This is a genomic window from Burkholderia sp. 22313, assembly GCF_052045245.1.
Taxonomy (GTDB): domain Bacteria; phylum Pseudomonadota; class Gammaproteobacteria; order Burkholderiales; family Burkholderiaceae; genus Burkholderia.
The window spans coordinates 1-57,181 of record NZ_JBQEON010000044.1; the positions used below are offsets into that span (position 1 = coordinate 1).

General features: G+C 65.8%; 49 protein-coding genes and 1 tRNA gene (1 of these 50 cut by a window edge). 35 read left to right on the top strand and 15 right to left on the bottom strand.

Going from position 1 to position 57,181, the window contains the following annotated elements:
* Window positions 1-451: 451 nt before the first annotated feature.
* Entirely contained in the window at window positions 452-2,527 is a 2,076-nt protein-coding gene (locus ACTJKF_RS27695) for a molybdopterin-containing oxidoreductase family protein (protein ID WP_440627897.1), read from the top strand.
* A 136-nt stretch (window positions 2,528-2,663) separates the two neighbouring features.
* The gene (locus tag ACTJKF_RS27700) at window positions 2,664-4,337 is read left to right on the top strand and encodes a long-chain fatty acid--CoA ligase (protein ID WP_440627898.1); all 1,674 of its coding nucleotides are present in this window, start codon (window positions 2,664-2,666) and stop codon (window positions 4,335-4,337) included.
* A gap of 345 nt (window positions 4,338-4,682) precedes the next feature.
* On the opposite strand, the gene ACTJKF_RS27705 is transcribed toward ACTJKF_RS27700, so the two are convergent.
* Window positions 4,683-5,840 (bottom strand): porin, encoded by a 1,158-nt coding sequence (locus ACTJKF_RS27705; protein ID WP_440627899.1) that lies wholly within the window; start codon window positions 5,838-5,840, stop codon window positions 4,683-4,685.
* Between the two features lie 276 nt (window positions 5,841-6,116).
* Here ACTJKF_RS27705 and coq7 point away from each other — a divergent pair, with 276 nt between their 5' ends.
* From coq7 to lpxC, 18 genes are all read left to right on the top strand, one after another.
* Window positions 6,117-6,743, top strand: a complete 627-nt coding sequence (gene coq7, locus ACTJKF_RS27710) for a 2-polyprenyl-3-methyl-6-methoxy-1,4-benzoquinone monooxygenase (protein WP_440627912.1) — start codon at window positions 6,117-6,119, stop codon at window positions 6,741-6,743.
* A gap of 388 nt (window positions 6,744-7,131) precedes the next feature.
* Window positions 7,132-7,560 carry a division/cell wall cluster transcriptional repressor MraZ gene (mraZ, locus tag ACTJKF_RS27715; protein WP_006487094.1) on the top strand — a complete coding sequence of 143 codons (429 nt, stop codon included), beginning with the start codon at window positions 7,132-7,134 and terminating at the stop codon, window positions 7,558-7,560.
* Window positions 7,561-7,583: 23 nt separating this feature from the next.
* On the top strand, window positions 7,584-8,525 hold the full coding sequence (gene rsmH, locus ACTJKF_RS27720; protein WP_440627915.1) for a 16S rRNA (cytosine(1402)-N(4))-methyltransferase RsmH: 942 nt from the start codon (window positions 7,584-7,586) through the stop codon (window positions 8,523-8,525).
* A complete protein-coding gene (gene ftsL, locus ACTJKF_RS27725) occupies window positions 8,522-8,863 on the top strand; it encodes a cell division protein FtsL (protein WP_440627917.1) in 342 nt (113 codons plus the stop codon). Before rsmH ends, ftsL begins: the two co-directional genes overlap by 4 nt.
* Window positions 8,860-10,722, top strand: coding sequence for a peptidoglycan D,D-transpeptidase FtsI family protein (locus ACTJKF_RS27730; protein WP_440627919.1), 1,863 nt, complete (start codon window positions 8,860-8,862; stop codon window positions 10,720-10,722). Before ftsL ends, ACTJKF_RS27730 begins: the two co-directional genes overlap by 4 nt.
* Window positions 10,719-12,257, top strand: coding sequence for a UDP-N-acetylmuramoyl-L-alanyl-D-glutamate--2,6-diaminopimelate ligase (locus ACTJKF_RS27735; RefSeq protein WP_440627921.1), 1,539 nt, complete (start codon window positions 10,719-10,721; stop codon window positions 12,255-12,257). The genes ACTJKF_RS27730 and ACTJKF_RS27735 overlap by 4 nt, the downstream gene beginning before the upstream one ends.
* Entirely contained in the window at window positions 12,254-13,660 is a 1,407-nt protein-coding gene (locus ACTJKF_RS27740) for a UDP-N-acetylmuramoyl-tripeptide--D-alanyl-D-alanine ligase (protein WP_440627923.1), read from the top strand. The genes ACTJKF_RS27735 and ACTJKF_RS27740 overlap by 4 nt, the downstream gene beginning before the upstream one ends.
* 16 nt (window positions 13,661-13,676) lie before the next feature.
* Window positions 13,677-14,846, top strand: a complete 1,170-nt coding sequence (gene mraY / locus ACTJKF_RS27745) for a phospho-N-acetylmuramoyl-pentapeptide-transferase (RefSeq protein WP_174927986.1) — start codon at window positions 13,677-13,679, stop codon at window positions 14,844-14,846.
* Window positions 14,847-14,874: 28 nt separating this feature from the next.
* Window positions 14,875-16,386 (top strand): UDP-N-acetylmuramoyl-L-alanine--D-glutamate ligase, encoded by a 1,512-nt coding sequence (murD, locus tag ACTJKF_RS27750; protein ID WP_440627925.1) that lies wholly within the window; start codon window positions 14,875-14,877, stop codon window positions 16,384-16,386.
* On the top strand, window positions 16,383-17,666 hold the full coding sequence (gene ftsW, locus ACTJKF_RS27755) for a putative lipid II flippase FtsW (protein WP_440627928.1): 1,284 nt from the start codon (window positions 16,383-16,385) through the stop codon (window positions 17,664-17,666). The genes murD and ftsW overlap by 4 nt, the downstream gene beginning before the upstream one ends.
* Window positions 17,663-18,766, top strand: coding sequence for an undecaprenyldiphospho-muramoylpentapeptide beta-N-acetylglucosaminyltransferase (murG, locus tag ACTJKF_RS27760; RefSeq protein WP_440627930.1), 1,104 nt, complete (start codon window positions 17,663-17,665; stop codon window positions 18,764-18,766). Before ftsW ends, murG begins: the two co-directional genes overlap by 4 nt.
* A 100-nt stretch (window positions 18,767-18,866) precedes the next feature.
* Complete coding sequence (gene murC, locus ACTJKF_RS27765; RefSeq protein WP_440627931.1) at window positions 18,867-20,264, top strand: UDP-N-acetylmuramate--L-alanine ligase; 1,398 nt, start codon at window positions 18,867-18,869, stop codon at window positions 20,262-20,264.
* 84 nt (window positions 20,265-20,348) lie between these two features.
* Window positions 20,349-21,290 carry a D-alanine--D-alanine ligase gene (locus tag ACTJKF_RS27770; protein ID WP_440627933.1) on the top strand — a complete coding sequence of 314 codons (942 nt, stop codon included), beginning with the start codon at window positions 20,349-20,351 and terminating at the stop codon, window positions 21,288-21,290.
* A gap of 19 nt (window positions 21,291-21,309) precedes the next feature.
* Window positions 21,310-22,062 (top strand): cell division protein FtsQ/DivIB, encoded by a 753-nt coding sequence (locus tag ACTJKF_RS27775; protein ID WP_096506160.1) that lies wholly within the window; start codon window positions 21,310-21,312, stop codon window positions 22,060-22,062.
* 26 nt (window positions 22,063-22,088) lie between these two features.
* Entirely contained in the window at window positions 22,089-23,321 is a 1,233-nt protein-coding gene (gene ftsA, locus ACTJKF_RS27780; RefSeq protein WP_014898179.1) for a cell division protein FtsA, read from the top strand.
* Between the two features lie 189 nt (window positions 23,322-23,510).
* Window positions 23,511-24,707 carry a cell division protein FtsZ gene (ftsZ, locus tag ACTJKF_RS27785; RefSeq protein ID WP_011883181.1) on the top strand — a complete coding sequence of 399 codons (1,197 nt, stop codon included), beginning with the start codon at window positions 23,511-23,513 and terminating at the stop codon, window positions 24,705-24,707.
* Window positions 24,708-24,907: 200 nt separating this feature from the next.
* The gene (locus tag ACTJKF_RS27790) at window positions 24,908-25,414 is read left to right on the top strand and encodes a peroxiredoxin (RefSeq protein WP_059535173.1); all 507 of its coding nucleotides are present in this window, start codon (window positions 24,908-24,910) and stop codon (window positions 25,412-25,414) included.
* A 240-nt stretch (window positions 25,415-25,654) separates the two neighbouring features.
* Entirely contained in the window at window positions 25,655-26,572 is a 918-nt protein-coding gene (lpxC, locus tag ACTJKF_RS27795; protein WP_440627977.1) for a UDP-3-O-acyl-N-acetylglucosamine deacetylase, read from the top strand.
* Between the two features lie 83 nt (window positions 26,573-26,655).
* Here the strand turns inward: lpxC and ACTJKF_RS27800 are convergent, their stop codons facing one another.
* Window positions 26,656-27,135, bottom strand: coding sequence for a DciA family protein (locus ACTJKF_RS27800; protein WP_440627936.1), 480 nt, complete (start codon window positions 27,133-27,135; stop codon window positions 26,656-26,658).
* Between the two features lie 267 nt (window positions 27,136-27,402).
* On the opposite strand from ACTJKF_RS27800, the gene secA reads away from it, so the two are divergent.
* The 4 genes from secA to ACTJKF_RS27820 all read left to right on the top strand — a co-directional run bounded on the left by secA (window position 27,403) and on the right by ACTJKF_RS27820 (window position 32,915).
* Complete coding sequence (secA, locus tag ACTJKF_RS27805) at window positions 27,403-30,201, top strand: preprotein translocase subunit SecA (RefSeq protein WP_440627938.1); 2,799 nt, start codon at window positions 27,403-27,405, stop codon at window positions 30,199-30,201.
* A 143-nt stretch (window positions 30,202-30,344) separates the two neighbouring features.
* Window positions 30,345-31,586, top strand: a complete 1,242-nt coding sequence (gene argJ / locus ACTJKF_RS27810; RefSeq protein WP_440627940.1) for a bifunctional glutamate N-acetyltransferase/amino-acid acetyltransferase ArgJ — start codon at window positions 30,345-30,347, stop codon at window positions 31,584-31,586.
* 19 nt (window positions 31,587-31,605) lie between these two features.
* Entirely contained in the window at window positions 31,606-32,475 is an 870-nt protein-coding gene (locus tag ACTJKF_RS27815; RefSeq protein ID WP_440627942.1) for an ATP-binding protein, read from the top strand.
* The gene (locus tag ACTJKF_RS27820) at window positions 32,472-32,915 is read left to right on the top strand and encodes an NUDIX domain-containing protein (protein ID WP_440627943.1); all 444 of its coding nucleotides are present in this window, start codon (window positions 32,472-32,474) and stop codon (window positions 32,913-32,915) included. Before ACTJKF_RS27815 ends, ACTJKF_RS27820 begins: the two co-directional genes overlap by 4 nt.
* A 61-nt stretch (window positions 32,916-32,976) precedes the next feature.
* On the opposite strand, the gene ACTJKF_RS27825 is transcribed toward ACTJKF_RS27820, so the two are convergent.
* From ACTJKF_RS27825 to ACTJKF_RS27865, 9 genes are all read right to left on the bottom strand, one after another.
* Window positions 32,977-33,177: a DNA gyrase inhibitor YacG gene (locus ACTJKF_RS27825; RefSeq protein WP_440627945.1), complete on the bottom strand. Its 201-nt coding sequence runs from the start codon at window positions 33,175-33,177 to the stop codon at window positions 32,977-32,979.
* Between the two features lie 28 nt (window positions 33,178-33,205).
* On the bottom strand, window positions 33,206-33,961 hold the full coding sequence (gene zapD, locus ACTJKF_RS27830) for a cell division protein ZapD (RefSeq protein ID WP_440627947.1): 756 nt from the start codon (window positions 33,959-33,961) through the stop codon (window positions 33,206-33,208).
* Window positions 33,962-34,070: 109 nt separating this feature from the next.
* Window positions 34,071-34,679, bottom strand: coding sequence for a dephospho-CoA kinase (gene coaE / locus ACTJKF_RS27835; protein WP_440627949.1), 609 nt, complete (start codon window positions 34,677-34,679; stop codon window positions 34,071-34,073).
* A gap of 84 nt (window positions 34,680-34,763) precedes the next feature.
* Complete coding sequence (locus ACTJKF_RS27840) at window positions 34,764-35,675, bottom strand: prepilin peptidase (RefSeq protein ID WP_440627951.1); 912 nt, start codon at window positions 35,673-35,675, stop codon at window positions 34,764-34,766.
* A 57-nt stretch (window positions 35,676-35,732) separates the two neighbouring features.
* Complete coding sequence (locus tag ACTJKF_RS27845) at window positions 35,733-36,947, bottom strand: type II secretion system F family protein (protein WP_440627952.1); 1,215 nt, start codon at window positions 36,945-36,947, stop codon at window positions 35,733-35,735.
* Entirely contained in the window at window positions 36,944-38,221 is a 1,278-nt protein-coding gene (locus tag ACTJKF_RS27850) for a GspE/PulE family protein (protein ID WP_440627954.1), read from the bottom strand. Before ACTJKF_RS27850 ends, ACTJKF_RS27845 begins: the two co-directional genes overlap by 4 nt.
* Before the next feature lie 82 nt (window positions 38,222-38,303).
* Window positions 38,304-39,593 carry an HlyC/CorC family transporter gene (locus tag ACTJKF_RS27855; RefSeq protein WP_440627956.1) on the bottom strand — a complete coding sequence of 430 codons (1,290 nt, stop codon included), beginning with the start codon at window positions 39,591-39,593 and terminating at the stop codon, window positions 38,304-38,306.
* Window positions 39,594-39,743: 150 nt separating this feature from the next.
* Window positions 39,744-39,820: transfer RNA gene (locus ACTJKF_RS27860), tRNA-Pro, on the bottom strand.
* 149 nt (window positions 39,821-39,969) lie between these two features.
* Window positions 39,970-40,965, bottom strand: a complete 996-nt coding sequence (locus tag ACTJKF_RS27865; protein WP_440627957.1) for a polyprenyl synthetase family protein — start codon at window positions 40,963-40,965, stop codon at window positions 39,970-39,972.
* Window positions 40,966-41,176: 211 nt separating this feature from the next.
* On the opposite strand from ACTJKF_RS27865, the gene rplU reads away from it, so the two are divergent.
* The 4 genes from rplU (at window position 41,177) to proB (ending at window position 44,284) form a co-directional block, all read left to right on the top strand.
* Window positions 41,177-41,488, top strand: a complete 312-nt coding sequence (gene rplU / locus ACTJKF_RS27870) for a 50S ribosomal protein L21 (protein WP_006025184.1) — start codon at window positions 41,177-41,179, stop codon at window positions 41,486-41,488.
* A 24-nt stretch (window positions 41,489-41,512) separates the two neighbouring features.
* Complete coding sequence (rpmA, locus tag ACTJKF_RS27875) at window positions 41,513-41,776, top strand: 50S ribosomal protein L27 (RefSeq protein WP_006476999.1); 264 nt, start codon at window positions 41,513-41,515, stop codon at window positions 41,774-41,776.
* Between the two features lie 188 nt (window positions 41,777-41,964).
* Window positions 41,965-43,077, top strand: a complete 1,113-nt coding sequence (gene cgtA / locus ACTJKF_RS27880) for an Obg family GTPase CgtA (protein WP_322026270.1) — start codon at window positions 41,965-41,967, stop codon at window positions 43,075-43,077.
* 88 nt (window positions 43,078-43,165) lie between these two features.
* A complete protein-coding gene (gene proB / locus ACTJKF_RS27885; protein ID WP_440627960.1) occupies window positions 43,166-44,284 on the top strand; it encodes a glutamate 5-kinase in 1,119 nt (372 codons plus the stop codon).
* A gap of 97 nt (window positions 44,285-44,381) precedes the next feature.
* On the opposite strand, the gene ACTJKF_RS27890 is transcribed toward proB, so the two are convergent.
* Window positions 44,382-44,990, bottom strand: a complete 609-nt coding sequence (locus ACTJKF_RS27890) for a CNP1-like family protein (RefSeq protein WP_440627961.1) — start codon at window positions 44,988-44,990, stop codon at window positions 44,382-44,384.
* A 13-nt stretch (window positions 44,991-45,003) separates the two neighbouring features.
* Complete coding sequence (locus ACTJKF_RS27895) at window positions 45,004-45,651, bottom strand: RNA pyrophosphohydrolase (RefSeq protein ID WP_440627962.1); 648 nt, start codon at window positions 45,649-45,651, stop codon at window positions 45,004-45,006.
* Window positions 45,652-45,869: 218 nt separating this feature from the next.
* Between ACTJKF_RS27895 and ACTJKF_RS27900 the strand changes: the two genes are divergently transcribed.
* Together ACTJKF_RS27900 and ACTJKF_RS27905 are read left to right on the top strand one after the other, a co-directional pair.
* A complete protein-coding gene (locus tag ACTJKF_RS27900; RefSeq protein ID WP_440627963.1) occupies window positions 45,870-47,606 on the top strand; it encodes a proline--tRNA ligase in 1,737 nt (578 codons plus the stop codon).
* 21 nt (window positions 47,607-47,627) lie between these two features.
* A complete protein-coding gene (locus ACTJKF_RS27905) occupies window positions 47,628-48,236 on the top strand; it encodes a MarC family protein (RefSeq protein ID WP_440627965.1) in 609 nt (202 codons plus the stop codon).
* A gap of 77 nt (window positions 48,237-48,313) precedes the next feature.
* On the opposite strand, the gene ACTJKF_RS27910 is transcribed toward ACTJKF_RS27905, so the two are convergent.
* Window positions 48,314-48,865, bottom strand: a complete 552-nt coding sequence (locus ACTJKF_RS27910; protein WP_440627967.1) for a hypoxanthine-guanine phosphoribosyltransferase — start codon at window positions 48,863-48,865, stop codon at window positions 48,314-48,316.
* 94 nt (window positions 48,866-48,959) lie between these two features.
* Window positions 48,960-50,327, bottom strand: coding sequence for a signal recognition particle protein (ffh, locus tag ACTJKF_RS27915; protein WP_039317379.1), 1,368 nt, complete (start codon window positions 50,325-50,327; stop codon window positions 48,960-48,962).
* Between the two features lie 89 nt (window positions 50,328-50,416).
* Between ffh and ACTJKF_RS27920 the strand changes: the two genes are divergently transcribed.
* From ACTJKF_RS27920 to ACTJKF_RS27940, 5 genes are all read left to right on the top strand, one after another.
* A complete protein-coding gene (locus ACTJKF_RS27920) occupies window positions 50,417-51,310 on the top strand; it encodes a cytochrome C assembly family protein (RefSeq protein WP_440627969.1) in 894 nt (297 codons plus the stop codon).
* Window positions 51,311-51,323: 13 nt separating this feature from the next.
* The gene (locus tag ACTJKF_RS27925) at window positions 51,324-51,617 is read left to right on the top strand and encodes a PP0621 family protein (protein WP_440627971.1); all 294 of its coding nucleotides are present in this window, start codon (window positions 51,324-51,326) and stop codon (window positions 51,615-51,617) included.
* Window positions 51,614-52,204, top strand: coding sequence for a 1,6-anhydro-N-acetylmuramyl-L-alanine amidase AmpD (gene ampD / locus ACTJKF_RS27930; protein WP_440627972.1), 591 nt, complete (start codon window positions 51,614-51,616; stop codon window positions 52,202-52,204). The genes ACTJKF_RS27925 and ampD overlap by 4 nt, the downstream gene beginning before the upstream one ends.
* A 454-nt stretch (window positions 52,205-52,658) precedes the next feature.
* Entirely contained in the window at window positions 52,659-55,649 is a 2,991-nt protein-coding gene (locus tag ACTJKF_RS27935) for a ribonucleoside-diphosphate reductase subunit alpha (RefSeq protein WP_440627974.1), read from the top strand.
* Between the two features lie 363 nt (window positions 55,650-56,012).
* Window positions 56,013-57,181 carry the 5' portion of a ribonucleotide-diphosphate reductase subunit beta gene (locus ACTJKF_RS27940; protein ID WP_039317393.1) on the top strand. 43 nt of this gene lie beyond the right edge of the window, so 1,169 of the gene's 1,212 nt are visible here — the first part of the coding sequence; the start codon lies at window positions 56,013-56,015; its stop codon lies beyond the right edge, outside the window.

Genomic DNA, 57,181 nt, shown 5'->3' on the forward strand with positions numbered 1-57,181 from the left:
GTCCACGATCAGCCGAGTACCCGAATCCCGCAGCGACCGTCATCTCGGTAGCCACGACAGGAGCCAGCCAGGTCGAATCTCAACGCAACTCGCTTGCTGTACTCCGGGTGCGCCTCGGCGAGCATCCGACTCCCTCCATTTGTCGCTCAAGCCGCAATCACGGATCAGCGACATACCGCCATCCTTAGTCATTCACCGGCTTACTGACCTGCATCTCCGGCGAAAGGGTCGATTCATTTCATCCTTGGCGAAGCCGCCAACCGGTGCCTTTTCCCGCGCTAGCTCCCCCGTCAATATCGTGGTAGCGGCAGTTCGAAGCCGGGCCAAGTCGATGTGTCCCATCCCATCACCGCCTTCTCGCCAACAACGCGGGAAATTCGCACGAAATGACGTCTTATTCGGCTCGTCCACGTAAAATTTGCGAATCTCCGTCCCTGCTGGATCCAGAATGATGAACGCCGCCACTCAGATAGCTCGGGCCGTCTGCCCGCACGATTGTCCGGACACCTGCGCAATGCGCGTGACCGTCGAAAACGGCAAGGCGATCAAAGTCACCGGCGACCCAGACCATCCGCCCACGCAAGGCGTGTTGTGTACGAAAGTCAGCCGCTATGCCGACCGCGTTCATCATCCCGATCGCCTGACCGTCCCGCTCAAGCGCGTCGGTGAGAAGGGGGAAGGGCGCTTCGTGCCGATCAGCTGGAGCGAGGCGTTCGACGAGATCGGTCGTCGCCTGGGTGAAATCGCCGCGCGCGCGCCGGAGGCGATCGTGCCGTACAGCTATGCCGGAACGATGGGGCTCGTGCAGGGTGAAGGCATTGCACAGCGATTCTTCCACACGCTCGGTGCGTCCCGGCTCGAGCGGACAATCTGCGCCGCGGCCGGTGCGGCGGGGCTGCGTTATACGTATGGCGGCAGCGTCGGCATGCATCTCGAGCATTTCGAGGAAAGCGAGCTGATCCTGATCTGGGGCGCTAATCCGATCGCTTCGAGCCTGCACTTCTGGACCCGCGCACAGGAAGCCAAGCGTCGCGGTGCGCGCTTGGTCGCCATCGACCCCTACCGCTCGCTGACGGCAGAGAAATGCCACCAGCACATCGCCTTGAAACCGGGCACCGACGGCGCGTTCGCGCTCGGCATGATGCATGTGCTGATGACCGAAGATCTGCTCGATCACGACTACATCGCGCGCCATACGCTCGGCTTCGACGCGCTGAAGGCGCGCGCCCTGTCCTATCCGCCGGAGCGCGTCGCGCAGATCTGCGGCATTGACGTGTCGGAACTGATAGAACTCGCGCGCCGCTATGGCGCGACCCGCAAGGCCTCGATTCGCCTCAACTATGGCATGCAGCGCGTACGCGGCGGCGGCAACGCCGTGCGGGCGATTGCGAGCCTGCCTGCGCTGACGGGCGCGTGGCGTGACCGTGCCGGCGGGTTGCTGCTGTCGTCGTCGGAATCCGCCCCGGTCGATCAGGCGGCGCTGCTGCGTCCCGATCTGATACCTGGCTGGCCGCACAAGCTGCCGCGCCTCATCAACATGAACGCGATCGGCGACGCGCTGCTGCATCCCGGCGATTCGACGTTCGGGCCGAAGGTGGAAGCGATCGTTGTCTACAACTCGAATCCGGTCGCGGTCGCGCCCGATTCGTCGAAGGTGGCTGCAGGCTTCGCTCGCGGAGATTTGTTTACGGTCGTTCTCGAACACTTCAAGACAGATACCGTTGATTTCGCCGACATTGTGTTGCCGGCCACGACGCAACTCGAGCATCTCGACGTTCACAAGTCGTACGGCCATACCTACGTGATGGCGAATCTGCCGGCGATTCCGCCGGTCGGCGACGCGCGGCCGAACACCGAAATCTTTCGCGGCATCGCACGCAGCATGGGGCTGGACGAGCCTGCGCTTTATCACACCGACGAAGAGGTCGCGCAGGCGGCGCTCCGCTGGGATGACCCGGCGCTCGGCAGCGACTGGGATACGTTGAAGCGTGCCGGCTGGCTGAAGCTCAAGGTGGCCGACGCGCCTTTCGCGAATGGTGGCTTCCGTACGCCGTCAGGCAAGTGCGAGTTCTACAGCGCGCGCCTCGAGCAGATGGGCATGGATCCGGTGCCCGATTACCTGCCGCCATTCGAATCGGCGGAGGCCGCGCCTGAACTCGCCGCCCGCTACCCGCTCGCGATGATTTCGCCGCCGGCCAGGCACTTCCTTAACAGTACGTTCGTGAACGTGGAGAGTCTGCGCAGCACGGAAGGCCAGCCGCACCTCGACATGCACCCGGCCGATGCCGATGCGCGCGGCATTGAGGACGGCGACGTCGTCCGTATCTTCAACGACCGCGGCTCGATGCAGGCCATCGCGAGAATTACCGATCGCGCACGCGCGGGGCTCGTCGTCGGGCTATCGATCTGGTGGAAGAAATTGTCGGCGGACGGACGGAACGCGAACGAAGTGACGAGCCAGGCGCTGACCGATCTCGGCAACTCGGCGACGTTTTACGATTGTCTCGTGGAAGTTGAGCGGATTTGACCGAATTTCACGATATGGTCAGACGAATTTATTCGAAAGTTCGAAGTGGGCATCTAACCCTGTTGTATCGGGACGGGCGAGCCGCTACGATGCGTTTTAGCACGACCATTCGAAAATCTGTGAGGAGACGCGCGGCATGGAAAAAATTTGGCTGAAATCGTACCCACCCGGCGTTCCAGCCGAAATTGACGCGTCCCAGTATCCCTCCATCCCGGATCTCCTCGACGAAAGCTTCAGGCAGTATCGCGACCGCAAGGCGTTCGTCTGCATGGGCAAGGGCATCACGTACGGCGAACTCGATGCGCTGTCGCGCCAGTTCGGCGCGTGGCTGCAGTCTCGCGGCCTGCAGCGCGGCGCCCGCGTCGCGCTCATGATGCCGAACGTGTTGCAGTACCCGGTGGCGATCGTCGCGGTACTGCGAGCGGGTTACACCGTCGTCAACGTCAACCCGCTTTATACGCCGCGCGAGCTCGAGCATCAGCTGAAGGACAGCGGGGCAGAGGCGATCGTCATCCTCGAGAATTTCGCGTCGACACTGCAAGCCGTCATCGCCAATACCGCGGTCAAGCATGTCGTGGTCGCGTCGATGGGCGACCTGCTGGGTATCAAGGGCTGGCTCGTCAACTACGTCGTGCGCAACGTGAAGAAGATGGTGCCGGCCTGGCAGCTTCCCTCGTTCACGCGCTTCAAGGCCGCGCTGTCAGAAGGTGCGCGGCTGACCTTCAAGCCGCAGAAGCTCGACCCCGACGACGTCGCGTTCCTCCAGTACACGGGCGGCACGACGGGCGTTGCGAAGGGGGCAACGCTGCTGCACCGGAACATCGTGTCGAACGTGCTGCAGGCCGGCGCGTGGCACCATCCCGCGCACGAGAAGTACCCCGAGGTGAAGCAGTTCGTGACGGTCGTTGCGCTGCCGCTCTATCACGTGTTTGCGCTGACGGTCTGCGGCTTCCTGACGATGCGCACGGGCGGCATGGGCATCCTGATCCCGAACCCGCGCGACATCGGCGGCATGATCAAGGAACTGAAGGGTTACCAGATCTCGACGATTCCGGCCGTCAACACGCTGTACAACGCGCTGCTGAACCATCCCGAATTCAACCAACTCGACCTGTCGAAGCTCGTGATCGCGAACGGCGGCGGGATGGCGATCCAGGAAGGCGTCGCGAAGCGCTGGTATGAGAAGACCCATACGGCAATCGTCGAAGGGTATGGTCTGTCCGAAACGTCGCCGGTTGCGACCTGCAACCCGGTAACGGCGACCGAGTACAGCGGGACGATCGGCCTGCCGCTGCCGTCGACCGAAGTTGCGATTCGCGACGATGCGGGCAACGACGTCGCGCTCGGCGAACCGGGCGAAATCTGCATTCGCGGGCCGCAGGTCATGGCCGGCTACTGGAATCGCCCGGAAGAAACCGCGAAGGTCATGTTCCCGGACGGCTTCTTCAAGACCGGCGACGTCGGCGTGATGGACGCGCGCGGTTACGTGAAGATCGTCGACCGGAAGAAGGACATGATCCTGGTCTCCGGCTTCAACGTGTATCCGAACGAGGTCGAGGACGTGGTGGCGTCGCACCCGGGCGTGTTCGAGGTGGCGGCGGTCGGCGTGCCGGACGAGCACTCGGGCGAAGCCGTGAAGCTGTTCGTCGTGAAGAAGGATCCGGCGCTCACCGACAAGGACATCCTCGCGTACTGCAAGGAGCGGCTCACGGGCTACAAGCGGCCGAAGCTCGTGGAGTTCCGCACGGAACTGCCGAAGACGAACGTCGGCAAGATCCTGCGGCGCGAACTGCGCGACGGACGCGCATAACGCCGAAGTCGACGGAACGAGCCCGGCCTGTGCCGGGTTTTTTTGTTTGTGGCGCGGGAGTCAGTGCCGTGGCGCCGTGGTCCGCTATCGCCGGAGCGACGCGGGTTCGACCGGGTGTCCGGTGGCTCGCGGCACGATCTGGCGGAGCGGCCTGTCGTCGTCGCTCCGATCGCATGGCGCCAGCATCCTCGTGCACACCACCGGCCGCTGCGCTTGCGTCGACGCAGCATCGCGAACGGTTCGTCGCCGTGAACACGTTGCCCGGCGATCATTTCGCACATCGTCCCAAAAGAAAAAGGCGCCCGAAGGCGCCTTCAATGTCCAGCGGCTTGTCAAACAAGCTGATTAGAACTTGTGACGGATGCCGACGCGTGCCGCGACCTGGTTGGTGGTGCTCGAACCGCTGAGACCATTGATCGCTGCCGTCGCCTGTACGACTCTGCCATCTGCGTCGAGCGCATTGCCCGATGCGTGCTGGTACACGCCGATCACGTAGACGTCCGTGCGCTTCGACAGGAAGTAGTCGACACCCAGCGAGCCCTGGTGGTACTTGGCTGCGGAGGCGTTGTCGATCTTGCTGCCTTGCGTGTAGTCGTACGCTGCGCCGAGGATCAGCGCCGGGGTCAGCTGGTACTTGAAGTTGATTTCGCCGTTGTTGAACGTCGCGGTCTGGTTCACGTACGGACCAACCGAGAAGCCCTTGAACTTCGTGTTCGAGTACGTCGCGCCGATCGTCGCCGCACCGAACGTGTACGCACCGCCCGCGCCGATGACCTGGTACGTGTTCGCGTTGTTCGCGTACGCGCCGTAGACCGGCGACGTGACCGGAACAGCCGAAGCCGTCGAACCGTTGTTGAACATGCCGCCGGCGTTGCCCGGCGTACGTGCGTTCAAGTACCCGACGCCCAGGACCAGCGGGCCGTTGTTGTAGCCTGCGCCGAGCGACCAGACCTGGTTCCTCGCGAACTGGCCCGCGATGCCGCCGAGGCTGTACAAGCCGCCGAACGAGAAGCCGGCGTACGTCGGGCTCGTGTACTTGATCGCGTTGTTCACGCGATACGCATTGTTGAAGTTGTCGAGGTCGCCCGGGTGAGCGGCGATGTAGCCGCCCCATTGGTCGCCTGCCTCGAGCGGGCCGACGAAGTCGACGACGGAGTCGTACTGACGGCCCAGCGTGACCGTACCGGCCTGGCTCGACAGGCCGACGTAAGCCTGACGGCCGAACATCAGGCTGCCCTGGCCGAGCTTGCCGGAGTTGACGTCAAAACCGTTCTCGAGCACGAAGATCGCCTTCAGGCCGTTGCCCAGATCTTCGGTGCCGCGCATGCCGAAGCGGCTGCCTTGCATCACGCCGCTGGCCATGCTGTACAGGTGCTTGCCGCCTGCGTTGTTGTTGAAGAGCAGGCCTTCATCGATGATGCCGTAAAGCGTCACGCTGCTTTGCGCATGGGCTGCGCCAGCAAACGCGCCCAGCGCGAGGAGCGCGAGAAGCGACTTTTTCATTAACGGATCTCCAAGATGTACTGAATTTTTTGGCGGGGCGGATAGTTATGTTGTGTTCACGGGCCCCATCAACTTCGCAAGAAGTCGCACGTAATGTAGCAAAGCCGATTTTTCCGACAAAGCGAAATGCCGTGGCGCAAGGCCGCCATGTTTCCTTTATGCAACAATGGTTAAAATCACGGGTTAACCGCAATTTCCGCTGAATAATCAAGTCGGTTACGTAGCGGAGCACGTGCCTTTGCCGCCCGCGGCAACACACGCAGCCAGGAGAACAGGATGGTGTTGGATGAACTGATCAGCGAATTCGATCGCGGCCTGCGATCGCTGACCGGCATTAGCCGGATGAGCCGCCCCGTGCCCGTGCCGGCCGAGCCGCCGGCCGGCGAACTGACGCCCGCGGAGCGCACGCATGCAGCCGGGTTGATGCGCGTGAACCACGTCGGCGAGGTCTGTGCGCAGGCGCTTTATCAGGCGCAGAAGCTGACCGCGCGCTCGTCGTCGTCGAAGGCGATGTTCGAGGAAGCCGCGCGCGAGGAGGAGGATCATCTCGCGTGGACCGCACACCGGCTGAAGGAACTCGATTCGCGCCCGAGCCTGCTCAATCCGCTGTGGTACGCCGGCGCGCTCGCGATCGGCGTCGCGGCCGGCACGCTGGGCGACAAGGTGAGCCTCGGCTTCATGGCAGAGACGGAGCGCCAGGTCGAGAGCCACCTCGATGGGCACCTGTCCGAATTGCCGCCGGCCGACACGGCGTCGCGCGCGATCGTCGAGCAGATGCGGCTCGACGAGGTGAAGCACGGCAAGGCCGCGACCGACGCCGGCGGAATCGAACTGCCGCTGCCCGCGCGGATGCTGATGCGCGCAGCGTCGAAAGTCATGACGAGCACTGCGTACTATCTGTGATACTCGGCCGGGGCGGCGCGCACGCCGCCGCCCCGGCCCGCCGCCGCCGATACCGCCCGTTTTTTCCGCGTTTTCCCGCCCCCGAAAGCCCCGTCCGCACGCCAGTCTGGCCCGCCTTTCTCACGTATCACCTTCACAAGTTGCACTAGCTCATTCATTTATAACGGTTTTTGGTATGAGGGGCCGCATGAGCATGTGCGCGTAAGTCCTTGTTCTAACTAACAAAATTCGTCAAAAAACCGGGCCGCTCCCTTGACCGTGCCAAACCCTTCCTCTAAAGTGGGAGACAGTGTGAGAAAGTGTATTTTTGTGTGATTTAGCAGGCTGTTCCGGCTAAATTCTTGAGCGTTGAGCGGGCGCTTCGGTGCCCTGAACGGGAGAGCGGAAAGTGTTCCAAGGGGCGTCGGCGCTGACGCTCGATGCGAAAGGGCGGATGTCGGTGCCGGCTCGCTATCGCGAAGCGCTGCAAGGACAGGCAGAAGGACGGGTGACTGTGACCAAGCACCCGGACGGCTGCCTGTTGCTGTTTCCGCGCCCCGAATGGGAAGTATTCCGCGCCAAGATCGCCGCGCTGCCGATGGACGCTCATTGGTGGCGGCGGATTTTTCTCGGCAACGCGATGGATGTCGATCTCGACAGCGCGGGCCGGATTCTCGTATCGCCCGAGCTGCGGATGGCAGCCGGACTGGAAAAGGAAGTCATGTTGTTGGGAATGGGTAGTCACTTCGAGCTGTGGGATTCGCAGACCTACAACGCGAAGGAGCAGGCAGCGATGGCGCAGGGCATGCCCGACGCGCTCAAGAACTTTACGTTCTGATTGCGGTGACGGAGACGCCCGCGATGGGAAATGAATTGCAGCATCGGACCGTGTTGCTGGACGAGGCGGTCGAGTCGCTCGTGACGCGGCCGGACGGCATCTATGTCGACGGCACGTTCGGGCGCGGCGGTCATAGCCGCGCGGTACTCGCGCGGCTGGCGCCGGCCGGGCGGCTGATCGCGTTCGACAAGGATCCGAGGGCGATCGAGACGGCGCAGCGCATCGAGGACGCGCGCTTCTCGATCGTGCACGACAGCTTTGCATCGATGCGCGACGCGCTTGCGGCGCGCGGCGTCGAGAAGGTGGCGGGTGTGTTGCTGGACCTGGGCGTGTCCTCGCCGCAGGTGGACGATCCGGCGCGCGGCTTCAGCTTTCGCGCGGATGGCCCGCTGGACATGCGGATGGATCCGACGCGCGGCGAGTCGGCGGCCGAGTGGCTCGCGCGGGCTTCGGTGCAGGAATTGACGGAGGTGATACGGGATTATGGGGAAGAACGGTTTGCTTTTCAGATTGCAAAGGCGCTTGTTGCTCGCCGGGCAGAGTCCGACCGTCTTGGGCCTCTCGACACCACGGGCGAGCTTGCCCAAATCGTGGGTCACGTCGTCAAAACCCGTGAGAAGGGCAAGGATCCGGCAACCCGCACCTTTCAGGCTATACGGATTCACGTCAATCAAGAGCTTGCGGACCTGCAAGTAGTACTAGGCGCGGCATTGTCGTTGCTGGAGCAAGGGGGGCGGCTGGTGGTCATCAGCTTTCATTCACTCGAGGACCGGATCGTCAAGCGATTCATGCAGGCGCACGCGAGTGCGCCCGCGGTCGATCGTCGCCTGCCGATCCGTGCCGTCGACCTCCCGAGCCCGCCGCTCAAGATCATCGGCCGCCAGTTTCCGAGCGAAGCGGAAGTCGTCGCGAATCCGCGCGCCCGTTCGGCCGTGATGCGCATCGCGGAGCGCGTCACGCCATGAGCCGCTTCAATATCTTCCTGCTGATCATCGTGATGGGCTGCGCGCTGTCGGTCGTCAACTCGACGAACCAGCAGCGCAAGATCTTCATCCAGCTGCAGCGCGCGCAATCGCAGGAGCGGCAGCTGCAGCAGGACTATGCGCAGCTTCAATATCAGCAGAGCGCGCTGTCGAAGACGTCGCGCATCGAGCAGCTCGCGAACGATTCGCTGAAGATGCAACCGATCACGACGGGCCGCACCCAGTACCTGACGCTGCCGCCGGGTGCCGTGAAGGCGATCGACGCGCCGATTCCCGCTTCGGCCGATACGGCCGCCAAGGGCAACGGGGGCGCGCGATGAAACCGTCGAAAAAGCGCCAGGACGTGAAATTCTCGTCGAGTCCCGTCCTCGGCGTGCACCTGCCGATGTGGCGCTCGAAGCTCGTCGTGTTCATGCTGTTCATGGCGTTCGTCGCGCTGGCCGCGCGGGCGTTCTGGATTCAGGGCCCGGGCAACGCGTTCTATCAGAAGCAGGGCGAAAGCCGCTACCAGCGCACGCTCGAGTTGCCGGCCACGCGCGGCAAGATCCTCGACCGTAACGGGCTCGTGCTCGCGACGAGCTTGCCCGTGCGCGCGATCTGGGCGATTCCCGACGCCGTGCCGGACGATCTCGACGCCGACAAGGTCAACCAGCTCGGCAAGCTCCTCGGCATGACGCCGAAGGAACTGCGCGTGAAGCTGTCGGAAGACAAGGGTTTCGTCTATGTGAAGCGCCAGGTGCCGATCGACGTCGCGGACAAGGTCGCCGCGCTCGACATCCCCGGCATCTACCAGCGCAACGAATACAAGCGGTTCTATCCGGAAGGCGAGATCACGGCGCACCTGATCGGCTTCACGAATGTCGAGGACGAAGGGCAGGAAGGCGTCGAGCTCGGCGACCAGAAGATGCTGTCCGGCACGTCCGGCGTGCGCCGCGTGATCAAGGACCGGATGGGGCACATCGTCGAGGACGTCGCCGAACAGATTCCGCCGCACAACGGGACGGACGTCGACCTGTCGATCGACAGCAAGATCCAGTACATCGCGTATGCGAACCTGAAGGCCGCCGTCGAGAAGTTCAAGGCGAAGGCCGGCGCCGCGATGGTCGTCGACGTGCGCACCGGCGAGGTGCTCGCGCTGGTCAACTATCCGACCTACAACCCGAACGACCGCTCGCACCTGACGGGCGAGCAGCTGCGCAACCGGATCCTGACCGACGTGTTCGAGCCGGGCTCGATCATGAAGCCGTTTACGGTGTCGCTCGCGCTCGACCTGCATCGCGTGACGCCGAACACGCTCGTCGAGACGGGCAACGGGCACTTCGTGCTCGATGGCGCACCGATTACCGACGATGCGGGCTTTGGCACGCTGACGGTCGGCGGCGTGATCCAGAAGTCGAGCAACATCGGCGCGACCAAGATCGCGATGACGATGCGGCCCGAGGAAATGTGGGACATGTATACGAGCATCGGCCTCGGCCAGGCGCCGAAGATCGGCTTCCCGGGCGCCGCGGCCGGGCGCCTGCGTCCGTGGAAGAGCTGGCGCCGCATCGAGCAGGCGACGATGTCGTACGGCTACGGCCTGTCGGCGTCGCTGTTCCAGCTGGCGCGCGCATACACCGCGATCGCGCACGACGGCGAGGAGATGCCGGTGACCATTTTCAAGACCGACCCCAACCAGAAGATCACGGGCACGCAGGTCTTCACGGCGAACACCGCCCGTGAAGTGCGGGCGATGCTCGAGACCGTGGTTGCGCCGGGGGGCACGTCGCCGGATGCCGCGGTGCCGGGTTACCGCGTCGGCGGCAAGAGCGGTACCGCCTACAAGCACGAAGGCCACGGCTACACGCGCAAGTACCGCGCGTCGTTCGTCGGGATGGCGCCGATGCCGAATCCGCGCATCGTCGTCGCGGTGTCGGTCGACGAACCGACCGCCGGCAGCCACTTCGGCGGCCAGGTGTCGGGCCCCGTATTTTCGGCGATCGCCGGCGACACGCTGCGCGCGCTGAACGTGCCGCCGAACATGCCGATCAAGCAGCTCGTCGTGTCCGACGACGCAGCGGGCGCGCCCGCTGCGGCAGGCCCCCAGAAGACGGGGCCGCAAAAGCTCGCCGCAGGCGCCGGCGCGAAGCATATGATCGTGTCCAGCACGACGCGTAATTCACCAGGAGTTGTTCGATGAGCGCCGCTCGCAGTTCCCATCCGGCGCATCAGCAGATCGCAACCGCGCTCGCGTGGCTGCGTCAGCATGTGGCCCCCGCGGCGCAATTGCATGCCGACACGCGCAGCCTGCAGGCTGGCGACGTGTTTCTCGGTTATGCGGTCGACGGGGCAGACAATCGCGCGTTCATTTCCGAGGCCGTCGCCCGCGGCGCGGCCGCCGTGCTGTATCAGCCGGAGGGCCTCGCGGCCGCGCCGGCGGTGCCGGTCGCCCTCGCGGTGCCGGCGCTCGACGAGCTGGCCGGCGAGATCGCCAGTGGCTGGTACGGCGACCCGAGCGACAGCCTGCTCGCCATCGGCGTGACCGGCACGAACGGCAAGACATCGTGCACGCAATGGATCGCCGCCGCGCTGACTGCGCTGCATCAGCCGTGCGCGCTGATCGGCACGCTCGGCAGCGGTATGCCGGGGCACCTCGTGCCGACCGGTTTCACGACGCCGGACGCGCCGCAGCTGCAGCGCAGCCTCGCGCAACTGCACGGCGCGGGCGCGAAGGCCGTCGCGATGGAGGTGTCGTCGCACGCGCTGCATCAGGGCCGCGTGAACGGCACGGCATTCGATATCGCGGTCTTCACCAACCTTACGCAGGATCACCTCGACTATCACGGCACGTTCGACGCGTACGAAGCCGCGAAGGCGAGGCTGTTCGCGTGGCGCGGCTTGCGCGCGGCGGTCGTCAATCGCGACGATGCAGTCGGCCGCCGCCTGCTCGAGAAGCTGGCCGGCCGCGTGCGCACGATCGCCTACGGAATCGGCGACGCGCAGGTGCCCGACGCCGATCGCGAGCTGGTTGCCCACGATGTGCGAGCCACGCCCACGGGCACGGCATTCCGCCTGCGCTCGTCGTGGGGTGATGCCGACATCGAGGTCGGCACGCTCGGCACGTTCAACGTCAGCAACCTGCTCGCGGTGCTCGGCGCGCTGCTTGCGGCCGACCTGCCATTCGACGCGGCGGTCGCCGAGATCGCCCGGCTCGAGTCCGTCAACGGCCGCATGCAACGCCTGGGCGGCCGGCTGCAGAACGACGAACCGCTGGTCGTGATCGACTATGCGCACACGCCGGATGCCCTCGAGAAGACGCTCGACGCGTTGCGCCCGATCGCGGCGGCACGCGGCGGCCGGCTCGTCTGCATGTTCGGCTGCGGCGGCGATCGTGACGCGACGAAGCGACCGCTGATGGGCGCGATCGCCGAGCGGCTCGCCGACGAAGTCGTCGTCACGAGCGACAACCCGCGCAGCGAAGATCCGCAGCGCATCATCGATCAAGTCATCGCGGGCATGGCCGCGCCCGATCGCGCACGCCGCATCGAGGATCGCGCGAGCGCGATCCTGCAGGCCGTGCGCGGCGCTGCCCGCGAGGATGTCGTCGTGCTGGCCGGCAAGGGCCACGAGGCGACGCAGGAAATCATGGGCAAGAAACGCACGTTCTCCGACCAGGATCACGCACGGCTCGCGCTTGCGGCCCGTGCAACGCATGGCAAGGGAGGCGGCGAATGACGATGCTCAATCTCCGCGAAGCCGCCAGCCTGATTCCCGGCGCGACCGTCCACGGCGATCCCGGCACCGCGTTCGCGCGCGTGTCGACGGACAGCCGCACGGTCGGCCCGGGCGATCTGTTCGTCGCGCTGAAGGGCGAGCGCTTCGATGCGCACGATTTCCTCGGCGACGTGGCCGCACGCGGTGCCGCCGCGGCGCTCGTTGCGCACGCGCCGGCAGGTCTCGCGATGCCCGTCATCGAGGGCGGCGAAACGCGTGCCGCGCTCGGCGCGCTCGCGCACGGCTGGCGCAAGCGCTTCGCGGTGCCGCTCGTCGCGGTGACGGGCAGCAACGGCAAGACGACCGTGAAGGAAATGATCGCGTCGATCTTCGCCGCGGCAGTCGGCGCCGACGCACGGCTGGCGACGGCCGGGAACCTGAACAACGACATCGGCGTGCCGCTGACGCTGCTGCGCCTGTCGGGCACGCATCGCGTCGCGGTAATCGAACTCGGGATGAACCATCCGGGCGAGACCGAGATCCTCGCGCGCCTCGCGGCGCCGACGGTCGCGCTCGTCAACAACGCGCAGCGCGAACACCAGGAATTCATGGCGACGGTCGAAGCGGTCGCGCTCGAACACGCGGCCGTGATCCACGCGCTGACGCCGGACGGCGTCGCGGTGTTTCCGGCCGACGATGCCTACGCGGGCATCTGGCGCGTCGCGGCGACCGGCAACCGGATTCTGGATTTTGCACTGCACGACGCCGACAGCCACGTCGATGCGCAAGTCACGGGCCGTCTGCACGGCGGCGAGCTTGCGATCGACACGCCGTCGGGCGCGGTGACGGTGCGGCTGCGCGCGCTCGGCGAGCACAACGCACGCAATGCGCTGGCGGCAACGGCCGCGGCGCTCGCAGCCGGCATCGAGCTGGCGGCGGTCAAGCAGGGCCTCGAATCGTTCGAGCCGGTGAAGGGCCGTTTGCAAGTCAAGCAGGCGGGCGTCGGCAGCCTCGCGGGCGCCACCGTCGTCGACGACACCTACAACGCGAACCCGGATTCCATGCGTGCGGCGATCGATGTGCTCGCCGCGCAACCGGCACCGCGCGTGCTGGTGATCGGCGACATGGGCGAAGTCGGCGACGAAGGTCCGGCATTCCACCGCGAGATCGGCGCATATGCGCGCGAGCGCGGCATCGATGCGCTGTTCGCGCTCGGCGATGCGTCGCGCGACGCGTGCACGGCGTACGGCGACACGGCCCGCCATTTCGGCGACGTCGGCGCGCTGGTGTCGGCGCTGCTCGCGGCGGGCTACGGCGCACCGGCGACGGTGCTCGTGAAGGGCTCGCGGTACATGAAGATGGAGCGCGTGGTCGACGCGCTGACGAACCAACCTGCGGCGGGCACGGTGCCCGCCGCACACTGAGTAGAAGGAAGGAAGCATGCTGCTGGCGCTGGCGCAATGGCTGCAAGGAGACGCAAGCTTTTTGCGCTTGTTCACGTACCTGACGTTCCGTGCGGTGGGGGCCACCATCACGGCGCTCGGGATCGGGCTCGTGTGCGGACCGTGGGTGATCCGCAAGCTGACGCAAATGAAGGTCGGCCAGGCCGTGCGCAAGGACGGCCCGCAGAGTCACCTCGTCAAGTCGGGTACGCCGACGATGGGCGGCGTGCTGATCCTCATCGGCATCGCGGTCGCGACGTTGCTGTGGGGCGACCTGACGAACCGGTTCATCTGGATCGTGATGCTCGTCACGTTCGGTTTCGGCGTGATCGGCTGGGTCGACGACTACCGCAAGGTCGTCCACAAGGACCCGCGCGGGATGTCGTCGCGCGAAAAGTATTTCTGGCAGTCGGTGATCGGGCTGTTCGCGGCCGTCTACCTCGCGTTCAGCGTGTCCGAGGCGAACAACGTGCGCGTGTTCGACCTGTTCATGGCGTGGGTGAGGAGCGGCCTGTCGATGGGGCTGCCCGCGCGTGCCGACCTGATGTTGCCGTTCCTGAAGTCGATCAGCTATCCGCTGGGCGTGTGGGGCTTCATCGTGCTGACCTACTTCGTGATCGTCGGCGCAAGCAACGCGGTGAACCTGACCGACGGCCTCGACGGTCTCGTGATCATGCCGGTGGTGCTGGTCGGCGCGTCGCTCGGCGTGTTCGCGTACGTGATGGGCAGCTCGGTCTATTCGAAATACCTGCTGTTCCCGCACATCCCGGGCGCCGGCGAACTGCTGATCTTCTGTTCCGCGATGGGCGGGGCAGGGCTCGCGTTCCTCTGGTACAACACGCACCCCGCACAGGTGTTCATGGGCGACGTCGGCGCACTGGCGCTCGGCGGCGCGCTCGGTACGGTCGCGGTGATCGTGCGCCAGGAAATCGTGCTGTTCATCATGGGCGGCATCTTCGTCGCGGAAACGCTGTCGGTGATGCTGCAGGTCTCGTGGTTCAAGTACACGAAGAAGCGTTACGGCGAAGGGCGGCGTCTGCTGAAGATGGCGCCGCTGCATCACCATTTCGAATTGTCCGGCTGGAAGGAAACGCAGGTCGTGGTGCGTTTCTGGATCATCACGCTGATGCTGTGTCTGTTCGGTCTGTCCACCCTCAAGCTGCGGTAAAGGAAAGGTAACAAGGATGTCTGGCGAGATGTTTGGAGATCGGCAGCGGCCGATGGTGCTCGTACTGGGGCTCGGGGAATCGGGTCTCGCGATCGCGCGATGGTGCGCGAGGCACGGGTGCCGGCTGCGTATTGCCGATACCCGCGAGGCGCCGCCGAACCTTGCCGCGCTGCAGGCCGAAGGCATCGATGCGGAGTTCGTCGGCGGCCCGTTCACGCCCGCGCTGCTCGACGGCGGCGTCGAGATCGTCGGGCTGAGCCCCGGCCTGTCGCCGCTCGAACCTGCACTGGCTGCGCTGATCGCAGCGTCGAACGAGCGCGGGATCGCGGTGTGGGGCGAGCTGGAATTCTTCGCGCAGGCGCTGCGCGCGCTCGGCACGAGCGGCTACCAGCCGAAGGTGCTCGCGATCACGGGCACCAACGGCAAGACCACGACGACGAGCCTCACGGGCCTGCTGTGCCAGCGCTCGGGCAAGAAGGTCGCTGTCGCGGGCAACATCAGCCCGGCGATGCTCGACCGGCTTGCGAACGCGATCGACGAAACCGCGCTGCCCGACGTCTGGGTGCTCGAGCTGTCGAGCTTCCAGCTCGAAACCGCGCGCACGTTCGCACCCGATGCGGCCGCGATTCTCAACATCACGCAGGATCACCTCGACTGGCACGGCAGCTTCGACGCATATGCGGCGGCGAAGGGCCGGATCTTCGGCGCGACGACGACGCGCGTGCTGAACCGCGACGATGCGGCCGTGATGAAGTTCGCGCCGGCCGCCGGCGCGGCGGATGCGGCGCGCACGGTCACGTTCGGCCTGAATGAACCCGTGCAGGATGGCGACTACGGCCTGTCGCGCGACAACGGTATCGCGTGGCTGGTCGAAGCCATCGACCGCGACGCGCCGGACGAAACGACGACGAGCCGCCGCCGCAAGCGCGACGGCGCCCATACGCCCGACATCGCGTCGAAACGCCTGATGCCGGCCGACGCGCTGCGCATCCGCGGGCTGCACAACGCGGCGAACGCGCTGGCCGCGTTCGCGCTCGCGCGTGCGATCGACCTGCCGGCCGCGCCGCTGCTGCACGCGTTGCGCGAATACCGCGGCGAAGCGCATCGCGTCGAAGTGATCGCGACGATCGACGACGTGGACTACGTCGACGACAGCAAGGGAACGAACGTCGGCGCGACGGTTGCCGCGCTCGACGGGCTCGCGCAGAAGATCGTGCTGATCGCCGGTGGCGACGGCAAGGGGCAGGATTTCGCGCCACTGGTCGCGCCGGTCGCGCGCTGGTGCCGCGCGGTGATGCTGATCGGCCGCGACGCGCCGGCGATTCGCGACACGCTCGCCGAAACCGGCGTGCCGCTCGCCGACCACGCGACGCTCGAAGGCGCGGTGCACGCCGCAGCCGAACTCGCCGAGCCGGGCGATGCGGTGCTGCTGTCACCCGCATGCGCGAGCCTCGACATGTTCCGGAATTACGCCCATCGCGCGGACGTGTTCCGCGCGGCGGTGGATGAAGTCGCCATCGACAAAGGAGCGACGTCATGAGCTGGTCCGATCGCCTCGTCTCCCGTTTCAACGACCGGCGCGACACCGGCGGCAATGCCGCCGGCGGCCGCGTCGCGTCGGCCACGCGCGCCGCGACCGGCGGCCTCGCGAGTGTCGTCAACGGGGTGCGGCCGAGCCGCTCGCGGATGCTCGATTTCGACTACTCGCTGCTGTGGGTCGCGATCGCGCTGCTCGGGCTCGGCGTCGTGATGGTGTATTCGGCGTCGATCGCGATGCCCGATTCGCCGAAATACGCGTCGTATCACGATTACGCGTTCCTGATGCGTCACTGCATTTCGCTGGTCGTCGCGTTCATCGCGGCGGTGATCGCGTTCCGCGTGCCGATCTCGACGTGGGACAAATATGCACCGCATCTCTTCCTGATCGCGCTGGTCGGACTCGTGATCGTGCTGATCCCGCACGTCGGCAAGGGCGTGAACGGCGCGCGCCGCTGGATTCCGCTCGGCATCACGAACATGCAGCCGTCGGAAATCATGAAGCTCGCGGTGACGATCTACGCGGCGAACTACACGGTGCGCAAGCAGGAGTACATGCAGAGCTTCGCGAAGGGCTTCCTGCCGATGGCGTTCGCGGTCGGTCTCGTCGGCGCGCTGCTGCTGCTCGAGCCGGACATGGGCGCGTTCATGGTGGTCGCCGCGATCGCGATGGGCGTGCTGTTCCTCGGCGGCGTGAACGGCAAGCTGTTCGGCGGCCTGGTCGCGACGGCGGTCGGCACCTTCACGATGCTCGTGTGGCTGTCGCCGTGGCGCCGCGAGCGGATCTTCGCGTATCTCGATCCGTGGGACGAACGCTACGCGCAGGGCAAGGCATACCAGCTCACGCACTCGCTGATCGCGTTCGGCCGCGGCGAGTGGTTCGGCGTCGGCCTTGGCGGCAGCGTCGAGAAGCTGAACTACCTGCCCGAAGCGCACACCGACTTCATCCTCGCGGTGATCGGCGAGGAACTCGGCTTCGTCGGCGTGCTGGTCGTGATCCTGCTGTTCTACTGGATCGTGCGCCGCGCGTTCGAGATCGGCCGTCAGGCGCTCGCGCTCGACCGCACGTTCGCGGGCCTGATGGCGAAGGGCATCGGCATCTGGTTCGGCGCGCAGACGTTCATCAACATGGGCGTGAACCTCGGCCTGCTGCCGACCAAGGGGCTGACGCTGCCGCTCGTGAGCTACGGCGGTTCGGGCATCTTGCTGAACTGTATTGCGCTCGCGGTGCTGCTGCGGGTGGACTACGAGAACCGGGTGTTGATGCGCGGAGGGAAGGTATGACCGCGTCGCGACGCACGCTGATGGTGATGGCAGGCGGCACCGGGGGCCACGTGTTCCCGGGGCTGGCGGTCGCGCACCGGATGGAAGCGGCGGGCTGGCGCGTGGTATGGCTCGGCAATCCGGCCGGGATGGAAGCGACGCTCGTGCCGAAGCACGGCATTCCGATGGAATACGTGCGCTTCGGCGGGCTGCGCGGCAAGGGCCTGAAGACCAAGCTGACGCTGCCGTTCACCCTGCTGCGCGCGTGCTGGCAGAGCCTCGCCGCACTGCGCCGCGTGCGACCGGACGTCGTGCTCGGGATGGGCGGCTACATCACGTTCCCGGCGGGCGTGATGACCGCGCTGTCGGGGCGTCCGCTCGTGCTGCACGAACAGAATTCGATCGCGGGTCTCGCGAACAAGGTGCTCGCGAAATTCGCGAAGCGCGTGCTCGTCGCGTTCCCCGGCGCGCTGCCGCACGCGGAATGGACCGGCAACCCGATTCGTGCGGAACTTGCGCGCACGGCAACACCCAAAGGACGCTATGCATCGCGCAGCGGCCCGCTGAACGTGCTGGTGGTCGGCGGCAGTCTCGGCGCCGCCGCGCTGAACGAAGTCGTGCCGCGCGCGTTGGCGCTGCTGGCGCCGGGCGAGCGCCCGCGCATCGTGCACCAGGCCGGCGCGAAGCACATCGACGCGCTGAAGGCGAACTACGAAGCGGCCGGTTTCGCCGGCGGCGACGACGTCCGGCTCGTGCCGTTCATCGACGACATGGCGACCGCGTACGCGGCAGCGGATCTCGTGATCTGCCGCTCGGGCGCGATGACGGTGTCGGAGATCGCGGCCGTGGGCGTGGCGGCGCTGTTCGTGCCGTTCCCGTACGCGGTCGACGATCACCAGACGACCAACGCCGCGTTCCTCGCCGATGCGGGCGCGGCGGTGCTGGTGCAACAACGCGACCTGTCGGCGGAACTGCTCGCGGACTGGCTGCGCGGCCAGTCGCGGGCGTCGCTCGCGGAGATGGCGGAGCGTTCGCGCTCGCTGGCAAAGCCCGAGGCCACCGATGAAGTCGCGCGCGTCTGCGCGAAGGCGGCCGGCGCGAACCTGGAAACACTTAAATGAAACAACCCCCACGCTCACTTCGTTCGCTCGGGGGGGCTCAGCCCCCCCGTCTCCCGCGGGCGCTTCCATCGAAGCACGGAGCAGCCCGGCGGAGGCTGACATGAAACACATCGTCAAACATATTCATTTCGTCGGGATCGGCGGCGCGGGCATGAGCGGCATCGCCGAAGTGCTCGTCAACCTCGGCTACGAGGTCAGCGGCTCGGACCTGTCGCGCAACGCGGTGACCGACCGTCTCGCGGCGCTTGGCGCGCGGATCGCGATCGGTCACGACGCGGCGAACATCGAGGGTGCGAACGCGGTCGTCGTCTCGACGGCCGTGCGCTCGGACAACCCCGAAGTGCTGGCCGCACGCCACCAGCGCGTGCCGATCGTGCAGCGCGCGGTGATGCTCGCGGAACTGATGCGCCTGAAGCAGGGGATCGCGATTGCCGGCACGCACGGCAAGACCACGACGACGAGCCTCGTCGCGAGCGTGCTCGCGGCGGGCGGCCTCGATCCGACTTTCGTGATCGGCGGCCGGCTGATCAGCGCCGGCGCGAACGCACGGCTCGGCACGGGCGACTTCATCGTCGCCGAGGCCGACGAGTCGGACGCGTCGTTCCTGAACCTGTATCCGGTGATCGAAGTCATCACGAACATCGACGCCGATCACATGGACACCTACGGCCACGATTTCGCGCGGCTCAAGCAGGCGTTCATCGAATTCACGCAGCGCCTGCCGTTCTACGGCAGCGCGGTCGTGTGCGTCGACGATCCGAACGTGCGGCAGATCATCCCGTTCATCTCGAAGCCGGTCGTGCGCTACGGGCTGTCGCCGGACGCGCAGGTGCGCGCGGAAGACATCGACGCGCGCGACGGCCGCATGCACTTCACGGTGATCCGCGAAGGCCGCGCGCCGCTTCCGGTGGTGCTGAACATGCCGGGCCTGCACAACGTGCAGAACGCACTCGCGGCGATCGCGATCGCGACCGATCTCGGCGTGTCGGACGACGCGATCCAGCTGGCGCTGGCGGAATTCAACGGTGTCGGCCGGCGCTTCCAGCGCTACGGCGAGGTGCCGAGCGCGGACGGCGGCCAGTACTCGCTGATCGACGACTACGGCCATCACCCGGTCGAGATGGCCGCGACGATCGCAGCGGCGCGCGGCGCGTTCCCGGGCCGCCGCCTCGTGCTGGCGTTCCAGCCGCACCGCTACACGCGCACGCGCGACTGCTTCGACGATTTCGTCAACGTGCTGTCGACGGTCGACGCGCTGGTGCTGACGGAAGTCTATGCGGCCGGCGAAGCGGCGATCGCGACGGCCAACGGCGACGCGCTGTCGCGCGCGCTGCGCGCGGTTGGGAAGGTTGACCCGGTGTTCGTCGCGACGGTCGACGACGTGCCGGACGCACTGGCCAAGGTCGCGCGGAACGGCGACGTGGTGATCACGATGGGCGCGGGTTCGATCGGCGGCGTGCCGGCGAAGCTCGTGCAACACACACAACAGAAGGCATGACATGAAACGACCCCCACGCTCACTTCATTCGCTGCCCCCCGCGGGGGCGGTCAGCCTCCTTGGGGCGGCCCGGCGGAGGCTGACATGAGCGGAATCGATCCGAAACGTTTCGGCAAGGTGGCGGTGTTGTTCGGCGGCGAATCCGCCGAGCGCGAGGTGTCGCTCACCTCGGGCCGCCTCGTGCTGCAGGGCCTGCGCGACGCGGGCGTCGACGCGCATCCGTTCGACCCGGCCGAGCGGCCGCTGTCGGCGCTGAAGGACGAAGGTTTCGTGCGCGCGTTCAATGCGCTGCATGGCGGCTACGGTGAGAACGGCCAGATCCAGGGCGCGCTCGATTTCTACGGGATCCGCTACACGGGCAGCGGCGTGCTCGGCTCGGCGCTCGGCCTCGACAAGTTCCGCACGAAGCTCGTGTGGCAGCAGACGGGCGTGCCGACGCCGCCGTTCGAGACGGTGATGCGCGGCGACGACTACGCGGCGCGCGCGACGGAGATCGTCGCGAAGCTGGGCGTGCCGCTGTTCGTGAAGCCGGCGAGCGAAGGTTCGAGCGTCGCGGTGCTGAAGGTGAAGACGGCGGACGCGTTGCCCGCCGCACTGTCGGAAGCCGCCACGCACGACAAGATCGTGATCGTCGAGAAGAGCATCGAAGGCGGTGGCGAATACACCGCGTGCATCGCCGGCGATCTCGATCTGCCGCTGATCAAGATCGTGCCGGCCGGCGAGTTCTACGACTACCACGCGAAGTACGTCGCCGACGATACGCAATACCTGATTCCGTGCGGGTTGCCCGCGGAACAGGAAAAGGAACTGAAGCGCGTCGCACGCCGTGCGTTCGACGTGCTCGGCTGCACCGACTGGGGCCGGGCGGACTTCATGCTCGACGCCGCCGGCAACGCGTATTTCCTGGAAGTGAACACGGCCCCCGGAATGACTGACCACTCGCTGCCGCCGAAGGCTGCGCGCTCGATCGGCATCAGCTATTCGGAGCTGGTCGTGAAGGTGCTGTCGCTTACGCTCAACGACTGACGCAGGAACGGAACGACGTATGTGGAACAACGTTCGCCAACTCAACCTTGCCGCCAGCGCGCTGTACGCGCTGCTGCTGCTCGTGTTGGCGGCGGCCGGCTGCTACTGGCTGATCCAGCGTCCGACCTTCGCGCTGCGCGAAATCCGGATCGACGGCGACACCGAGCACATCAACACGCCGACGGTGCGCGCGGGCGTGGTCGGCCGGCTGAAGGGCAATTTCTTCACGGTCGATCTCGACACGGCGCGTGCCGCGTTCGAGCAGATGCCATGGGTGCGCCACGCGAGCGTGCGCCGGGTGTGGCCGAATGCGCTGGCTGTCACGCTCGAGGAGTACAAACCGCTCGGGACCTGGGGCAGCGCGCAGCTCGTGAGCACCGACGGCGAGCTGTTCACGGCGAACCAGGGCGAGCTGGATCACGAGCTGCCCGCGTTCGACGGCCCGGAGGGCAGTGCGAAGGAAGTCGTCACGCGGTATCGCGACTTCACGAACTGGTTTGCGCCGCTGAAGGCGGCGCCGGAAGAAGTGACGCTGTCGGCGCGCTACGCGTGGACGGTGAAGCTGTCGAACGGCATGCAGGTCGAGCTGGGCAAGGAGCGCACCAGCGAAACCCTGCATGACCGGAGCCAGCGCCTCGTCGCCGCATGGCCGGCCGTCACGGAGCGTTGGGGCAACGACATCGAGTACGCGGACCTGCGTTATCCGAACGGATTCGCGATTCGTGCGGCAGGCATGCGGTTCCTGACCGATACCGACAAGCGCAAGAAGTAACGAGAGATCACACGCAAGAGCACTTTATGAGCAAAGACTACAAGGATCTGCTGGTTTCCCTCGACATCGGCACGTCGAAGGTGGTGGCCATCGTCGCCGAGCTGAAGGGCGAAGGCCATTACGAGGTGATCGGCCTCGGCCAGAGCGAATCGAAAGGTCTGAAGAAGGGCGTGGTGGTCAACATCGAGGCCACCGTGCAGTCGATCCAGCGCGCGCTCGAGGAAGCCGAGCTGATGGCCGACTGCAAGATCACCAACGTGTTTACGGGGATCGCGGGCAGCCACATCCGCAGCTTCAACTCGAGCGGGATGGTCGCGATCAAGGACAAGGAAGTCACGCAGACGGATGTCGCGCGCGTGATCGAGACCGCCAAGGCGATCAACATCCCGACCGACCAGCAGGTGCTGCACATCCTCACGCAGGAATTCATCATCGACGGCCAGGAAGACGTGCGCGAGCCGATCGGGATGAGCGGCATCCGCCTCGAGGTGAAGGTGCACATCGTGACGGGCGCGGTCAGCGCCGCGCAGAACATCGTCAAGTGCGTGCGCCGCTGCGGGCTGGAAGTGAACGACCTGATCTTGCAGCCGCTCGCGTCGTCGCTGGCCGTGCTGACGGAAGACGAGAAGGATCTCGGCGTGGTGCTGGTCGACGTCGGCGGCGGCACGACCGACATCGCGATCTTCGCCGAAGGGGCGATCCGCCATACCGCGGTGATTCCGATCGCCGGCGACCAGATCACGAGCGACATCGCGATGGCGCTGCGCACGCCGACACCGGACGCGGAAGACATCAAGGTCGGCTACGGGATCGCGAAGCAGGCGCTTGCCGATCCGGACGAGATGGTCGAAGTGCCGGGCCTCGGCGAACGCGGTCCGCGCACGCTGTCGCGCCAGGCGCTCGCCGCCGTGATCGAGCCGCGCGTCGAGGAACTGTTCTCGCTGGTGCAGCAGGTCGTGCGCGAGTCGGGTTACGAAGAACTGCTGAGCTCCGGCGTGGTCATTACCGGCGGGGCATCGATGATGCCGGGCATGGTCGAGCTCGGCGAAGACATTTTCCTGAAACCGGTGCGCATCGGCGCGCCGGAATACGCGGGCGGCCTGGCCGACGTGGTGCGCAATCCGCGCTACTCGACGGCGATGGGCTTGCTCGTCGAAGGCAGTGCCCAGCGCATGCGCGGCCGCAAGGTCGCCGTGCAGTCCGGCAACGCGGGGCAGGTCTTCTCGCGGATGAAGGAATGGTTCCTGAGCAATTTTTGAGTACCCCACGGCTCGGCACGCCGAGCCTGCCCCCCGAGGGGGCCGGGAAAGCCTGGGGCGGCCCGGCGTTTTCCTCGGACGAACGAATCGAAATTCGCGCTGGTGCCGGCGGCTGGCGCGCGACAGGGGGTTGCCCGATCTCCTGCCGAATAACGGCCGAGTAGTTCTATTTTCTTGACGGAGGCAACAATGGAATTCGAAATGCTGGAAACCGAAACCAACGGCACCATCATCAAGGTGGTCGGCGTTGGCGGCGCTGGCGGCAATGCCGTTCAGCACATGATCAACCGTGGCGTGCAGGGCGTCGACTTCATCGTGATGAACACCGACGCACAGGCGCTGTCGCGTGCGCGCGCACCGTCCGTGATCCAGCTCGGCAACACCGGCCTCGGCGCCGGCGCGAAGCCGGAGATGGGCAAGGCGGCGGCGGAAGAGGCACGCGAGCGCATCGCCGATGCACTGCGCGGCGCGCACATGGTGTTCATCACGGCCGGCATGGGCGGTGGCACGGGCACGGGCGCAGCGCCGGTGGTCGCGCAGATCGCGAAAGAGATGGGCATCCTGACGGTCGGTGTCGTCAGCAAGCCGTTCGAGTTCGAAGGCGGCAAGCGCATGCGCGTCGCGGAAGCTGGCTCGCAGCAACTGGAGGATCACGTCGACTCGCTGATCGTCGTCCTGAACGACAAGCTGTTCGACGTGATGGGCGATGACGCCGAGATGGACAAGTGCTTCCAGTGCGCGGACGACGTGTTGAACAACGCGGTCGCAGGCATCGCTGAAATCATCAATGTCGATGGCCTCGTGAACGTCGACTTCGAAGACGTGAAGACGGTGATGGGCGAGCAGGGCAAGGCGATGATGGGCACGGCGACGGTCGCCGGTGTCGATCGCGCGCGCCTCGCGGCGGAACAGGCCGTGGCGAGCCCGCTGCTCGAAGGCGTCGATCTGTCGGGCGCGCGCGGCGTGCTGGTCAACATCACGTCGAGCCGTTCGCTGCGCCTGTCGGAAACGCGCGAAGTGATGAACACGATCAAGAGCTACGCGGCGGAAGATGCCACGGTGATCTTCGGTGCGGTGTACGACGACGCAATGGGCGATGCGCTGCGCGTGACGGTCGTGGCGACGGGTCTGGGCCGTGCGGCGAAGAAGCAGCAATCGGCTCCGATGACGCTGCTGCGCACGGGTACCGACAACCAGCCGGTCAGCGCGGTCTCGCACGGCTATGCACAGCCGCAACACGTCAGCACGGCCGACTACGGCGCGCTCGATACGCCGGCGGTGTGGCGCAACTCGCGCGAAACCGCGGCATCGCACGTGCAGGCGCTGCAGGAGAAGGGTGTCGATACGTACGACATCCCGGCTTTCCTGCGCAAGCAGGCTGACTGACGACGCACACACAGGCGAAGCCGCGACGCAATCGCCGAGATTGCCGCGGTAACGCCGGCGTGACGGATGCCACGGACCACGACAGGCCGCGTCGGATGCGACGCCGGGCCGGGAGACGTGCCCTCTTCGCATGAGCGGAGCGGGATGGGACGTGCTGTCCGCAACACGCTGAAAAACCGTATCGCTATGAGGGACCAGCCATGATTCAAGTGGGCGACGCGCTGCCCGACGCGCAACTGTTCGAGTTCATCGACGACGCGCGCGAAGGCTGCACGCTGGGGCCGAATGCCTGCAGCGTGCGCGACCAGGTTGCGGGAAAGCGGGTGGTGATCTTCGGATTGCCGGGTGCTTTCACGCCAACCTGCTCGGCGCAGCATGTGCCGGGCTATGTCGAGCACGCCGAGCAACTGCGCTCGGCGGGCATCGACGAGCTCTGGTGCGTGTCCGTCAACGACGCATTCGTGATGGGCGCATGGGGACGTGATCTGCACACCGCGGGCAAGGTGCGCATGATGGCGGACGGCAGCGCTGCTTTCACTCATGCGCTGGGGCTGACGCAGGATTTGTCCGCGCGTGGCATGGGAATCCGTTCCCTGCGCTACGCGATGGTGGTCGACGACGGTGTGGTCAAGACGCTGGCCGTCGAAGCGCCGGGCAAGTTCGAAGTGAGCGATGCGGCGAGTGTGCTCGCGACGTTGACGTCCTGATCGTGCGGTGCGCCGTTGCCTGCCGGCAACGCTGCTCACCCGCCTCAGGGCAGTTGTAACACGGGCCGATGACCGGAAACGCCTCCGTTCCGGGCATCGGCCCGTCCCGTATCGGCGCGGGTAAACAGCCGAAACAGATTGATACGCAGTTTCAAACAGCGTTGAATAGGGAATTACGCTATAATCTCACCTATCGAATATAACTCCTGATTGATATTCTCAATCAAGATGAAGACCATCATGCTGAAGCAGCGCACCATCAAATCGATCGTGAAGACCGTGGGTATCGGTCTCCACTCGGGCCGCAAGGTCGAACTGACGCTCCGTCCGGCTGCGCCGGGCACGGGTATCGTTTTCGCGCGCGTCGACCTGCCCACGCCCGTCGACATTCCGGCATCCGCGATGTCGATCGGCGACACGCGGCTCGCGTCGGTGCTGCAGAAGGATGGTGCGCGCGTGTCGACCGTCGAGCACCTGATGTCGGCGTGCGCGGGTCTCGGCATCGACAACCTCTATGTCGACGTGACGGCCGAGGAAATCCCGATCATGGACGGCAGCGCCGCGTCCTTCGTGTTCCTGATCCAGTCGGCGGGCATCGAGGAGCAGAACGCGCCGAAGCGCTTCATCAAGGTGAAGAAGCCAGTCGAGATCCGTGATGGCGACAAGTTCGCCCGCCTCGATCCGTTTTTCGGTTTCAAGCTGAAGTTCACGATCGACTTCCGCCACCCGGCCGTCGACAAGACCGGCCAGGAACTCGAGGTCGACTTCGCGAATACGTCGTACGTACGCGAGATCGCGCGGGCGCGCACGTTCGGCTTTGCCCATGAAGTCGAGATGATGCGCGAGCTGGGCCTCGCACGCGGCGGCAGCATGGACAACGCGATCGTGCTCGACGAATACCGGATCCTGAACAACGACGGGCTGCGTTACGACGACGAGTTCGTGAAGCACAAGATGCTCGACGCGATCGGCGACCTGTACGTGGTCGGCCATCCGCTGCTGGCGTCGTACACGGCGTACAAGTCGGGTCACGGGCTGAACAACGCGCTGCTGCGCGAACTGCTCGCGCACGAAGACGCATACGAGATCGTCACGTTCGACGATCCGCAGGCCGCACCGAGCGGCTTCGCGTTCGACACGCAGACGGCCTTCGCCTGAGCGGCGTCCGGCACGCGCGATAAAAAAGCGACCTCCGGGTCGCTTTTTTGTTGGTTGTCGGGCGGTGGCGGTCGGCGGCGCGTTCAGCGCGACGACTTCGCGCCGTGCCGCGCGGCCATTCGCGCGAGCGCCGCCTGCAGCGGCGACGGCTCGAGGTGATCGGCAAGCTCGCGCAATGCGGTGGCGCCGACGGTGGTCATGCGCGCCTGCTTGACGTGCGGCGGTTCCGGCGCGTCCTTCGGCCGCACGCGCACGCGCAGTGTCGAAACTGGCCAGCCGCGCTTCTGGAGATCGGCGAGCAGACGCGGCTCGACCTGCCGCAGCCGTGCCGCGAGCGCATTGTGTGCGGCAAAGAGGGTCAGGGTGCCGTCCTTGATGGAGCCCGGTTCGACATGGTTCGCAAGATAATCGGGCAGGAGCGCGGCGAGGTCGCGCTGCAGCGACGCGACCTGTTCGACGCCGGCGCGCAGCGCCGCGAACGCGTCGGTGCGGTTGAGCACTTCGGACACGGGTTGCGGGCGATACGCGGCGAGCGGGCCGAAACGCTTGGAAAATCGGTTCATCGAGGCATTCTTCGGGCGCGCACGCGCGCGGACGTTGACGCCGATTGTACCCGCGCCGGCTTGCGCACGGGCGGCTTTCGGGGCGTGCGCCCGGTTGCCCGCGCGGCCTCGGCGTGCGGCGCGCGTCGGGCCGGGACACCGGCGCATGCTTCCTCGCGTGCTAAAATTCCTCGTTTGATTCCACTAATTCGCTAAGCCGCCGAGGCTCGGGCGTCGGGGCGCGCAACACGCGCCGGGCGCCGGTGCTGCGACGCAGGGTCCGATCCGATGACAACCGGTTTTCTCCAGAAAATTTTTGGCAGCCGCAACCAGCGGCTCGTCAAGCAATACCAAAAGACCGTCGCGACGATCAATGCGCTCGAAACGCAGATCGAGAAGCTGACGGACGACCAGTTGCGCGGCAAGACGGATGAGTTCCGCCAGCGGATCGCCGGGGGCGAGTCGCTCGACAAGCTGCTGCCCGAGGCATTCGCGGTCTGCCGGGAGGCGAGCCGCCGCGTGCTGAAGATGCGTCACTTCGACGTACAGATGATCGGCGGCATGGTGCTCCACTACGGCAAGATCGCGGAAATGCGTACCGGCGAAGGCAAGACGCTCGTCGCGACGCTGCCGGTGTACCTGAATGCGCTGGCGGGCCGCGGCGTGCACGTCGTGACGGTCAACGACTACCTCGCGCAGCGCGACGCCGAATGGATGGCGCGCCTCTACAACTTCCTCGGTCTGTCGGTCGGCATCAACCTGTCGGGCATGGAGCACGACCAGAAGCAGCAGGCCTACGCGTCGGACATCACGTACGGTACCAACAACGAGTTCGGCTTCGACTACCTGCGCGACAACATGGTCTACGAGACCGACGCGCGCGTGCAGCGGGCGCTGAACTTCGCGGTCGTCGACGAAGTGGACTCGATCCTGATCGACGAGGCGCGTACGCCGCTGATCATTTCGGGCCAGGCGGAAGATCACACCGAGCTGTACGTGCGGATGAACGCGCTGCCGCCGCTGCTCGAGCGCCAGATCGGCGAGGAGAAGGCCGACGGCACGGGCGTCGAGAAGCCGGGCGACTACACGCTCGACGAGAAGGCGCGCCAGGTGTTCCTGACGGAATCGGGCCACGAGAAGGCCGAGCGACTGCTCGCCGAGTGGGGCCTGATCGGCGACGGCGAGAGCCTGTACGCGGCGCAGAACATCACGCTGATGCACCACGTGTACGCCGCGCTGCGCGCGCACACGCTGTTCCACAAGGACCAGCACTACGTCGTGCAGAACGGCGAAGTGGTGATCGTCGACGAATTCACGGGCCGCCTGATGGCGGGCCGCCGCTGGTCCGACGGCCTGCACCAGGCGGTCGAGGCGAAGGAGCACGTGAAGATCCAGAGCGAGAACCAGACGCTCGCATCGATCACGTTCCAGAACTACTTCCGGATGTACGCGAAGCTCGCGGGCATGACGGGTACGGCCGACACCGAAGCGTACGAATTCAACGAGATCTACGGCCTCGAAACCGTCGTGATCCCGACCAATCGCCCGCCGAAGCGGATCGACAAGCAGGACCAGATCTACAAGACGGCCAAGGAGCGCTACGACGCAGTGATCCGCGACATTCGCGAGTGCTACGAGCGCGGCCAGCCGGTGCTGGTCGGCACGACCTCGATCGAGAACTCGGAACTGCTGTCGCACCTGCTGAAGCAGGCCGGGCTGCCGCACGAGGTGCTGAACGCGAAGCAGCACGAGCGTGAAGCCGCGATCGTCGCGGAAGCCGGCCGTCCGAAGCGCGTCACGATCGCGACCAACATGGCCGGTCGCGGTACCGACATCGTGCTTGGCGGCAACGCCGAGAAGCAGGCCGCATTCATCGAAGCCGACGAAGCGATTCCGGCCGACGAAAAGGCGCGCCGCATCAAGCAGCTGCACGACGAGTGGGAAACGCTGCACGAGCAGGTGAAGGCCGCGGGCGGCCTGCACATCATCGGCACCGAGCGTCATGAATCGCGCCGGATCGACAACCAGCTGCGCGGCCGTGCGGGCCGTCAGGGCGACCCGGGCTCGTCGCGCTTCTACCTGTCGCTCGACGATCCGCTGCTGCGCATCTTCGCGGGCGACCGCGTGCGCTCGATCATGGATCGCCTGAAGATGCCGGAAGGCGAGGCGATCGAGGCCGGCATCGTCACGCGTTCGATCGAATCCGCGCAGCGCAAGGTCGAAGCGCGCAACTTCGACATCCGCAAGCAGCTGCTCGAATACGACGACGTGTCGAACGACCAGCGCAAGGTGATCTACCAGCAGCGCAACGAGCTGCTCGAAGCGCACGACATCACCGAGACGATCTCGGCGATGCGTCACGGCGTGATCACCGAAGTCGTCCGCCAGTTCGTGCCGGAAGGCAGCATCGAGGAACAGTGGGACGTGCCCGAGCTCGAGGAAGCGCTGCGCAACGACTGGCAGCTCGACCTCGCGATCCAGGAAATGGTGAACGAGTCGTCGTCGATCACGGCCGAGGAGATTCTCGAAGCCGTGACGACCGCCGCCGACGAGCAGTACGAGGCGAAGGTCGCGCTGGTCGGCCGCGAATCGTTCAGCGCATTCGAGCGTTCGGTGATGCTGCAGACGGTCGACCGCCTGTGGCGTGAACACCTTGCCGCGCTCGACCACCTGCGCCAGGGCATCCACCTGCGCGGCTACGCGCAGCAGAACCCGAAGCAGGAATACAAGCGCGAGGCGTTCGAGTTGTTCGCCGCGATGCTCGACGCGATCAAGCAGGAAGTCACGCGCATCGTGATGAACGTGCAGATCCAGTCGCCGGAGCAGCTCGAGGAAGCCGCCGAGCAGATCGAGGAGCGTAGCGGTCATCTCGAGAACGTCGAGTACCAGCACGCCGACTACGCGGAATCCGGTGCGCCGGTGGCGAACGTCGCGGCCGCGGCGGCGGCCACGGCGACGGCCGACATGGTCGGCAGCGCGATGACCCACAGCGGCCCCGGCGGCGAAATGCCGAAGGTCGGCCGTAACGACCCGTGCCCGTGCGGTAGCGGCAAGAAGTACAAGCAATGTCACGGGAAGCTGTCATGATCGGCGGCGGTGCGCGTTCGCGTGCCGCGTCGTTCGCAGCTTCGAGTCAGTGATGTGAGTTGCGGCGGCCCGCGCGTGCGGCCGCCGGTTCTTCCAATCAATGCCGGCGCGTGCCGGCATTTTCCATCCGGCAGGTGTGCCCCATGGCTGTCAATTTTCCGTCGATCGATCCCGCCCAACTGCATCCCGTCGCCGGCGTCACGCTCGGCTGGGCGGAAGCGAACATCCGCAAGCCGAATCGCAAGGACGTGCTGGTCATTTCCGTCGACGAAGGGGCGACGGTCGCCGGCGTATTCACCGAGAATCGCTTCTGCGCCGCGCCCGTGATCGTGTGCCGCGAGCATCTGGCGAAGGTGCGTGCGGGCGGCGCGGGCATCCGTGCGCTGGTCGTGAACACCGGCAATGCGAATGCGGGCACCGGCGAGCCGGGCCTCGCGAATACCCGCGAAACCTGCGCGGAACTCGCTCGCCTCGCGGGCCTCGACGCTGCGCAGGTGCTGCCGTTCTCGACCGGCGTGATTCTCGAGCCGCTGCCGATCGACCGCCTGAAGGCAGGGCTGCCGGCCGCGCTCGCGAACCGCAAGGCCGCGAACTGGTTCGACGCCGCGCAGGCGATCATGACGACCGACACGCTGCCGAAGGCGACGTCGCGCCAGGTGACGATCGACGGTCACACGGTCACGCTGACGGGCATCAGCAAGGGCGCGGGCATGATCAAGCCGAACATGGCGACGATGCTCGGCTTCCTCGCGTTCGATGCGAACGTCGCGCAGCCGGTGCTCGACACGCTCGTGAAGGAAGTGGCCGACCGCTCGTTCAACTGCATCACGATCGACGGCGACACGTCGACGAACGACTCGTTCATCCTGATCGCGTCGGGCAAGAGCACGCTGCCCGCGATCACGTCGACCGACTCGCCGGCGTATGCGGCGCTGCGCGATGCAGTGACGCAGGTCGCCCAGGTGCTGTCGCAGCTGATCGTGCGCGACGGCGAAGGCGCGACGAAATTCATGACGGTGCAGGTCGAAGGCGGCAAGAGTGTCGCAGAGTGCCGCCAGATCGCCTACGCGATCGGTCACTCGCCGCTCGTGAAGACGGCCTTCTACGCATCCGACCCCAACCTGGGCCGCATTCTCGCGGCGATCGGCTATGCAGGCGTCACGGATCTCGACGTCGGCAAGATCGATCTCTATCTCGACGACGTGCTCGTCGCGAAGGCCGGTGGCCGCAATCCGGCGTACCAGGAAGAGGATGGCCAGCGCGTGATGAAGCAGAGTGAAATCACGATTCGCGTGCTGCTCGGCCGCGGCGATGCACGGGCAACCGTGTGGACGTGCGACCTGTCGCACGATTACGTGAGCATCAACGCGGATTACCGCTCCTGACCGGGCGCGCAGGAACGACATGGACAAGCTCGAACAGTTTCTGACGCGTGCCGAAGCGCTGCTCGGCCGCCTCGAGGGAATACTGCCGCCCGCGCCGGCGGCCGTCGACTGGAATGCCGCCACTGCGTTCCGCTGGCGCAAGCGCCAGGGCCGCGGTTATCTGCAGCCGGTGCCGGCGGCGTCGACGATCACGCTCGACGACCTGCACAACATCGATCGGCAGAAAGGGTTGATCGAACAGAACACGCGACAGTTCGTGCAGCGCAAGCCGGCGAACAACGTGCTGCTGACCGGCGCGCGCGGCACCGGCAAGTCGTCGCTGATCAAGGCGTGCCTGAATGCGTATGCGAAGGACGGGCTGCGCCTGATCGAAGTCGACAAGGACGACCTGCACGATCTCGGCGACATCGTCGATCTGATCGCGCAGCGTCCCGAGCGGTTCATCGTGTTCTGCGACGACCTGTCGTTCGAGGAAGGCGAATCGGGCTACAAGGCGCTGAAGGTCGCGCTCGACGGCTCGATTGCCGCGCAGTCGGACAACGTGCTGATCTACGCGACGTCGAACCGCCGCCACCTGCTGCCCGAGTACATGAGCGACAACGCGTCGTACAAGCATCTTCCTGACGGCGAGATCCACCCCGGCGAAGTCGTCGAGGAGAAGATCTCGCTGTCGGAGCGCTTCGGCCTGTGGGTCAGCTTCTACCCGTTCAAGCAGGACGACTACCTCGACATCGTCGGGCACTGGCTGCGCCATTTCGGCTGCGCGGATACCGAGATCGAGACGGCGCGCGGCGACGCGCTCGTCTGGGCGCTTGAGCGCGGTTCACGTTCGGGGCGCGTCGCGTGGCAGTTCGCGCGCGACTGGTCGGGCCGCAAGGAGCAGGCATGAGCGCGGATTTCGCAGCGGGCGCCGTGCGCGCGCCCGACGGCCGCAAGGTGACGGAAGTCGCGGTCGGCGTGATGGTGCAGCCGGACGGTCGGTACCTGCTCGCGCAGCGGCTGCAGGGCAAGCCGTACGAAGGCTACTGGGAGTTTCCGGGCGGCAAGCTGGAGGCGGGCGAGAGCGTCGAGGACGCGCTGGCGCGCGAGCTGCACGAGGAGCTCGGCATCGTCGTCACGGCCAGCCACCGCTGGCATACGCTCGAGCACGATTATCCGCACGCGTACGTGCGGCTCTATTTCTGCAAGGTGACGGGCTGGACGGGCGAGCCGCACAGCAAGGAAGGGCAGGCGTTCGTGTGGCAGCAACTGCCGGTCGAGGTCGCGCCGCTGTTGCCGGCGGCACTGCCGGTGCTGGAATTGCTCGAGAAGGAAGCGGCGTCGCAATGACGCCGTGGCGGCCCGCCTGAAACGCGGGCCATATCCGCTGACGGGTGGTGCCGTATGCCGCTCAGCTGTCGCGGCGGCCGTCGGTGTCGTCTTCTTCCGACGAGGGGCCCTCGTCGGCTGCGCCGCCGATCCGGTACTTTTCCGCGGCCCATGCGCCGAGGTCGAGCTGCTTGCAGCGGGCCGAACAGAACGGGCGGAACTTGTTTTCAGGTGTCCAGCGCACTTCTGCGCCGCACGAAGGACATTTCACAACGGTAGTCATACGAAAGCGTCGAACCGGCCCACGGCCGTTACAGATTGCACAGTGTCAGATGGAACGGCACGTCGATGTCCACCGCGCGCGGCCGCACGTCGCCGTCCTGCATGGTGAACCGTACCCACAGCATGTATTTGTTGGCGCTCGCTTCGGGAATCACATGCAGCTCCGGCGGCACCCGCACCTGCATCAGCTGATAGGTGCGCCCCGACAGCATCTGCTGATAGCTGCCCTGCATCGCCATCACCTTCGAAGCCTGCCCCGATTCGCGCGCGAGCCGCAGCACGATCGTCACGGCGTCGCGCAGCGGCAGCAGCGGCATGATCCATTTCGCGATGTCCTGGCGCCGCTGTTCGGCGGGCCATTGCTGCCAGGCGTAGTACGACGGCAGGTCGAACTTGCACGTGCCGCCGGGAATCACCGCGCGGCTGCGGATGCTGGCGAGCCACTCGTTGTCGACCAGATGCTGCCCCGTCTTGCCCTGCATCTGCGCAAGATTGGCGAGCGTCTGCTCGATTTCGCCGAGCACGGCTTCGAGCGCATTCTGTTCGATGCCCGGATTGCCGCGAAAGGGGGCGAGCGTCTGGCGTTGACGTTCGAGCTCCTTCATCAGATCCGATTTCAGGTCCGCGCGGCCCGTGACCTCGGCGATTTCGAACAGCGTCGTCAACGCGACGTGATGTTCGCGCGGGTCCTCCTGAGCCAAAAAGAACGCGAAGCGCTCGAACAGGTCTTCGAGGCGCAACAGCGTGCGAATTCGCTCGTTGAACGGATACTCGTAAAGAATCAAGCGCGCTCGCCTCTCGGGTAGGGATTGAAACAATGCAGGACATTCTAATGCTCACGCTCTACCCTAGCAACGCGCCAATTTCGTACACCATCACGAGAGCGCGCGACGGTCAGTGCGCAGCGGCCGCGAATCCGAGATAGCGTTGGTGCAGCGCATCGACCTGCGCGGCGAGTGCATCGGGTGTCGTCGCATCGTTGACGATCACGTCGTCGGCTGCCGCAAGACGCGCTTCGCGCGTCGCCTGTCTCGCGATGATCGCTTCGACCTGCTCGCGCGTGAAACCGTTGCGTCGCATCACGCGCGCGATCTGCGTTTCGACCGGGCAGTCGACGACGAGCACACGATCGCTGCGCGCCTTCCAATTGCCTGACTCCACGAGCAGGGGCACGACGAACATCACGTAAGGGCCCTGCGCTTCGCGAGCCTCGCGGTCGGTCTCCGCGCGGATCAGCGGATGCGTGATCGCTTCGAGGCGCCGGCGTGCGCCGTCGTCGCTGAAAATCAGTGCACGCATCCTGGCGCGATCCATCGAGCCGTCCGCCGCGACGAAATCCGGCCCGAATGCCTGCTCGATCGCCGGCATCGCGAGGCCGGCCGGCGCGGTGATGCGATGCGCGATCAGGTCGGTATCGACGAGCGAGGCGCCGCGTGCGGCGAACAGGTCGGCGACGGTCGTCTTGCCGCTGCCAATGCCGCCGGTGAGTCCTATCGAATACATGTGAGCCTCCGCCGGGCCGCCACAAGGAGGTGAATTGCCGACCTGCGACGCAGCGAACCAGGCGGACGCGGATGGTCGGTCATGTCAGCCGCCGAGCGCCGAATAGAAAGGGGTGCCGAAAAACAGCGTCGCGACGCCGCCCGCCGCGAGGAACGGACCGAACGGAATCGGCTCCTCGAAGCGCATGCGACCGCGCCAGGTCGCGGCAAGCCCGACGATCGCCCCCGTCACCGCGGCGAACAGCACGACCTGCGGCAGCGCGGCCCAGCCCATCCAGGCGCCGAGCGCGGCGAGCAGCTTCAGGTCGCCGAAGCCGATGCCCTCGATGCCGCGCAGCCATTTGAACAGCCAGTAGATCGACCACAGGAACAGGTAGCCGGCCATCGCGCCGACCACGGCCGAGCGTAACGACGTGAACGTGCCGCCGAGGTTCAGTGCGAGCCCTGCCCACAGCAGCGGCAGCGTCATCGAATCGGGCAGGTAACCGGTCCGGATATCGATCGCGCTCATCGCCAGCAGCGCGGCGCACAGCCCGAACGCGGCGAGTGCGGCGACGGTGGGGCCGAATGCGGCGAGCGAACCGGCGGCAAGCAGCGCACCGGCGAGCTCGACGAGCGGATAGCGCGCGCCGATTGCGTGGCCGCACTGACGGCAGCGCCCGCGCAACATCAGGTAGCTGACGAGCGGGATGTTTTCCCACGCGCGCAGCACGTGGCCGCAATGCGGGCAGGCGCTGCGCGGGCGCCACAGATCGTAGTGCGGCGGATAGCCGTCGTCAGGCACGCCGCTCGCGTTGCCGGTTGCTTCAGCGATTTCGGCCTGCCACGCGCGCTGCATCATCACCGGGATCCGGTGCACGACGACGTTCACGAAGCTGCCGACGCACAGGCCGAGCACGGCCGCGAAGGCGTACTGCACGGCGGGCGGCAGCATCGCCAGCGCGAGCAACGTGCTGGCGGGCGAATCGAGAACGGTGGTCAGGGGCGCAGGCGTCATGGGGCTCGGGTTCGGGCTCGGACTGGAACTTTAAAGGCGACAGAATCGGTTGCGATGCTACACCACGTTGCCCAGCTGAAGGATGGGCAGATACATCGCGATCACGAGGCCGCCGACGAGTGCGCCCAGCACGATCACGATCAGCGGCTCGCCGAGGGCGGCGAGCGCATCGAGACGTGCGTCGAGCTGGCGTTCGCAGAGTGCGGCGATATCGGCGAGCATCGTGTCGAGCGCGCCGGATTCCTCGGCGACGGCAATCGGTTGCACGACGTCATCCGGGAAACAGCCGGCCGCGTGCATTGCCTCCGCAAGACGCGCGCCGCGCAGCACGCGCGTCGCGATTTGTGCGGTGGCCTGCTCGAACACCGGATGGCCGGCCGTGCGTTCGAGCGTGGCGAACGCATCGGCGAGCGGGACGCCGGCGCCGAGCAGCGTTGCCAGCGAGCGGCACCAGCGCGCGGTCACGAACCGCGTGAGCGCGCTGCCGATGAACGGCGCGTCCAGCAAGTGCCGCGCGGCTGCATGGCGTAGCCGCGGCGAGCGCTGCAGCACATGGCGCGCGGCGAGCCCTGCGAAGGCGGCGCCGGCCACGAACGTGCCGCCCCAGGCCGATGTCGCGGAAGACAGTGCGAGCAGCGCGCGGGTCGGCGCCGGCAGCGCGGCGCCGAAGCCGTCGAAGATCTGCTGGAATGTCGGCACGACCCACACCATCAACGCGGCCGAGATCGCGAGCCCGAACACGATGACGGCGACCGGATAGGCGAGCGCCGCACGCAGTTTGCGCCACTGCGTGTCCGTGCGTTCGCGGTGTTCCGCGACGCGGGTCAGGACGGTGCCGAGCGCGCCCGATGCTTCGCCCACCTCGATCAACTGGCGATACAGCGTGCCGAACTGGGACGGATAGCGTGCGAGCGCGGCGGCGAAGCGCTGGCCGCCGACGATCTCGCGTGCGAGGCCCGCGGCGATGCGCGGCAGCCCGTCGCGCGTGCGGGTGCGGGCGAGCATCTCGAGCGACGGGGCGAGCGGCAGTCCGGCTTGCAGCAGGCTCGCGAGCTGGCGCGTGAAGCGCGTGACTTCCCGCGCGCCGGCCGCGGGCGGCCGGGCTGTGCCGCGGACGTCGAGCGACAGCACCGTGACACCGTCGCGCGCGAGCGCCGCGCGTGCGGCGGCTGCATCGAATGCGATGACGTTCCCGCGGCACGGCGTGCCATCGCGGCGGCGGCCGCGCCACGCGAAGCGGGTTTCATGCGGCGGTGCAGGCATCGCGATCATGCGTCCGGCGTCGCGGCCAGCGCTTCCGCCACGCTGGTCGTACCGTCGCGAACGTGCGCGAGTGCCGCGTCGCGCAGACCGCGCACGCCTTCGGCTGCCGCACACTGCGAGAGTGCGCCGACGCTTGCACGCGCGACGATGTGTTCAGCCATCTCGTGTGAAACCGGCATCGTCTGATGCAGGCCGATCCGGCCTCGATAGCCGATGCCGTGGCAGGCGGTACAGCCGCGCGCGACGAAAGGGCGCCATCCGGATTCCAGTGCCGCCGATTCGCAGCCCGCTTCGCGCAGCACGCGCGCCGGCGCGTCCGAACGTACGCGGCAGGTGACGCACAGACGCCGAACGAGGCGTTGCGCGGTAACGAGGCGTAGTGCGGCCGCCAGGTTGTAAGGCGCGACGCCGATGTCGAGCAGTCGCGCGACGGCGGCCGGCGCATCGTTCGTGTGCAGCGTCGACAGCACGAGGTGGCCGGTCTGCGCGGCCTTGATCGCGACGTCAGCCGTCTCCGCGTCACGAATCTCGCCGACCATGATGACGTCCGGGTCCTGCCGCAGCAGCGCGCGCAACGCGGTGGCGAAGGTGAGCCCGGCCTTTTCGGCCACGCCGACCTGGTTGATGCCGTCGAGCTGAATCTCGGCCGGATCCTCGACCGTGCAGACGTTGTGCGCGTCGCGATCGAGCATCTGCAGCGCGCAGTAGAGCGACAGCGTCTTGCCGCTGCCGGTCGGCCCGGTGACCAGCACGAGACCGTGCGGCGCGCGGATCGCGGCCTCCATCGCCGCGGCCTGCTGCGCGTCGAAGCCGAGACGCGCGAGCGTGAGGTCAGGCGGCAGCGTTTCGAGGCGGCGCAGCACGAGTTTCTCGCCGAACAGCGTGGGCAGCGAGCTGACCCGGTAGTCGCCCCGCATGCCGCCGTCGACCGCGATGCGCAGCCGGCCGTCCTGCGGAAGCCGGCGCTCGGCGATGTCCATGCGCGCGAGCACCTTGATCCGCGTCACGAGCGCATCGCGCAGATGAGCGGGCGGCCGCGCCTGTTCATGCAGGACACCATCGATGCGCAGGCGGATGCGCCAGCCTGTTTCGAATGGTTCGACGTGGATGTCGGACGCGTCGCGCACGCGGGCGGCGTGAAGCGTGTCCGTCAGCAGCCGGACGGCGGGTGAATCGTCGAGTTGCGTCGCATCGAGCGAACGGGGTGGCTCGGCCAGCGATGCGTCGGTGGAGACGGGCGGCCGCTGCGTGTGCGGCGGCGCCCCGGGAGGAGGGAAGTGCATGTGAGCCGGCACTCGGCCGCCTGTTGATCGTGACCGGCAAATGGTCTCGTATCTCAGGCGGCGCCGACAGTCGGCCGTTCGGCTAGCGCGCGGCGCCGCGCGTGCGCGTGCCGCGCGGCTTGAACAGCTTGACGGTGCGCACGGCCTGGTCGTCGCTGCGCATGACCTCGAGCATCACGTCGCCGATTTTCACGCATACGTCGCCTTCCGGAATCTCCTCGAGGATCTCGAGGATCAGGCCGTTCAGCGTCTTCGGTCCGTCGGTCGGCAGATTCAGGTGCAGCCAGCGGTTCAGTTCGCGCAGCGGCATGCTGGCCGCGACGATGCATTCGCCGTTCGCGTCCCAGCCGCCCGCGCGTTCGCCGCGCGGCATCGACGTCGTGAATTCGCCGATCAGTTCCTCGATGATGTCCTCGGGCGTGACGAGCCCTTCGAGTTCGCCGTACTCGTTGACGACGAGCGCCGTCCGCTGTCGGCTTTCCTGGAAATACTGGAGCTGCTGGACGACCGGCGTGCCCGACGGCACGTAGTACGGCTCGGCGAGCAGCGTGCGCAACGTCTCGCGGTCGAAGTCCTGGTTGTGCAGCGCGGTGAGCGTCTTGCGGACGTGCAGCACGCCGAGCACCTTGTCGATGTCGCCTTCGTACACGACCAGGCGGTTGTGATAGCAGGTCTCGAGCTGATGCAGGATGTCGTCGAGCGGCGCGTAGAAGTTGAGCGACTCGATCTGGCGGCGCGGCACCATCACGTCGTCGACCGTGATGTTCTCGAGGTCGAACAGGTTGAGCAGGATGCTGCGGTGCTTGGTCGGCATGAAGCTGCTCGACTCGAGCACGATCGCGCGCAGCTCGTCGGCCGACATCCGCTGGTCGCGGCCCTTCTTCGTGTTGATGCGCAGCACCCAGAGCACGCCGTTCGCGAGCGCGTTGACGAACCAGACGACCGGCTTGAACACGCGCATCAGCGGCGCGATCACGAGGCTGGCGGGCAGCGCGATGCGCTCGGGAAAGGTCGCGCCGACGATCTTCGGCGCGATTTCCGCGAACACGATGATCAGGAACGCGACGATGCCGGTCGCGATCGACAGCGCAAGGTTGTTACGGCCGAACGTGTGCAGCGCGAGCGACGTCGTCAGGACCGGAATGATCGTGTTGAACAGGTTGTTGCCGATCAGGATCACGCTGAGCAGCAGGTCGGTGCGCGTGAGGAGACCTTGCGTGGTTTTCGCGCCGAGGGCGCCCTGGCCGGCGAGATGCTTCAGCCGATGGCGGTTGAGCGCCATCATCGCGGTTTCGGAAATGGAAAAGAAGCTGGAGCAGAGGAGAAGCAGGAAGACGGCGCCGATTTGCGCCCATAAGGGAATTTGGTCCACGCGTCAGAAGGGGCAGTGAAGGACAGGAATGAAGGGAATATAGCAGAGGCCGGCGGCCGGGATGTGCCGCGCACGGCACGGGGCCTGCGCGATCGGGCATCAAGAAGGCAAAAAAAAACCGTGCACACGGTGCACGGTTTTTTCAAAATCTGGTCGGGGTGAGAGGATTCGAACCTCCGGCCTCTACGTCCCGAACGTAGCGCTCTACCAGGCTAAGCTACACCCCGATTTTTTGCTCTTCCGACTTCGCTGCTTTCGTTCAGATCGCTGCGTCGTCACAAGCAAGAACGTAACTATAACGATGTTTTTTCTAAAAGGGAATACCTTGATGAAGAAATTTTTCAAGACAAGGTATCGCCCCCCGTTCGCGGCGCGTTTACGACTGCCGCGACGTCGAGTACGAGCACAGCGCGAGCAGGCTTTCCTTGTAGATCGAATCCGGGAACGCGGCGATCGCGGCAGCCGCAGCCTGTGCTTCCTGACGTGCGCATTCGAGCGTATGGTCGAGCGCACCCGAGCGCGTGATCGCGTCGAAGATCGTGTCGAAGCGATCGGTGCCGCCTTGTTCGATCGCCTCGCGGGCAAGCGCCGACTGTTCGGGCGTGCCGCGTTCGATCAGATAGATGAGCGGCAGCGTCGGCTTGCCTTCGCGCAGGTCGTCGCCGGCATTCTTGCCCATTGCCTCGGCCGTGCCCGCGTAGTCGAGCCAGTCGTCCATGATCTGGAACGCGGTGCCGATCCGGCGGCCGTATTCGGCTGCGGCGGCTTCGGTCGGCGCGTCGGCGCCGGCGAGCACCGCGCCCAGGCGGGCCGATGCTTCGAACAGCTTCGCCGTCTTGTAGCGGATCACCTGCATGTAGCGCGTCTCGTCGACGTCCGCATCGTGCATGTTCAGCAACTGCAGCACTTCGCCTTCGGAAATGATCGTCGTCGCTTCCGACAGGATTTCCATCACGCGCATCTTGCCGACGCCGACCATCATCTCGAACGAGCGCGAATAGAGGTAGTCGCCGACCAGCACGCTCGCCGCGTTGCCGAACAGCGCGTTGGCCGTCTGGCGGCCGCGCCGCAGTTCGGATTCGTCGACGACGTCGTCATGCAGCAGCGTGGCCGTATGGATGAACTCGACGACGGCGGCCAGCACGTGCCGCTGGTGCGACGTCTCGCCGAGCGCGCCGGCGACGAGCAACAGCAGGGCCGGACGCAGCCGCTTGCCGCCCGCGCCGATGATGTACTCGGCGATCTGGTTGATCAGCAGTACGTCGGACGCGAGGCTTTGCCGGATAACGCGATTCACCTGCTCCATGTCGCTGGTGATCGGAGCGAGCAGGTGGGCGGCGCTGAGAGGGGGGGAGGCGGTGGACGACGACATGATGATCGAAATGGGTGATGCCGCGGATTATAAGTCGAATCCGCGATATCCCGGTCTGCCGCACGTGGCTGCGCGGTGATTTTTGGCCGTCCGGCCAGGGCTTGCGCGTGGCAATCGTGGATCGGCTTTGACTTGGTCGCTAACCCCATGTATAATCACGTGTTTTCCGCGCGTGGTGTGCGGAAAAATTGGATCCAGAGTGAGGTTCTCAATGTACGCGGTCATAAAAACCGGCGGCAAGCAGTACAAGGTTGCCGTTGGCGAAAAACTCAAAGTAGAACAGATACCGGCTGACATTGACGCTGAAATCACGCTCGACCAGGTTCTCGCAGTGGGCGAAGGCGAATCGATTAAGTTCGGTACGCCGCTGGTCAGTGGGGCTTCCGTCAAGGCCACCGTTGTGTCGCACGGTCGTCATGCCAAGGTCACCATCTTCAAGATGCGTCGCCGGAAGCACTACCAAAAGCACGGCGGCCACCGCCAGAACTACACTGAGCTGCGCATCGACGCGATCAACGCGTAAGCGCCTCGGTAAAGGAGCAATCAGATGGCACACAAAAAGGCAGGCGGCTCTTCCCGGAACGGCCGCGACTCCGAGTCGAAACGTCTCGGCGTGAAAGTGTACGGCGGCCAGGCGATCAACGCCGGCGGCATCATCGTGCGTCAGCGCGGTACGCGCATGCACGCTGGCGAGAACGTCGGCATGGGCAAGGATCACACCCTGTTCGCGCTGGTCGACGGTCACGTCAAGTTCGCGACCAAGGGCGCGGACAAGAAGCATCTGGTCATCGTTGTCCCGGCGGCTGCCTAAGTTCAGGCACCCACGGGCTTCGTAGCCGAAAGGCCCCGCAGTCTTGGCGGGGCCTTTTTTTATTTGGCCGCCGGGCGCATGTGCGCGCCGGCGGTTGTCGCGACACTGGCGGGCAATCGGCCGAACGGCAGATTGTTCAAGCATGCCGGCGCGCGGCACAATAGCGGAAATACTGGTCGGAGTGACGAATGAAGTTCATTGACGAAGCGCGAATCGAAGTCATCGCCGGCGACGGAGGCGATGGCAGCGCGTCGATGCGCCGCGAGAAATTCGTTCCGTTCGGCGGGCCGGACGGCGGCGACGGCGGCCGGGGCGGCAACGTCTACGCGATCGCCGACCGCAACATCAATACGCTGATCGACTATCGTTACGCGAAGAAGCATCTGGCGCGCAACGGCGAAAACGGTCGCGGCTCGGATTGCTACGGCAAGGGTGGCGACGACGTCACGCTGCGCATGCCGGTCGGCACGGTCGTGACCGACATGGATACGGGCGAGCTGATCGCCGACCTGACCGAGCACGACCAGCAGGTGATGCTCGCGAAGGGCGGTGCCGGCGGTCTCGGCAACCTGCACTTCAAGTCGAGCACGAACCGCGCACCGCGCCAGAAGACCGACGGCAAGCCCGGCGAACGGCGCATGCTGCGGCTCGAGCTGAAGGTGCTCGCCGACGTCGGCTTGCTCGGCATGCCGAACGCCGGCAAGTCGACCTTCATCTCGTCGGTATCGAACGCGAAGCCGAAGATCGCCGACTATCCGTTCACGACGCTCGCGCCGAACCTCGGCGTCGTGCGGGTCGGCCCGAGCAAGAGCTTCGTGATCGCGGATATCCCGGGGCTGATCGAGGGTGCCGCCGAAGGCGCGGGCCTTGGCCACCAGTTCCTGAGGCATCTGCAGCGCACCGGCGTGCTGCTGCATCTCGTCGATTTGGCCCCGTTCGATGAAAGCGTCGATCCGGTCGCGGAAGCGACGGCGATCGTTGGCGAGCTGCGCAAGTACGACGAGGCGCTCTACGAGAAGCCGCGCTGGCTCGTGCTCAACAAGCTCGACATGGTGCCGGAAGACGAGCGCGAGGCACGCGTCGCCGATTTCCTCGACCGCTTCGGCTGGGACGGCCCGGTGTTCGAGATTTCGGCACTTACCGGCCAGGGCTGCGAAGCGCTGTGCTATGCGATCTACGACTACCTCGCCGAGCATTCGGACGCGCATCGCGCGGCGGAGGAGGAAGATCTGGCCGCGGACGTGCGGTTCCGCGATGCGCCGTCCGCGGATGGCGGTGCGACGCCCGGCGATGACGCCTGAGCGGTCCCGAAACGCACCGGGCGCAGCGCCCGGTGCCGGCATTTAATCGCGCCCGGCCGGGCAGGCATCAGATAGGAGACGGCGCACGATGCGTTCGATCATCGCGGATTCGAAGCGATTGGTGGTGAAGGTGGGCTCCAGCCTCGTAACCAACGACGGCAAGGGGCTCGATCATGCCGCAATCGGCCGCTGGGCGGCCCAGATCGCCGCACTACGCACGCAGGGCAAGGAAGTGGTGCTGGTCAGCTCGGGTGCGATCGCGGAAGGGATGCAGCGCCTCGGCTGGAGCAAGCGTCCGCGCGAGATCGACGAGTTGCAGGCCGCTGCCGCGGTCGGTCAGATGGGGCTCGCGCAAGTCTACGAAAGCCGCTTTACCGAGCACGATATCCGCACCGCACAAATCCTGCTCACGCACGCCGACCTGGCCGATCGCGAACGCTACCTGAACGCTCGCTCGACGCTGCTCACGCTGCTGCGGCTCGGCGTCGTGCCGATCATCAACGAGAACGACACGGTGGTCACCGACGAAATCAAGTTCGGCGACAACGACACGCTCGGCGCGCTCGTCGCGAACCTGATCGAAGGCGACGCGCTGGTCATCCTGACTGACCAGACGGGGCTGTTCACCGCCGATCCGCGCAAGGATCCGAATGCGACGCTGGTCGCGGAAGCCAGCGCGGGCGCGCCGGAACTCGAGGCGATGGCGGGCGGCGCAGGCTCGAGCCTGGGCCGCGGCGGGATGCTGACGAAGATCCTCGCGGCGAAGCGCGCGGCGCACAGCGGCGCGAACACGGTGATCGCGAGCGGCCGCGAAGCCGACGTGCTGGTGCGGCTGGCGGCGGGTGAGGCGATCGGCACGCAGCTGATCGCGCGCACGGCACGGATGGCCGCACGCAAGCAGTGGATGGCCGATCACCTGCAGGTGCGCGGGCACGTCGTGATCGATGCGGGCGCGGTCGAGAAGCTGACGGCCGGCGGCAAGAGCCTGCTGCCGATCGGCGTGACCGGTGTGCAGGGCGCGTTCGCGCGCGGCGAGGTGATCGCATGCGTCGGCCCCGACGGGCGTGAAGTGGCGCGCGGCCTCACGAACTACAGCAGCGCGGAAACGAAGCTGATTCATCGCAAGCCGAGCGGCGAGATCGAGACGGTGCTTGGCTACATGCTGGAGCCGGAACTGATTCATCGCGACAACCTCGTGCTGGTGTAACCGTCCGTGCTGACGCCCGGCGTCGCGAGACAACAAAAAGCCCGCATCGCGCGGGCTTTTTGTTGCGACGGAGGCAGATGCCCCCGCGTAGCGGCGATCAGCGCAGCTGGCTCATCGCGGTGCGGTGGAACTTGATGTTCTCGAGAATCTGCCGGGTCGTGCCCTGCGGCATCTTGTTCGCGCAGAAGTAATCCTGGTACAGCGCCGAGTGGTAAGCGTTCAGCTCGCCGTTCTCGATGCGGCGCCAGTCGTTCTCGACCGTGCGGTCCCAGCCGTCGTGATCCGAGTTCAGGCCTGCATACTGGCGCCATTCATAGGTGTCGCAACGAATGCCTTCGTAGATCACGTTGCGTGCGCCGGCCGGGCTCGTGATGACGACGGCATAGCGCACGACGCCGTCGGTACCGACGGCGAGCGACTTCGCATCGACGAAGAACTTGAGCGGCGTGTTCTGCGACACGTTGAACGGCAGCAGGTCGCCCGCTTGCGGCAGCGGCGGCAGCGTGTCGACCGGGTTTTCCTTCCAGTTGCCCTGACGGTCCAGCAAATATACGAACTCGCTGTCATCCTTGTTGGTCGGCGTCTTCGAGTTCGCGCAACCGGCCAGCGTGGCCGCCGCGACAATCGATGCGAGCGCGAGAGCAATCGCTTTCAATATGCATTCCTCGTAAAAAAAGGGCGCGACACCAAGGTCGCGCCCGGTCATGCAGTCCGACTCGTCATTTGCCGACGATCACGTGGGGCGGCATCTCGTCGAGCGTGCTCGCTTCCACTTCGATCTCGGAACAAACCACCGATGTGTCGACAATCGTCAGCGTCTGCTGGGCGTGCGCACCGATCACGCGCGGATAGCGCGACGGACGCGGCCCACGCGGCTTTTCGGCTCGCTGCGCCGGGCGGCGCAGGAAGCGCGACAGTTCCGTCAGCGCCAACTGATAGACATCCCGCTTGAACTCGATCACCGCATCGAGCGGCACCCAGTACTCGTTCCAGCGCCACGCATCGAACTCCGGGTGATCGGTCGCGCGCAAGCAAATGTCGCAATCGCGTCCGACCATCCGTAGAAGGAACCAGATCTGCTTCTGGCCGCGGTAATGACCGCGTACTTCGCGTTTGATGAACTTGTCAGGCACCTCGTAACGCAACCAGTCGCGAGTGCGGCCGATTATCTTGACGTGTTCCGGGTGCAGGCCCGTTTCCTCGTGCAGCTCCCGGTACATCGCCTGCATGGGGGTCTCGCCGTACTTGATCCCACCTTGAGGAAACTGCCAGGAATGCTCGCGGAGCCGCTTGCCCCAAAACACCTCGTTGCGCGCGTTCAAGAGGATGATGCCGACGTTCGGGCGAAAGCCTTCACGATCCAGCATACAACCACCTTCGAATCCTTTAAAATTGCTTTGATTATAAACAGATAACGGGCGCTGCGCACCGTGACGGAGCGAATCCGCGCGGGGTACACCGGCTGAATTGTCCCTGAATTGTCTGCTACGTCGTCTGCGCCATCGTTGTTCGCCGCGCGCAGCTTTTTCACCTTGAAACTTTTTCGGGCGCCCCGCCTGGGGGCGCCGTATTTGGAACCGTCCGCATGAAAGCTTCCCGTTTCTTTATCGGCACCCTCAAAGAAGCACCGGCCGACGCAGAGATCGTCAGCCACAAGCTGATGGTGCGCGCCGGCATGATCCGTCGTGTCGCCGGCGGCATCTACAATTATCTGCCGGTTGGCCTGCGTTCAATTCGCAAGGTCGAGGCCATCGTGCGCGAGGAAATGAACCGGGCGGGCGCCATCGAGCTGCTGATGCCGGCCGTGCAGCCGGCCGAGCTGTGGCAGGAATCGGGTCGCTGGGAACAATACGGCCCCGAGTTGCTGCGCTTCAAGGACCGCAAGGACAACGACTTCGTGATCGGGCCGACGCACGAGGAAGTCGTCACCGACATCGCGCGCAACCAGATCAAGAGCTACCGGCAGATGCCGGTAAACTTCTACCAGATCCAGACGAAGTTCCGCGACGAGATCCGTCCGCGCTTCGGCGTGATGCGCGGCCGCGAATTCATCATGAAGGACGCGTATTCGTTCGACAAGGACGCGGCCGGCCTGAACGAGTCGTATCGCAAGATGTATGACGCGTACGTGCGCATCTTCACGCGCCTCGGCCTCGAGTTCCGTGCGGTCGCGGCCGACAGCGGCTCGATCGGCGGCAACTTCTCGCACGAGTTCCACGTGATCGCCGATACCGGCGAGGACGCGATCGCCTACTGCCCGACCTCCGAGTTTGCCGCGAACGTCGAAGCGGCCGAAGCGCTGCCGCTGATCGCCCAACGCGCGGCGCCGGCCGAAGCGATGGAGAAGGTCGCGACGCCCGGCAAGGCAAAGTGCGAAGCCGTTGCCGAGCTGCTGGCGATCCCGCTCGCGCGCACGATCAAGTCGATCGTGCTTGCCACCGAGAACGAAGGCGCCGAGCCGACCATCTGGCTCGTGATGTTGCGCGGCGACCACGACCTGAACGAGATCAAGGTGTCGAAGCTGCCGGGGCTGAAGAACCACCGCTTCGCGACCGAGCAGGAAATCGTCGAATGGTTCGGCACGCCGCCGGGCTATCTCGGCCCGGTCGGCACGAAGAAGCCGGTGAAGGTGATCGCCGATCGCACGGTGGCGAACATGAGCGACTTCGTCGTCGGTGCGAACGAGGTCGACTATCACATCGCGGGCGTGAACTGGGGCCGCGACCTGCCGGAGCCGGAAGTCGCCGACGTGCGCAACGTGAAGAAGGGCGATCCGTCGCCGGACGGCAAGGGTGAGATCGACATCTGCCGCGGTATCGAAGTCGGCCACGTGTTCCAGCTCGGCACCAAGTACTCGGAAGCGATGGGCGCGACGTTCCTCGACGAGTCGGGCAAGCCGCAGCCGATGCTGATGGGCTGCTACGGTGTCGGCGTCACGCGTATTCTCGGCGCGGCGATCGAGCAGAACTTCGACGAAAAGGGCATCATCTGGCCCGAGTCGATCGCGCCGTTCGAGGTCGTGCTGTGCCCGATGGGCTATGACCGCAGCGACATGGTTCGCGAAGCCGCCGACAAGCTGTACGCGGAACTGGCCGCCGCCGGCGTCGACGTGATCCTCGACGATCGCGGCGAGCGTCCGGGCGTGATGTTTGCCGACTGGGAACTGATCGGCGTGCCGCATCGCCTGGTGATCGGCGAGCGCGGGCTGAAGGAAGGCAAGATCGAGTACCAGGGCCGCCGCGACGCCGAAGCGACGCTGCTGCCGGCCGACGCGGCCGCGGCGACGGTGACGGAGAAGATCCGCGCCGCGCTCGCGCGCTAAGCGCCGCGACCGGGGGACACGGTGGAATACACCTTCCTGTCGGCCACCGTGCTCCTCGTGCTGATCACGGATCCGCTTGGCAACATCCCGCTGTTCATTACGGCGATGCGCGACGTGCCGCGCGAGCGGCGCGTGAAGCTGATCCTGCGTGAAGTGGGGATCGCGTTCGTGATCCTGCTGTTCTTCATGGTGGTCGGCGACCGCTTCCTGCGGATGATGAGCCTCACCGACCTGTCGCTGCGGCTCGGCGGCGGGATCGTGCTGTTCCTGATCGCGCTGCGGATGATCTTCCCGCATCCGGACGGCGCGCTCGGCAGCGATCCGCGCGCGGGCGGCGAACCGTTCATCGTGCCGCTCGCGATTCCGGCGCTTGCCGGGCCGTCTGCGCTCGCAACCGTGATGCTGCTGACGTCCCAGGCGCCGGGCAAGATGTTCGAGTGGGTCGGCGCGCTGACGGTCACGATGATCGTCTGCGCGATTACGCTGGTGCTGGCCGAGCGGATCCAGATGTGGCTCGGCGAGCGGACCGTGGCCGCGTTCGAGCGGCTGATGGGCCTCGTGCTCGTCGCGATCTCGGTCGAGATGCTGCTGGCCGGCATTCGCGCGTTCGTGCACCAGCTGCAGCCTTAGCCCAGGCGGCACGAGCGGAAAAAAAGCGGCGCTCCGGGAAACCGGAGCGCCGCTTTACTTTGTGGCGGGCAGGGCGATCAGACGTTCGCGGTCAGCGCGCGGATCGTCGGCAGGTTGCGCCAGTAACCCTTGGCGTCCATCCCGCAGCCGAACACGTAGCGGTCCGGCACCGAGAAGCCGCAGAAGTCGGGATGCAGCGGTTTCGCCTTCGCGAGCGTCTTCTCGCACAGCACGGCGGACATGAAGCGCTTCGCGCCCATGTCGAGGATGCGGTCGCGAATCGCGGCCATCGTCTCGCCTTCGTCGAGGATGTCGTCGAGCACGAGCACGATCCGGTCCTTCACCGATTCGCGCGGCGCGACGCGCCAGTGCATCTCCGGGCTGCCCTGCGTCGTGTTGCGGTAGCGGGTCAGGTGGATGTAGTCGAATTCCAGCGGGAAATCGAGGTGCGGCAGCAGCATCCCGGTAAACACCGCGGCGCCGCCCATCACCGAGAGCACGAGCGGAAACGCGTCGCCGATCTCGGCGCGGATCGCGTCGGCCATCTTGGAGATCGACGCGTTGACGGCGTCGGCCGAGACGATCTCTTCGGAGTGTTCGAAAATGTGGAGGGCTTCTTCGCGGTTCATGTGTTCTGGCGGGCAGTCGGTATACAAATAAGGATGAAGCAGAACGGGCGGCGCGCGCTACGGCAAAAACCCGCGCGCCGGCCAACGGGCGGAATCAGCGCATGCCGGGCATCATGCCCTTCAGGCCGCGCATCATCTTCTGCATGTTGCCGCCCTTCAGCTTCTTCATCATCGTACGCATCTGGTCGTACTGGTTCAGCATCCGGTTGACTTCCTGCACCGGCACGCCCGCGCCGGCTGCAATGCGGCGCTTGCGCGTCGCCTTGATGATTTCGGGTTTCGCGCGCTCGGCGGGCGTCATCGAGCTGATGATCCCTTCCATCCGGCGGATCGACTTTTCGGCCTGGCCCATGTCGGCGCCGGCCGCCGCCTGCTGGAACTGCGCGGGGAGTTTATCCATCAGCGACGACAGGCCGCCCATGTTCTTCATCTGCGAGATCTGCGCGCGGAAATCGTTCAGGTCGAAGTCGCCGCCTTTCTTCACCTTGTCGGCGAGCTTCTGCGCGGCCTGCACGTCGACGCCGCGCTGCGCTTCCTCGACCAGCGCGAGGATGTCGCCCATCCCGAGGATCCGGTTCGCCATCCGGTCAGGGTGGAACACCTCGAGGCCGTCGAGCTTCTCGGCGACGCCGACGAACTTGATCGGCTTGCCCGTGATGTGGCGCACCGACAGCGCGGCACCGCCGCGCGAATCGCCGTCGAGCTTGGTCAGCACGACGCCGGTGAGCGGCAGCGTGTCGTTGAACGCCTTCGCGGTGTTGACCGCGTCCTGGCCGAGCATCGCGTCGACGACGAACAGCGTTTCGGCCGGCTTCAGCGTGCCGTGCAGCGCGGCGATTTCCTGCATCATCGCCTCGTCGATGCCGAGGCGGCCGGCCGTGTCGACGATCAGCACGTCATGGTAGTGGCGCTTCGCCCAGTCGACGGCCGCGAGCGCGATGTCGACGGGCTTCTGGTCGGGCGTCGACGGGAAGAAGTCGGCGCCGACCTGTTCGCTCACCGTTTTCAGCTGCATGATGGCGGCCGGGCGATACACGTCGCACGACACCGTCAGCACCTTCTTCTTGTACTTCTCGCGCAGCAGCTTCGCGAGCTTGCCGGCGGTCGTGGTCTTGCCGGCACCCTGCAGGCCGGCCATCAGGATCACGGCGGGCGGCGTGACCGCGAGGTTCAGCTCGGCGGCCTTGCCTTCGTAGTCGCCGCCGATCACGGCGGTCAGTTCCTTCTGGACCACGCCGACGAGCGCCTGACCCGGCGACAGGCTGCTGATCACTTCCTCGCCGAGCGCCTTTTCCTTGACCTTGGCGATGAATTCGCGGACGACGGGCAGTGCGACGTCGGCCTCCAGCAGCGCGAGACGCACCTCGCGGAGCATCTCCTGGGTGTTCGCCTCGGTAAGGCGGGCCTCGCCGCGCAGCGTCTTGACGACGCGCGCCATCCGTTGAGTGAGATTGTCGAGCATGGGGAGCGATGGACAGTGGGGCCCGAAGGCGCAACGGAACCGAACAAAGGGAGCCGTCGCGGGAAGGGGGCCTAGTGTAAACTTCGAACATGGATATTGTACTGTATGCCCTCACCGCATTCCTGTACGGCGGTCTCGCCGTCGCAGGCTGGCGCGCGCACCGTCAGGGCGCGACGCCGCTCGTCGCGAGCGTGCCGGCCGTGCCGGTCCCGGCGTCCGCCGCGTCGGGGATGAGCGGGGCCGGCCGCGCGCTGCTGTTCGCGGCCCTGGTCGCGCACGGCGTGCTGCTGCACATGACGATCTTCCCGCACGACGCGATGGTGTTCGGTTTCGCGTTCGCGCTGTCCGCGATGTTCTGGCTCGGCGCCGGCATCTACTGGATCGAGAGCTTCTTCTTCCCGCTCGACAGCCTGCGCCTGCTCGTGCTGCCGCTCGCCTGCGGCGCGTCGCTGCTGCCGCTCGTGTTCGGTGGCGTGCGGGTGCTGCCTTATGCCGCAGCGCCGCTGTTCAAGATGCATTTCCTGATCGCGAACATCGCGTACGGCCTCTTTGCGATCGCCGCGCTGCACGCGATCCTGATGCTGATGGTCGAGCGGCGCCTGCAGTCGCTGAGAAGCGGCGGGCGCGCCGGCTCGACGGGCTGGATCGCGAGCTGGCTCGAAACGCTGCCGCCGCTGCTCACGCTCGAGAAGCTGCTGTTCCGGCTGATCGGCGCCGGCTTCGTGCTGCTGACGCTGACGCTCGCGTCGGGGATCCTGTTCAGCGAGCAGGTCGATGCGCGCGCGTTGCGGCTCGATCACAAGACCGTATTCGCGGTGCTGTCGTGGCTGATGTTCGGCGGCCTGCTGGTTGCCCGCAAGACGTCGGGCTGGCGCGGGCGCGGCGCCGCGCGCTGGGTGCTCGTGTCGTTTGCCGCGCTGCTGCTCGCATATGTCGGCAGCCGGTTCGTTTTCGAGGTGCTGCTGCACCGCTCCGTGGTTTGAACGCAGGTTTCCGATGCGACAGATTCTTCTCCTGATTCTTCTTTTCTTCGCGGGCTCGTGGCTCGCGCGCAAGCTGCGCCATGCGCAGGAGCACGCGCAGGCGCGTACCGGCCGCGGCGGCTACGACGGCGCGCCCGGTCGCGGCGGCGCCGGCTCGGCGCGCCCGAACGGCGACGCGCGCGCGCTGCCCGAACCGATGGTGCGCTGCGCGGAGTGCGGTGTGCATGCGCCGAAGGGCGATGCCGTCGCCGCCGGTGGCGAATACTTCTGCAGCACCGAGCACGCGCAGCGCCACGGCGCCCGATGAGCGACACCGTGCTGCTGTCGGTCGACGCGAGCGGCTGGGTGCGCGAGGCGCGCCATGCGCCGTCGCCGAATTTCGAGGCGCGGCCCGCGGGCGCGGTGCCGACGCTCGTCGTCGTCCACAACATCAGCCTGCCGCCCGGCGAGTTCGGCGGCGACGCGATCGAGGCGCTGTTCCTGAACCGCCTCGATTGCGATGCGCACCCCTATTACCAGCGCCACCTGCGTGGCGTGCGCGTGTCCGCGCACTTCCTGATCCGCCGCGACGGCGAGCTCGTGCAGTTCGTGTCGTGCGACGAGCGTGCATGGCATGCGGGCGCGTCCGAGTTCTGCGGCCGGCCGCGTTGCAACGACTTCTCGATCGGCATCGAGCTCGAAGGCGCGGACGACGTGCCGTTCGACGCCGCGCAGTACGCGACGCTCGGCGTGCTCGCACGCACGCTCGCCGCGCGCTATCCGATCGATGCGGTGGCCGGGCATTCCGACGTCGCGCCGGGCCGCAAGACCGACCCGGGGCCGCACTTCGATTGGCAACGCTTCGCAGGCGATGCGGGCTTTTCGGCCGAATACTTTCCTTTCCGTCAGCACTGAGCGCAGGGTTTTTCGATCGGGGAAAGTTTTTTCTCCGATCAATGCCTTGCCGTGTCTGCGCGCGAGCGATGTCAAGACCTCCATCGCAAATTATCCGTTTTGACCTCGTCCGAATGTCCACTATACTTGGTGCCGGTTGAGTAGTTCTGCACTAGATATAGTGTGTGTCGCAGGGGAAACCCGAACGGCACCGGCCGGCGGGCAACGCCGGCGGACAGGGTTCTCAGGGCGGCGCGTCAGGCCGGGCGGTCCGGGCGTCGCGATCAAGCGCAGCGAACTTCGACGGGGTAGGTACACATGACGGAGCACACGACCGGATCGGTTGTTGTCGCGCATCGGCTGAACCGGCTTCCCCGACGCATCGCTCGCCTCTTACCGCTCGCGCACCGCATTGCGCAGCGTTCGTTTTAATCCGCGGTTCTCTCCGCACCATCCAACACCAGGAGCTTTGCACATGCAAACCACCGACAACGCGACGTCCCAGTACGAGAGCGCCTCGAGCCGTCCGCTCGGCGGGACCGAACAGGGCGCGCAGGCGCTCGCGCCGCAGGCCACGTTCGCCGACTACAAGGTGATCCGCCGCAACGGCAGCGTGGTGTCGTTCGAGCCTTCGAAGATCGCGATTGCGGTGACCAAGGCTTTCCTGGCCGTCAATGGCGGGCAGGGCGCGGCATCGGCGCGCGTACGCGAACTCGTCGAGCAGCTCACGCACAACGTGGTGCGCGCGCTCGTGCGCAGCCGTCCGAACGGCGGTACGTTCCATATCGAAGACATCCAGGACCAGGTCGAACTCGCGCTGATGCGCGGCGGCGAGCACAACGTCGCGCGTGCGTACGTGCTGTATCGCGAGAAGCGTCACCTCGAGCGCCAGCATGCGGGCGAGGAAGCCGCCGTAGTGGGCAGCGAGTCGAGCGCCGGCATCAATGTCGTCGACAACGGCGTCTCGCGCCCGCTCGACCTGAATGCACTGCGCGCGCTGATCGTGTCGGCATGCGACGATCTCGGCGCTGCGGTTAACCCTGACCCGATCGTCGCGGAAACGGTGAAGAACCTGTACGACGGCGTGCCGATGAGCCAGGTCTATGACTCGGCGATCCTCGCTGCGCGCACGATGATCGAAAAGGATCCGGCGTACAGCCAGGTCACGGCCCGCATCCTGCTGCACACGATTCGTCGCGAGATCCTCGGCGAGGAAGTGGTCCAGGCAGAGATGTCGACCCGCTACGCGGAATATTTCCCGCAATTCCTGAAGCGCGGCGTCGACGCCGGCCTGCTCGACGACAAGCTGCTGCAGTTCGACCTGAAGCGTCTCGGCGAAGCGCTCGACGCGAACCGCGACCTGCAGTTCGGCTACCTCGGCCTGCAGACGCTGTACGACCGCTACTTCCTGCACGTCGAAGGCAGCCGCATCGAAATGCCGCAGGCATTCTTCATGCGTGTCGCGATGGGCCTGTCGCTGAACGAGATCGACCGCGAAACGCGCGCGATCGAGTTCTACAACGTGCTGTCGAGCTTCGACTTCATGAGCTCGACGCCGACGCTGTTCAACTCGGGCACGCACCGCTCGCAGCTGTCGTCGTGCTACCTGACGACGGTCGCGGACGACCTCGACGGCATCTATGAAGCGCTGAAGGAAAACGCGCTGCTGTCGAAGTTCGCCGGCGGTCTCGGCAACGACTGGACCCGCGTGCGCGCACTCGGCTCGCATATCAAGGGCACGAACGGCAAGTCGCAAGGCGTGGTGCCGTTCCTGAAGGTCGTCAACGACACGGCCGTCGCGGTCAACCAGGGCGGCAAGCGCAAGGGCGCGGTGTGCGCGTACCTCGAATCGTGGCACCTCGACATCGAGGAATTCCTCGAGCTGCGCAAGAACACCGGCGACGATCGCCGCCGCACGCACGACATGAACACGGCGAACTGGATTCCCGATCTGTTCATGAAGCGCGTGATGGAAGGCGCCGACTGGACGTTGTTCTCGCCGTCGACCTGCCCGGACCTGCACGACAAGTTCGGCGCGGAGTTCGAGAAGGCTTACACGGCTTACGAAGACAAGGTCGCGCGCGGCGAGATCAAGCTGTTCAAGAAGATCCCGGCGCAGCAGCTCTGGCGCAAGATGCTCGGCATGCTGTTCGAAACGGGCCACCCGTGGATCACGTTCAAGGATCCGTGCAACGTGCGCTCGCCGCAGCAGCACGTCGGCGTCGTCCACTCGTCGAACCTGTGCACGGAAATCACGCTGAACACGAGCGACACCGAAATCGCGGTGTGCAACCTCGGCTCGGTGAACCTCGTCGCCCACCTGGTGAAGCAGGCCGACGGCAGCTACGCGCTCGACCACGACAAGCTGAAGCGCACGATCAGCGTCGCGATGCGCATGCTCGACAACGTGATCGACATCAACTACTACGCGGTGCCGAAGGCGCGTAACTCGAACCTGAAGCACCGTCCGGTCGGCATGGGCATCATGGGCTTCCAGGACTGCCTGCACCTGCTGCGCACGCCGTACGCGTCGGAAGCAGCGGTCGAGTTCGCCGATCGTTCGATGGAAGCGGTCTGCTACTACGCGTACTACGCGTCGACCGAGCTGGCCGAAGAGCGCGGCCGCTACTCGAGCTACCGCGGCTCGCTGTGGGATCGCGGCATCCTTCCGCAGGACACGCTGAAGCTGCTGACGGAAGCGCGTGGCGGTTACGTCGAGGTCGACACGTCGGCGTCGCTCGACTGGACGTCGCTGCGTTCGCGGATCGCCTCGCACGGCATGCGCAACTCGAACTGCGTCGCGATCGCGCCGACGGCGACGATCTCGAACATCATCGGCGTGTCGGCATGTATCGAGCCGACCTTCCAGAACCTGTACGTGAAGTCGAACCTGTCGGGCGAATTCACGGTGGTCAACGAGTACCTCGTTCGCGATCTGAAGGAACGCGGCCTGTGGGACGAAGTGATGGTCGCCGACCTGAAGTACTTCGACGGCATGCTGTCGCGCATCGACCGCATCCCGGCCGACCTGCGCGCGATCTACGCGACCGCGTTCGAAGTCGACCCGACGTGGCTGGTCGAAGCGGCATCGCGTCGCCAGAAGTGGATCGACCAGGCGCAGTCGCTGAACATCTACATGGGCGGCGCGTCGGGCAAGAAGCTCGACGAGGTCTACAAGCTCGCATGGCTGCGCGGCCTGAAGACGACCTACTACCTCCGCACGATGGCGGCGACGCACGTCGAGAAGTCGACGGTCGCACACGGCGCGCTGAACGCGGTGCCGACGGGCGGCTCGAGCAGCGGCGGCGCGCAAGGCGCGGCAGGCGGCTTCGGCGCGGCGGGCGGCGATGCATCGTCGGGCGCGGTCAATGCGGCACCGGCACTCGCGCCGGTCGAAGCAGACGGTCCGGTGTGCACGATGCGTCCGGGCGACGCCGGCTTCGACGAGTGCGAAGCCTGCCAGTAACACGGCGCGCATGACCTGAAGAAGGTTCGGGCGGCGCGCACGACAACCGATCGAGGTTGAAGTGTGCGCCGCTCTCTACTAAAAAAATGATAAGGAATCTGTAACGCGACACTTGCGTTGCAGTCAGTGGCAAGCGATCGAAACATCCCCGACGGCGTCGCGTTTCGATCAGCGTTCGATGCGTCGAGCGCACCTCGCGATACACGCGCGACACGCGTCGCGCTCTGCATGAACGACGATGCGTTGCTCAAAGTGTTGTATCGAGGTCGCAACGCGAATCGAAAAAAGGATTTTTCGTGAGCGAACCCTTTTATCGCTCAGGAAAAGATGGTACAAACCGTTCTAAATTGATGGTGAGAATTTATGCTCAACTGGGATGACGAGAAGACTGCCGTAACCCCCGCGAGCGGAGCGCAGCAAAACGCGATGCGCACCTCCGCCGGGATGGCTGTCGGAATGCAGGCTGCTGCGCCTGCCGCCCATCAGGTCCGTGACATTTTCGAAGGCGATCTTGCGGTGCCGCCGCAAGCATCGGCTGTTCCCGCCGGCGGTTCGGAAGCGCGGGTCAACGTTGCGGACAAGCGCATCATCAACGGCCAGACTGACGTCAATCAGCTGGTGCCGTTCAAGTACAAGTGGGCGTGGGAAAAGTATCTGGCGGGTTGCGCGAACCACTGGATGCCGCAGGAAATCAACATGTCCCGCGACATCGCACTGTGGAAGGACCCGAACGGTCTGACCGAGGACGAGCGCCGCATCGTCAAGCGTAACCTCGGCTTCTTCGTGACGGCCGACTCGCTCGCCGCGAACAACATCGTGCTCGGCACGTACCGCCACATCACGGCGCCCGAGTGCCGGCAGTTCCTGCTGCGCCAGGCGTTCGAAGAGGCGATCCACACGCACGCGTACCAATACATTGTCGAATCGCTCGGTCTCGACGAAGGCGAGATCTTCAACGCGTACCACGAGGTCACGTCGATCCGTGCGAAGGACGAATTCCTGATCCCGTTCATCCATACGCTGACGGATCCGGCCTTCAAGACCGGCACGCTCGAAGCGGATCAGAAGCTGCTGAAGTCGCTGATCGTGTTCGCCTGCATCATGGAAGGCCTGTTCTTCTATGTCGGGTTCACGCAGATCCTCGCGCTCGGCCGCCAGAACAAGATGACGGGTGCTGCAGAGCAATATCAGTACATCCTGCGCGACGAGTCGATGCACTGCAACTTCGGCATCGACCTGATCAACCAGATCAAGCTCGAGAACCCGCATCTCTGGACCGCGGAATTCCGCGCCGAGATCCGCGAGCTGTTCAAGCAGGCTGTCGAACTCGAATACCGCTACGCCGAGGACACGATGCCGCGCGGCGTGCTGGGCCTGAACGCGTCGATGTTCAAGAGCTATCTGCGCTTCATCAGCAACCGCCGTTGCCAGCAGATCGGCCTCGATCCGCTGTACCCGAACGAGGAAAACCCGTTCCCGTGGATGAGCGAGATGATCGACCTGAAGAAGGAACGCAACTTCTTCGAGACGCG

Excerpts from the sequence above, each read along its gene's own strand:
- ftsZ (WP_011883181.1), top strand. The coding sequence starts at position 23,511 with ATGGAATTCGAAATGCTGGAAACCGAAACCAACGGCACCATCATCAAG.
- rpmA (WP_006476999.1), top strand. The coding sequence starts at position 41,513 with ATGGCACACAAAAAGGCAGGCGGCTCTTCCCGGAACGGCCGCGACTCC.
- ACTJKF_RS27850 (WP_440627954.1), bottom strand. The coding sequence starts at position 38,221 with ATGCACTTCCCTCCTCCCGGGGCGCCGCCGCACACGCAGCGGCCGCCC.
- ACTJKF_RS27790 (WP_059535173.1), top strand. The coding sequence starts at position 24,908 with ATGATTCAAGTGGGCGACGCGCTGCCCGACGCGCAACTGTTCGAGTTC.
- mraY (WP_174927986.1), top strand. The coding sequence starts at position 13,677 with ATGCTGCTGGCGCTGGCGCAATGGCTGCAAGGAGACGCAAGCTTTTTG.
- ACTJKF_RS27700 (WP_440627898.1), top strand. The coding sequence starts at position 2,664 with ATGGAAAAAATTTGGCTGAAATCGTACCCACCCGGCGTTCCAGCCGAA.
- ACTJKF_RS27840 (WP_440627951.1), bottom strand. The coding sequence starts at position 35,675 with ATGACGCCTGCGCCCCTGACCACCGTTCTCGATTCGCCCGCCAGCACG.
- proB (WP_440627960.1), top strand. The coding sequence starts at position 43,166 with ATGCGTTCGATCATCGCGGATTCGAAGCGATTGGTGGTGAAGGTGGGC.
- ftsW (WP_440627928.1), top strand. The coding sequence starts at position 16,383 with ATGAGCTGGTCCGATCGCCTCGTCTCCCGTTTCAACGACCGGCGCGAC.
- argJ (WP_440627940.1), top strand. The coding sequence starts at position 30,345 with ATGGCTGTCAATTTTCCGTCGATCGATCCCGCCCAACTGCATCCCGTC.
- ffh (WP_039317379.1), bottom strand. The coding sequence starts at position 50,327 with ATGCTCGACAATCTCACTCAACGGATGGCGCGCGTCGTCAAGACGCTG.
- ACTJKF_RS27925 (WP_440627971.1), top strand. The coding sequence starts at position 51,324 with ATGCGACAGATTCTTCTCCTGATTCTTCTTTTCTTCGCGGGCTCGTGG.
- lpxC (WP_440627977.1), top strand. The coding sequence starts at position 25,655 with ATGCTGAAGCAGCGCACCATCAAATCGATCGTGAAGACCGTGGGTATC.
- coq7 (WP_440627912.1), top strand. The coding sequence starts at position 6,117 with ATGGTGTTGGATGAACTGATCAGCGAATTCGATCGCGGCCTGCGATCG.
- ACTJKF_RS27895 (WP_440627962.1), bottom strand. The coding sequence starts at position 45,651 with ATGCTGGATCGTGAAGGCTTTCGCCCGAACGTCGGCATCATCCTCTTG.
- ACTJKF_RS27865 (WP_440627957.1), bottom strand. The coding sequence starts at position 40,965 with ATGTCGTCGTCCACCGCCTCCCCCCCTCTCAGCGCCGCCCACCTGCTC.
- ACTJKF_RS27735 (WP_440627921.1), top strand. The coding sequence starts at position 10,719 with ATGAGCGCCGCTCGCAGTTCCCATCCGGCGCATCAGCAGATCGCAACC.
- ACTJKF_RS27825 (WP_440627945.1), bottom strand. The coding sequence starts at position 33,177 with ATGACTACCGTTGTGAAATGTCCTTCGTGCGGCGCAGAAGTGCGCTGG.
- ACTJKF_RS27770 (WP_440627933.1), top strand. The coding sequence starts at position 20,349 with ATGAGCGGAATCGATCCGAAACGTTTCGGCAAGGTGGCGGTGTTGTTC.
- rsmH (WP_440627915.1), top strand. The coding sequence starts at position 7,584 with ATGGGAAATGAATTGCAGCATCGGACCGTGTTGCTGGACGAGGCGGTC.
- ACTJKF_RS27890 (WP_440627961.1), bottom strand. The coding sequence starts at position 44,990 with ATGACCGGGCGCGACCTTGGTGTCGCGCCCTTTTTTTACGAGGAATGC.
- ftsL (WP_440627917.1), top strand. The coding sequence starts at position 8,522 with ATGAGCCGCTTCAATATCTTCCTGCTGATCATCGTGATGGGCTGCGCG.
- secA (WP_440627938.1), top strand. The coding sequence starts at position 27,403 with ATGACAACCGGTTTTCTCCAGAAAATTTTTGGCAGCCGCAACCAGCGG.
- ACTJKF_RS27920 (WP_440627969.1), top strand. The coding sequence starts at position 50,417 with ATGGATATTGTACTGTATGCCCTCACCGCATTCCTGTACGGCGGTCTC.
- ACTJKF_RS27815 (WP_440627942.1), top strand. The coding sequence starts at position 31,606 with ATGGACAAGCTCGAACAGTTTCTGACGCGTGCCGAAGCGCTGCTCGGC.
- ACTJKF_RS27845 (WP_440627952.1), bottom strand. The coding sequence starts at position 36,947 with ATGATCGCGATGCCTGCACCGCCGCATGAAACCCGCTTCGCGTGGCGC.
- ACTJKF_RS27820 (WP_440627943.1), top strand. The coding sequence starts at position 32,472 with ATGAGCGCGGATTTCGCAGCGGGCGCCGTGCGCGCGCCCGACGGCCGC.
- ampD (WP_440627972.1), top strand. The coding sequence starts at position 51,614 with ATGAGCGACACCGTGCTGCTGTCGGTCGACGCGAGCGGCTGGGTGCGC.
- ftsA (WP_014898179.1), top strand. The coding sequence starts at position 22,089 with ATGAGCAAAGACTACAAGGATCTGCTGGTTTCCCTCGACATCGGCACG.
- ACTJKF_RS27775 (WP_096506160.1), top strand. The coding sequence starts at position 21,310 with ATGTGGAACAACGTTCGCCAACTCAACCTTGCCGCCAGCGCGCTGTAC.
- coaE (WP_440627949.1), bottom strand. The coding sequence starts at position 34,679 with ATGTATTCGATAGGACTCACCGGCGGCATTGGCAGCGGCAAGACGACC.
- ACTJKF_RS27705 (WP_440627899.1), bottom strand. The coding sequence starts at position 5,840 with ATGAAAAAGTCGCTTCTCGCGCTCCTCGCGCTGGGCGCGTTTGCTGGC.
- ACTJKF_RS27910 (WP_440627967.1), bottom strand. The coding sequence starts at position 48,865 with ATGAACCGCGAAGAAGCCCTCCACATTTTCGAACACTCCGAAGAGATC.
- rplU (WP_006025184.1), top strand. The coding sequence starts at position 41,177 with ATGTACGCGGTCATAAAAACCGGCGGCAAGCAGTACAAGGTTGCCGTT.
- ACTJKF_RS27800 (WP_440627936.1), bottom strand. The coding sequence starts at position 27,135 with ATGAACCGATTTTCCAAGCGTTTCGGCCCGCTCGCCGCGTATCGCCCG.
- cgtA (WP_322026270.1), top strand. The coding sequence starts at position 41,965 with ATGAAGTTCATTGACGAAGCGCGAATCGAAGTCATCGCCGGCGACGGA.
- murD (WP_440627925.1), top strand. The coding sequence starts at position 14,875 with ATGTTTGGAGATCGGCAGCGGCCGATGGTGCTCGTACTGGGGCTCGGG.
- ACTJKF_RS27730 (WP_440627919.1), top strand. The coding sequence starts at position 8,860 with ATGAAACCGTCGAAAAAGCGCCAGGACGTGAAATTCTCGTCGAGTCCC.
- ACTJKF_RS27935 (WP_440627974.1), top strand. The coding sequence starts at position 52,659 with ATGCAAACCACCGACAACGCGACGTCCCAGTACGAGAGCGCCTCGAGC.
- ACTJKF_RS27740 (WP_440627923.1), top strand. The coding sequence starts at position 12,254 with ATGACGATGCTCAATCTCCGCGAAGCCGCCAGCCTGATTCCCGGCGCG.
- ACTJKF_RS27695 (WP_440627897.1), top strand. The coding sequence starts at position 452 with ATGAACGCCGCCACTCAGATAGCTCGGGCCGTCTGCCCGCACGATTGT.
- ACTJKF_RS27900 (WP_440627963.1), top strand. The coding sequence starts at position 45,870 with ATGAAAGCTTCCCGTTTCTTTATCGGCACCCTCAAAGAAGCACCGGCC.
- murC (WP_440627931.1), top strand. The coding sequence starts at position 18,867 with ATGAAACACATCGTCAAACATATTCATTTCGTCGGGATCGGCGGCGCG.
- murG (WP_440627930.1), top strand. The coding sequence starts at position 17,663 with ATGACCGCGTCGCGACGCACGCTGATGGTGATGGCAGGCGGCACCGGG.